Genomic DNA, 57,671 nt, shown 5'->3' on the forward strand with positions numbered 1-57,671 from the left:
CTGCTCAACCACCCGCTCGACTGCCCGATGTGCGACAAGGGCGGCGAGTGCCCGCTGCAGAACCAGGCGGTGTCCACCGGCCGCACCGACTCCCGGTTCCACGAGCACAAGCGGGAGTACGAGAAGCCGTTGGAGATCAGCACCCAGGTGCTGCTGGACCGGGAGCGCTGCGTGCTCTGCCAGCGGTGCACCCGGTTCTCCGAGGAGATCGCCGGCGACAAGTTCATCGACCTGATGAACCGGTCGTCCGCCGAGGAGATCAACATCTACCGGGACGACGCGTACGGCGCGGAGGACGGGGACGGCGACGTGCCGTTCAACTCGTACTTCTCCGGCAACACCGTGCAGATCTGCCCGGTCGGCGCGCTGACCGGCGCCCAGTACCGGTTCCGGGCCCGCCCGTTCGACCTGGTCTCCAGCCCGAGCGTGTGCGAGCACTGCTCGGCCGGCTGCGCCCAGCGCACCGACTGGCGGCGGGGCAAGGTGCTGCGCCGGCTGGCCGGCGACGACCCGGCGGTGAACGAGGAGTGGAACTGCGACAAGGGCCGGTGGGGCTTCCAGTACACCCGCGCCTTCGACCGGCTCACCACCCCGCTGGTGCGCGACGGGCGCACCGGTGAGCTGCGCGAGGCGTCCTGGAGCGAGGCGCTCACCGTCGCCGCCGAGGGGCTGCGCGCCGCCCGGGACGGCGGTCAGGGCACCGCGGTGCTCACCGGCGGCCGGCTGACCGTCGAGGACGCCTACGCGTACGCGAAGTTCGCTCGGGTCGCGCTGAACACCAACGACATCGACTTCCGGGCCCGGCCGGTCTCCCGCGAGGAGGCCGAGTTCCTGGCCAGCTCGGTCGCCGGGCGGACCGACGTCACCTACGCCGACGTGGAGAACGCGCCGGCCGTGGTGCTGGTCGGCCTCGAGCCGGAGGAGGAGTGCCCGATCCTCTTCCTGCGGCTGCGCAAGGCGTACCTGAAGAAGAAGCTGACGGTGTACGCGATCGCGCCGTTCGCCACGCGCGGCCTGGAGAAGCTCGGCGCCAAGCTGGCCCGGGTGGTGCCCGGCGAGGAGGCCAGCGTGCTCGCCGAGCACGCCACGGTCGCCGAGGCGCTGAGCGCCGAGGGCGCCATCCTGATCGTCGGCGAGCGGCTCGCCGAGGTGCCGGGCGGCCTCTCCGCGGCGGCCGACGTGGCCCGGCGTACCGGAGCGCGGCTGGCCTGGGTGCCGCGGCGCGCGGGTGACCGCGGCGCGGTCGACGCGGGCTGCCTGCCCAACCTGCTCCCCGGCGGCCGTCTGGTCACCGAGCCGGCCGCCCGGGCCGAGCTGGGCGAGGCGTGGGACATCGCGGCCGGGGTGATCCCCAGCCAGGCCGGCCGGGACACCGACGGCATCATCGCCGCGGCCGCCGCCGGCCAGCTCGGCGCGCTGGTGGTGGCCGGCGTCGACCCGGCCGACCTGGCCGACCCGCGACTGGCCGAGCAGGCGCTGGACACGGTGCCGTTCCTGGTCAGCCTGGAACTGCGCAACAGCGCGGTGGCCCGGCGGGCGGACGTGGTCTTCCCGGTCGCCCCGGTGGACGAGAAGGCCGGCAGCTTCCTGGACTGGGAGGGCCGGCTGCGCACCTTCGAGGCGGTGCTGCGGACCGCCGCGATGAACGACGGCCGGGTGCTGGACGCGCTGGCCGCGCAGCTCGACGTGCGACTGGGCACCGGTGACGTGCTCAGCGTCCGGCGCGAGCTGGGCGGGCTGCCGCCGACCCGGCTCGAGCGGCCGGCCGCCCCGGCGGTGGAGCCGGCCGCGGTGCCGACGCCCGGCGCCGGCGAGGCCGTGCTGGCGACCTGGCACCAGCTGATCGACCTGGGCAGCCTCACCGACGGCGACGAGCACCTCGCCGGCACCGCCCGCCCGCCGGTGGTCCGGCTGGGCAAGGGCACCGCCGAGGCGCTCGGCGTCGCCGACGGCGACCCGGTGACGGTGGGCACCGACCGCGGGGCGGTGACCCTGCCGGCGGCGATCACCGAGATGCCGGACGGCGTCGTCTGGCTGCCCACCAACTCACCCGGTTCGACCGTCCGGCGCAGCCTCGGCGCCAGCTCCGGCACGGTGGTCCGGATCTCGGCCGCGGCGGTGGCCGCGGACGCCGCCGGCCGCCCCGGCCCGCTCCTCAACGCAGGGGGTGCAATCCAGTGAACGCGGTCTACCTGGCGCAGGACCCGACGCTGGCCGACTTCGGCCGGGACCCGTGGTGGCTCGTCCTCGGCAAGGTCCTCTTCGCCTTCGTCTTCGCCGTGCTCGCCACGCTGCTCGGCGTCTGGTTCGAACGGCGGGTCGTGGGCCGGATGGCGGTGCGGCCCGGCCCCAACCAGGTCGGCCCGTTCGGTCTGCTGCAGACCCTCGCCGACGGCCTGAAGATGGCCTTCAAGGAGGACATCCTGCCGAAGGCGGCCGACAAGGTCGTCTACTTCTTCGCGCCGACCATCTCGGTGATCTGCGCGGTCACCGCGCTGTCGGTGGTGCCCTTCGGCCCGATGGTGAGCATCTTCGGCCACTGGACGCCGTTGCAGGTCACCGACGTGTCGGTGGCGGTGCTGGTGCTGCTGGCCTGCTCCTCGATGGGCATCTACGGCATCGTGCTCGGCGGCTGGGCCTCCGGCTCGACCTACCCGCTGCTCGGCGGCCTGCGCTCCAGCGCCCAGATGATCTCGTACGAGGTCGCCATGGGGCTGAGCATCGTGGCGGTGTTCATGACCGCCGGCACGATGTCGACCAGCGGGATCGTCGCCGCCCAGGGCGACGCCACCCGGCTGACCGTCTTCGGCACCGAGCTGCCGGCGCCCGGCTGGTACGCGATCCTGCTGCTGCCGAGCTTCGTCATCTTCTTCATCGCCACCGTCGGTGAGACCAACCGGGCGCCGTTCGACCTGCCCGAGGCCGAGTCCGAGCTGGTGGCCGGCTTCATGACCGAGTACAGCTCGCTGAAGTTCGCGCTCTTCATGCTCAGCGAGTACGTCTCGATGGTGACCATGTCCGCGGTCACCACCACGCTCTTCCTCGGCGGCTGGCGGGCGCCGTGGCCGATCACCCTCTGGGAGGGCGCCAACTCCGGTTGGTGGCCGATGCTGTGGTTCTTCGGCAAGGTGATCGCCCTGGTCTTCGTCTTCGTCTGGCTGCGGGGCACGCTGCCCCGGCTGCGCTACGACCAGTTCATGCGGTTCGGCTGGAAGGTGCTGCTGCCGATCAACCTGGTCTGGATCCTGGTGCTCGCCGGGCTGCGCTCGATCGAGGACTGGGACACCCAGGGCAAGCTGATCGCGGTCGGCATCCCGGCCGGTGTGCTGCTGGTCGCCACGCTGCTGTGGCCGAGCCGCAAGCCGCAGCCGAAGCCGACGCTCCAGGAACAGGTCAACAACCGGCCGCACGGCAGCTTCCCGCTGCCCCCGATGGACCTGCAGGTACCACCGAGCCCGCGCACCAGGCGCGTGGTCGCCGAGCGGGAGCCGGCCAACGTCGCGGCCGGCCCGGACTCCAGGGAGGTGTGACGTGGGCGCGATCACCGGAACGTTCAAGGGCTTCGGGGTCACCTTCTCGCACATGTTCAGGAAGGTCGTCACCACCGACTACCCGTTCAAGCCGCCGGTCTCGGCGCCGCGCTACCACGGGCGGCACATCCTCAACCGGCACCCGGACGGGCTGGAGAAGTGCATCGGGTGCGAGCTGTGCGCCTGGGCCTGCCCGGCGGACGCGATCTACGTCGAGGGTGGCGACAACACCGACGAGCAGCGGTTCTCGCCGGGTGAGCGGTACGCCAGCGTCTACCAGATCAACTACGCCCGGTGCATCTTCTGCGGCCTGTGCATCGAGGCCTGCCCGACCCGTTCGCTCACCATGAGCAACGAGTACGAGCTGGCCCGGGACAACCGGCAGGACCTGATCTTCACCAAGGAGCAGCTGCTCGCGCCGCTGCTGCCGGGCATGGAGCAGCCGCCGCACCCGATGCGGCTGGGCGACAGCGAGAAGGACTACTACGTCGGCGCGCTGGAGAACCCGGGCACCTCGGCCGGGGCCGAGCGCTCCCCGATGGGCCCCGGGCGGTACCGGGTGGAGGAGCACCCCGGCGTGACCTTCCCCGGCGCCGAGCAGCACGCCCAGCGGGCCACCGCGGGCAAGGGAGACGGAGCATGACCACGCAGACGGTGCTCGCCGCGGCGGGCTCGGTTTCCACTGGCGAGGCGGTCACCTTCTGGATCCTCGCCCCGCTGGCGCTGATCGGCGGGATCGGGATGGTCGCCGCGCGCAACGCCGTGCACTCGGCGCTCTGGCTGGTGCTGACCATGCTCTGCCTCGGCGTGTTCTACGTGCTCCAGGCCGGGCCGTTCATCGGCATGGTGCAGATCATCGTCTACACCGGCGCGATCATGATGCTGTTCCTCTTCGTGCTGATGCTGGTCGGCCGGGACGCGTCGGACTCGCTGATCGAGACGCTGCGCGGGCAGCGGACCGCGGCGCTGGTGCTGGCGCTCGGCTTCGCCGGCCTGGTCGGCACCGGCCTCTACCGGGGCCTGGACGGGGTCACCGCGGTCGGCCTGGCCGAGCCGAACGCCGAGGGCAACGTGCAGGGCATCGCCCGGCTGCTGTTCACCAAGTACGTCTTCGCCTTCGAGCTCACCTCGGCCCTGCTGATCACGGCGGCGGTGGGCGCGATGGTGCTGGCCCACGTCGAGCGGCGCAAGCAGGACAAGCTCGACCAGCCGGCGACCATGCAGGCCCGCTTCCGCCCGGGCAACTACCCGGGCCCGAAGCCCGGCCCCGGCGTCTTCGCCACCTCCTCCTCGGTGGCCACCCCGGCCCGGCTGCCGGACGGCCGGCTGACCGAGCGGAGCACCCCGGAGATCCTGCCGGTGCGCGAGCTGACCGCCGAGGAGACCGCGCTGAAGGGGACGGACCGGTGAGCGCGAGGAGTGAGCTTGCGAGCCCCGCAGTCGCGAACGAAAGGTTGGTTCGGTAATGGACGGGTTCTTCTCGGTCGAACCGAGCTACTACCTGGTGCTCGCCGCGGTGCTGTTCACCATCGGCGCGGCCGGGGTGCTGATCCGGCGCAACGCGATCGTGCTGTTCATGTGCGTCGAGTTAATGCTCAACGCGGCCAACCTGACGCTGGTCACCTTCAGCCGGATCAACGGTGACCTCAACGGCCAGATCATGGCGTTCTTCGTGATGGTGGTGGCGGCCGCGGAGGTCGTGGTCGGGCTCGCGATCATCATGTCGATCTTCCGGACCCGGCGCTCCGCGAGCGTCGACGACGCCAACCTGCTGAAGTACTGAGGGGCCTGCGGTGGTGGAGATTCTTGCGAACGCCCCGGCCGAGCCGGCCGGCGCCGTCACCTATGCGGCGGCGGACGGACTGCTGGGCAGCGTCTGGCTGCTGGTGGCCATCCCGCTGGTCAGCGCGGCGGTCCTGCTGCTGCTCGGCCGGCGGGCCGACCGCTGGGGGCACTGGCTCGGCGTGGCGGCCATCGGCGCCGCCTTCGTGCTCGGCCTGACCTACTTCTTCCAGCTGCGGGGCCTGGAGAACAAGTCGGTCGAGCTGAGCCTCTGGGACTTCATCACGGTCGGCGACCTGCGGGTGGACTTCGGTCTGCTCTTCGACCCGCTGGCCGCGGTCTTCGTCCTGCTGATCACCGGGGTGGGCTTCCTGATCCACCTCTACGCGGTCGAGTACATGGCCCACGACGCGGGCCGGCGGCGCTTCTTCGGGTACTTCAACCTGTTCGTCGCCGCCATGCTGCTGCTGGTGCTCGGCAACAACTACGTGATGCTCTACTTCGGCTGGGAGGGCGTCGGCCTGGCGTCGTACCTGCTGATCTCCTTCTGGTACGAGCGGCCGAGCGCGGCCACCGCCGGCAAGAAGGCGTTCCTGATGAACCGGGTCGGCGACGCCGGCCTGGCGATCGGCATCTTCATCATGTTCGCCACCCTCGGCACCACCCAGTACGACGAGGTCTTCACCGGGGTCGGTTCGCTGACCGCGACCACCGTGCTGGTGCTCGGCCTGCTGCTGCTGCTCGGCGCGACCGGCAAGTCCGGCCAGTTCCCGCTCCAGGCGTGGCTGCCGGACGCGATGGAGGGCCCGACCCCGGTGTCGGCTCTCATCCACGCCGCCACCATGGTCACCGCCGGCGTCTACCTGATCGCCCGGTCCAACCCGATCTTCTCGGCCAACTCGACGCTCCAGCTGGTGGTGGTCAGCGTCGGTGCGCTGACCCTGCTGATCGGCTGCGTCATCGGCGCGGCCAAGGACGACATCAAGCGGGTGCTGGCCTGGTCGACGGTGAGCCAGATCGGCTACATGTTCCTCGGCGTCGGGCTCGGTGGCGCGGCGTACGCGCTGGCCATCGTGCACCTGCTGGCGCACGGCTTCTTCAAGGCCAACATGTTCCTCGGCGCCGGCTCGGTCATGCACGGGATGAACGACCAGGTCGACATCCGCCGCTTCGGCGGGCTGTCGAGGTACATGAAGGTCACCTGGCTCACCTTCATGATGGGCTGGCTCGCCATCATCGGCATGTTCCCGTTCTCCGGCTTCTTCTCCAAGGAGCCGATCATCGTGGCCGCGTTCGAGCGGGAGGACTGGACGGCCTGGCTCTTCGGCATGGCCGCGCTGCTCGGCGCCGGGCTGACCGCGTTCTACATGACCCGGCTCTTCGTGCTCACCTTCCACGGGCCGAAGCGCTGGACCGAGGACATCGAGCACCCGCACGAGTCGCCGAAGCTGATGACCATCCCGCTGATCCTGCTCGCCGCGGGCTCGGTCGGGGCCGGCTTCCTGCTCGCCACCTCGGTGCCGGACTGGCTGGAGGCCACCGCCGGGCTGGGCGGCCAGGAGGAGGGGCACCACGCGGTGCTCTCGCACACCGTGATCACCGTGCTCTCGCTGCTGGTCACCGTGCTCGGCGCCGGGCTCGCCTGGTTCCTGTTCCGGGCCGGCACGGCCACCGAGCCGCAGCCGGCCGGGGTGCTGGTCACCGCCGCCCGGCGCAACCTCTACACCGACGCCTTCAACGAGGCGGTCTTCGAGAAGCCGGGCATCTTCCTCACCCGGGCGCTGGTCTACCTCGACAACCGGGGCGTGGACGGGCTGGTCAACGGCCTCGCCGCGGCGGTCGGCGGCGGCTCCGGCCGGCTCCGGCGGCTGCAGACCGGCTTCGTCCGGTCGTACGCCACCTCGATCCTGACCGGCGCGCTGCTGGTGCTGGCGGCCTTCCTGGCCGTCGAGGCGGGGTGGCTGGCGTGATCGACCTCTTCCAGGCGGCCGTCACCGGCGGACCGCGCAGTGACGACGGAGGTAAGGCCGCATAATGTCCGACTTCCCGTTCCTCTCGGTGCTCACCGTGGCGCCGCTGGTCGGCGCCCTGGTGGTGGCCCTGGTGCCGCGGTCGCGGCCGGAGCTGGCCAAGCAGGTCGCGCTCGGCTGGTCGCTGCTGGTGCTGGCGCTGTCGGTGGTCATGTGGGTGGCCTTCAAGGTCGGTGGTGACCGGTTCCAGTTCCGCGAGTCCTACCCGTGGATCCCGAACTGGGGCGTCAACTTCACCTTCGCCGCCGACGGCATCGCGCTGGTGATGCTGATGCTGATCGCGGTGCTGGTGCCGCTGGTGATCCTGGCGTCCTGGCACGACGCCGAGTCGTCGAAGCGGTCGGTGCCGGTCTACTTCGCGCTGCTGCTCGTCCTCGAGTGCACGATGATCGGCGTCTTCGCCGCCGCCGACGTCTTCCTGTTCTACGTGTTCTTCGAGGTCATGCTGGTGCCGATGTACTTCCTGATCGGCAGCTACGGCGGCCACCAGCGGCAGTACGCGGCGGTGAAGTTCTTCCTCTACTCGCTGGTCGGCGGTCTGTTCATGCTCGCCGCGGTGATCGGCCTCTGGGTGGTCGGCGGGAAGACCTTCGACTGGCAGGCGCTGTCCCAGGTGGACATCTCCACCGGCACCGAGCGCTGGCTGTTCCTCGGCTTCTTCCTCGCGTTCGCGATCAAGGCGCCGTTCTTCCCGTTCCACACCTGGCTGCCGGACGCCGGTGGGGCGGCGCCGGCGGGTGCTGCCGCGCTGCTGGTCGGCGTGCTGGACAAGGTCGGCACGTTCGGCATCCTGCGCTACTGCCTGCCGCTCTTCCCGGACGCGGCCAAGTGGTTCGCCCCGTGGGCGCTGGCGCTGGGCCTGATCGGCATCATCTACGCCGCGCTGCTGGCGGTCGGCCAGAACGACCTGAAGCGGCTGGTGTCGTACACCTCGATCGCGCACTTCGGCTTCATCGGGGTGGGCATCTTCGCCTTCACCACCCAGGCGGGCACCGGCGCGGTGCTCTACATGGTCAACCACGGCCTCGCCACCGGCCTGCTCTTCCTGGTGGTGGGCATGTTCGTGGCCCGGCGGGGCTCGGCGCTGGTGAGCGACTTCGGCGGCGCCGGCAAGCTGGTGCCGCTGCTGGCCGGGGTGCTCTTCTTCGCCGGTCTCGCCTCGCTGGCGCTGCCCGGCACCGCGCCGTTCGTCTCCGAGTTCCTGGTGCTGATCGGCACCTTCACGGTGAACAAGCCGGTCGCGGTGATCGCCACCCTCGGCATCATCCTGGCCGCGGCGTACGTGCTCTGGATGGTGCAGCGCACCACGCAGGGCACGCTCAACCCGGCGCTGACCGAGGTCGACGGCATGCGGCGTGACCTCAACCTGCGCGAGAAGGTCGTGGTCGCACCCCTGATCGCGCTGATCGTGCTGCTCGGGTTCTACCCGAAGCCGGTCACCGACGTGATCAACCCCGCCATCCAGGCGACCATGCAGGACGTCGGCAGCACCGACCCTGCGCCCTCGGTCGGCACCGTGCAGGAGGCCGCGAAGTGAACGAACTGAAACTCCCCTCGATCGACTACGCGGCGCTCGCGCCGAGCCTGATCATGCTGGGCGCCGCGTTGCTCGGCGTGCTGGTCGAGGCGTTCGTGCCCCGGCGGCTGCGGCACCTGGTGCAGTTGTCGCTGGCGCTGCTGGCGGTGCTCGGCGCGCTCACCATGGTGGTGCTCAACGCCGACGACCGGCTGATCACCATCGGCGGGGCGATCGCGGTGGACGGGCCGACGCTCTTCCTCCAGGGCGCGATCCTGGTGCTCGCCGCGATGGCGCTGCTGCTCATCGGCGAGCGTTCGGTGGAGCGGGGCGGGGCGTTCGTCGCCCAGGCCGCGTTCCCCGCCGAGTCCGCCGACGACCGGCGGCAGGCCGAGGGCGTGAACGGCGCCACCGAGGTCTACCCGCTGACCACCTTCGCGATCGGCGGCATGCTGATCTTCGTGGCGGCGAACGACCTGCTGACCATGTTCATCGCGCTCGAGGTCTTCTCGCTGCCGCTATACCTGCTCTGCGCGCTGGCCCGCCGCCGGCGGCTGCTGAGTCAGGAGGCCGCGCTGAAGTACTTCATGCTCGGCGCGTACGCCTCGGCCTTCTTCCTGTTCGGCGTGGCCCTGGTCTACGGCTTCACCGCGGGCATCCCGAACGGCTCGGCCGGGGTCGACTTCGCCACCGTCAACGCCGCCGTGGCCGAGTCCACGGCCAGCCCGCTGCTGCTCTTCGCCGGCATGGCGCTGCTGAGCATCGGCCTGCTGTTCAAGGCGGCGGCCGCCCCGTTCCACGTCTGGACCCCGGACGTCTACCAGGGCGCGCCGACCCCGATCACCGGCTTCATGGCCGCCTGCACCAAGGTCGCCGCGTTCGGCGCCCTGCTGCGGGTGTTCCACGTCGCCTTCGACGGGGCCCGGTGGGACTTCACCCCGGTCCTCGGCGCGGTCGCGGTGCTGACCATGCTGGTCGGCGCGGTGCTCGCGGTCACCCAGACCGACATCAAGCGGCTGCTCGCCTACTCGTCCATCGCGAACGCCGGCTACCTGCTGGTCGGCGTCCTGGCGCCGAGCCGCGACGGGCTCTCCGGCACGATGTTCTACCTGGTCGCGTACGGCTTCTCGGTGCTCGCCGCGTTCGCCGTGGTGACCCTGGTGCGGGACGCCGACGGGGAGGCCACCCACCTGTCCCGCTGGGCCGGGCTGGGCAAGCGCTCGCCGTTCTACGCCGGGGTGTTCACCTTCATCCTGCTGGCCTTCGCGGGCATCCCGCTCACCAGCGGTTTCACCAGCAAGTTCGCGGTGTTCGGCCCGGCGCTCGACGGTGGGCAGGCGTGGCTGGTGATCGCCGGCGTGCTGACCAGCATGGTGCTGGCCTTCCCGTACCTGCGGGTCGTGGTGATGATGTGGCTCTCCGAGCCGGGCGAGTCCACCCCGACGGTCACCGTGCCGGGCGGGCTCACCTCGGCCGCGCTCATGATCGGCGTGATCGCCACCCTGGTGCTCGGGGTCGCCCCGGCGCCGCTGCTCGACCTCGCCACGGGAGCCGCCGAATTCGTGCGGTGACCCGTCGCCCGGGCCCACGGGGGCCGGCCCGCCACGGCGGGCCGGCCCCCGGTGCGTATCCCCAGTCCGGAGCAGGTCGAGGGGGTGTGGCATGGTGGATAGCGTGGTGATTCCGGCTGGCGAGCGTTCAGGTGCCACCGGCTCCGGCGGCCGCCGGAGCCGGGTGAGCACGAGTCAGTTCGGCGCGCTCGGCCTCTATCTCGCCGATCCCCGCGTCGAGGCGTCCGTGCTGGGCCTGCTGGAGGCCGTCGAGGTCGAGCTGCGGGCCAGTGTGGCCAGCGCCGACCCCTTCGTCACCGAGGCCGCCCGGCACCTGGTCGAGGCCGGCGGCAAGCGGTTCCGGCCGCTGCTGGTGGCGCTCGGCGCCCAGTTCGGCGATCCGGCCGGCGCGCAGGTCGTACCGGCCGCGGTGGTGATGGAGCTCACCCACCTGGCGACGCTCTACCACGACGACGTGATGGACGAGGCGGCCGTGCGCCGGGGCGCGCCGAGCGCCAACTCCCGGTGGACCAACTCGGTCGCCATCCTGGTCGGTGACTACCTCTTCGCCCGGGCCGCGGACATCGCGGCCGACCTGGGCGCCGAGGCGGTACGCCTGCAGGCGCGCACCTTCGCGCGGCTGGTGCACGGCCAGATCGCCGAGACGGTCGGCCCCCGCCCCGGTGACGACCCGGTGGCGCACTACCTCGACGTGATCGCCGGCAAGACCGGCTCGCTGATCGCCACCTCGGCCCGCTTCGGCGGGATGTTCGGTGGCGCCGCGCCCGAGCACATCGAGGCGCTGGCCGGCTACGGCGAGACCATCGGCGTCGCCTTCCAGCTCTCCGACGACCTGCTCGACATCGCCTCCGAGTCGGTGCAGTCGGGCAAGACCCCGGGCACCGACCTGCGCGAGGGCGTGCCGACCCTGCCGGTGCTCTACGCGCTGGCCTCCGACGACGCCGACGCCGCCTCGGTGCGGCTGCGGGAGATCCTGGCCACCGGCCCGGTGACCGACGACGACCTGCACGCGGAGGCGCTCGGCCTGCTCCGGGAGAGCCCGGCGCTCAAGCGGGCCCGGGAGACCGTCCGCAGCTACGCCGAGGACGCCCGCGCCCAGCTTGCCCCGCTGCCCGACAACCCGGCCCGCCGCGCCCTCGAATCCCTCTGCGACTACATAGCCGACCGCACCAGCTAACCCCCACCCCACCCCACCCCACCCCTCCCGGGGTCGGCCCGTTGATCATGGAGTTGTTGCCGCCCGCACCGGTGGTCGCCGCGACAACTTCATGGTCAACCCGCTGAACGGGGCGCGGGTAGGAGGCGGGTGGCGGTGAGCATGAGGAGGGCGGCGGCGAGCATCGCCGCGGCGGCGGTGGTCCACATGGTGGGGTAGCCGGCGTGGGCGGCGACCGTGCCGAGGGCGAGCGGGCCGAGGCAGCCGCCGGCGTACACCCCGGTCTGGGTGATCGAGGTGGCGGCGGCCGGCGCCTGCGGGTGCAGCCGGACCACCGCGAAGTTCATCAGCCCCGGCCAGGCCCAGCCCAGCCCGAAGCCGAGCACCACGCCGACCACCAGCGGCCCGGGGCCGGCCACCGCGAGCAGGCCGAGCCCACCGGCGCCGACCACCAGCATGCCGGCGATGACGGCCACGTGGCCGCCGGAGCGGCGGTCGGCGAGCCAGCCGGCGCCCACCCGGGCGGCCACGCAGACCGCGCTGCCGAGGGTCAGGGTCAGGCCGGCCGGCCCGGGCGCCAGCCCCCGGTCGACCGAGGAGTCGACCAGGAACGTGCCGAGCGCGTTCGCGGCCGCCGCGGCGAGCGTCGCGGCTACCCCCACGAGCACCAGGGCACCGGTGGCCCCGCTGGCACGCGGGCCGGCGCTCCGCCGCGCCGGGCGGGGCTCCCGCGCGGGTACGGCCACCCACGCGGCCAGCGCGGCCCCGGCGGCGGCCACGAACGCCCAGCGCCACCCGGCGGTGAGCGCCACGGTCGGCACCGCCACGCCGGCCAGCAGCGTGGAGACCGGGATGGCCGCCTGCTTCACCCCGAACGACAGGCCCTGCCGACGGGATGGCACGTGCCGGGCCAGCGCGGCGTTGCTGCCCATCTGGCCGAGGGCGTTCGCGGTGCCGCCGAGCGCGAGCAGGCCGAGCAGCACCGGGAAGGAGCGGGCCAGCGTCGCCATGGCGAGCAGGCTGCCGGCGGAGATCAGGATGGCGGCCCGGGCGACCACGGCCGGCCCGTACCGCTCGGCGAGGGCGCCGGAGGGCACCGAGGCCAGCGCGCCCACCCCGAAGTACACCGAGACCGCCAGGCCCAGCCCGGCCGGGGAGAACCCGAGATCCTCGCCGAGCTGCACGGCGAGCCCGCCGACCAGGAAGACCGGCAGGACCGAGGCGATGGTGACGACGACCGCCCCGGCGGCGGCCCGGACGGGACGGGTCGGCGTGGGAGCGGGGTGCAATGCGGTGTCGGCCATGATGCGGCAAACCTACGCGAGGCCAGCTCACGCCACGCATCGTGTTCGCCGGAGCACAACTCGTCTATGACGATCTGGCATCCTCCACCCGAACAGGCATTTCGCGCCCGGCCGGTTTTTCATATGGTGTAAGTCCCCGGCGGCGGAGGTGGTTGTGCGCGACCCCCTGGCGGAACCTTCGGATCTGATCCGGAGCGTGTCCCGCGCGCTACGAGTGCTCGAGTCGGTCGGCCGTGCCCCCAAGGGGCTGACCGTGAAGCAGATCGCCCGGCGGTGCGAGCTGACCGTGGCCACGACCTATCACCTGGTCCGCACGCTGGCCTACGAGGGCTACGTGATCCGCCGCGAGGACGGCACGTACATCGTCGGCCTGGAGGTCGCGGACCGCTACCGCGAGCTGGTGACCGCGTTCCGCGGGCCGCCCGCGGTCGGCGAGAGCCTGCGCCGGGTCGCCGCCGACACCGGCTACAGCCACTACCTGGGCCGGTTCGTGGGTGGCCAGGTGGCGATCACCGCGGTGGCCGAGGGGCCGCGTACGCCGTACCTGGAGGATCTGGTCCCCGGGTTCGACGAGGGCGCGCACGCCACCGCGCTGGGCAAGGCGCTGCTCGCCACGCTCACCGCCGAGCAGCGCTTCCGCTACCTGCGCGAGTACGGGATGCGGCCGTTCACCAGTGCCACCCTGACCAACGTGGAGGCGTTCGAGGCCGATCTGGCCGCCGGTGACCGGCGCGGCATGCAGCTGGAGCTGGGGCAGTTCCGGCAGGGGGTGGCCTGCGCGGCGGTGCTGGTCGCCCCGGACAAGGACATGGAACGCCGGGTGGTGCTGGCCTGCGCGCTGCCGGCCAGCGAGATGATGACCTCCGCCCGGGTGGTCCGCGCGAAACTGCTCACCGCCGCCCGGGCCATCGCCGACGGCATCGCCGCCGAGGGCTGACCCGGGGCGGTGGCCACCGACGACGGGCCGCAACGGGGCGGGGCCCTTTCCCCGGTTGGGAGAGGGCCCCGCCGGCGGTCCGGCGCCGGGGCCGCCCGAGTGACGTCAGCTGCCGACCGGGCCGCCGTCGAGCCGCCAGGTGACCACCACGCCCGGCTTGGCGAAGTCCCCGTCCGGCCAGGTCGAGGCGGGCTTCTCCAGGGACGCCCCGGTGATCTCGCCCGGGTGCTGCACGGCCACGAAGACCGAGCGGTTGTCGCCGGTGATGAACGGGCCGCACGCCTCGGCGCCGAGCGGCACGGTCAGGAACTGCTTGAGGTGCCCCCGCTCCGGGCCCTCGACGGCGGTGGCGAAGAGGCCGTCGTTGCTGCCCAGCGCGTTGCCGTCGGTGGAGATCCAGAGGTTGCCGGTGGCGTCGAAGGCGACGTTGTCCGGGCAGGAGATCGGCGAGACCCTGGTCTTGTCGTACCCGGCGAAGTAGGTCGACGGGTCGGCCGGGTCGCCGGCCACGATCGGCACCGACCAGGCGAAGGTCTCGGCGGAGTTGTCGCCCCGGTCCTCGACCAGCTCCAGCACGTGGCCGTGCTTGTTGGCGGTACGCGGGTTGGCCTCGTCCGCCTTCGGGTTCCTGCCCACGCCCCGGTTGGTGTTGTTGGTCAGCGCCACGTACACCTTGCCGGTGAGCTGGCTCGGCTCGACGTCCTCCGGCCGGTCCATCTTGGTCGCGCCGACCTTGTCGCCGGCCAGCCGGGTGAAGGTGAGCACGTCCGCGGCGGTCATCCCGGCGACGTAGGAGCGGTTGCCGCTGACCAGCTTGATCCACCGACCCCGGCCGTTGAACGCCCCGTCCGAGGGGAGCTTGCCCGAGCCGTCGATCTCGCCGGCGCTGGTCTGGTGGAGCTCGGCGACGTAGAGGGTGCCGGACTCCAGCAGGGTCAGGTTGTGCTTGCGGGCGACCCAGGAGTTGCCCGGCATGAACTTCTTGTCGGAGACGAACTTGTACAGGTAGTCGAACCGCTCGTCGTCACCCATGTACGCGACCGCGTGCCCGCTCTTCGCGATGATCACGTTCGCGCCCTCGTGCTTGAACCGGCCCAGCGCGGTGTGCTTGCGCGGGCGGCTCTCCGGGTCGAACGGGTCGATCTCCACGATCCAGCCGAACCGGTGCGCCTCGTTCGGGTGCTTCGCCAGGTCGAACCGCTCGTCGGCCCGCTCCCACTTGCGACTGCCGCTGGGGTAGCGGGCGTCGGTGGTGATGCCGTACCGGTCGAGCTTCGGCTTCAGCTCCGCGGGCGCGCCGTCGCCGCCGACGAAGTACTGGTTGAAGTTCTCCTCGCCGGAGAGCACGGTGCCCCACGGGGTGACCCCGCCGGCGCAGTTGTTCAGCGTGCCGACCACCGTCCGGCCCTTCGGGTCGGCGGCGGTGCGCAGCCAGGCCGAGCCCGCGGCCGGGCCGGTCAGCTCGAACTTCGTGCTGAGCGCGGTGACCCGCCGGTTGTACGGCAGGCGGCCCTTGCCGACCGGCCGCCACTGCCCGGTGCCACCCACCCGCTCCAGCTCCACCACGGACATGCCGTGCGCGGCCATCGCGACCCGCAGCTGCTCCACGGTCAGCGCGTCCTGGCTGGTGAAGCCGGGGAACATCAGGTCCTCGTTGGTGTACTCGTGGTTCACCACGAGCAGCGCGCGCCGGCCCTGCTTGTCCAGCGGCAGCACACCGACGAAGTCGTTGTTGTAGCCGAACTGCTTGGCCTGCTTGGCCGCGGTCTGCTCGTGCGGGTCGAACTCGGGCGCGCCCGGCAGCACCGGGTCGCCCCAGCGGATCACCACCGCGTGGTCGTACCCGTTCGGCACCACCAGGGTGTCGAGCTTGTTCGGCGGGATCGGCGTGAAGGTCAGCGCGCCGCTGCCCACGCCCTGGCCGGGGCGGCCGAACCCGGCGGCCTCGGGCACCACCGGCGTGCCCGGGGCGGCGGCCGCGGGCCCGGCGCCGGCCAGCGCGCCGGCCGCGGCGCCGCCGAAACCGAGGACCAGGGCGCCGACCGCGCCGGCCCGGACCACGCCGCGGCGGGTCACCTCGGCGCTGACCACATCGCCGAAGTACGTGTTGTCGGAGGTGTTCGGCACCGGGTGGTCACAGGCGTTGCCGCACCGGTACAGACAGGTCATGGCGTCACGGCCGCCGTGGCGGGTGGCGCCGAGCAGCGGGAGCAGCCGGGGACGGTCGCTCATGGGGAGGAGCCTCCTGGAAGGGGTCGATGCACGCCGGAAGGTGCTGGGTGCGTACTCGGCGGACGGTAGGAGGGCGCGGTGAGCGGTCGTCGGCGGCGGCGTGAACCGGGCATGAACACCTCGCCGGGAAGCCCGCCATGACCTGCGGCTGAACCGATCGGCGTGACCGCACGTAATACCGAGCGAACGCACCGCCGGACGCGCGCCGGAAGCGAGGAGACAGCCATCAGCGACCACGACGCCCAACTGCTCCGCGCGCTGCACGACGAGCACGCGGAGGCGCTGTACGCGCACGCTCTGCGGCTGGTCAACGGCGACCGGCAGCGGGCCGAGGACCTGGTGCAGGAGACCCTGCTGCGGGCCTGGCGACACCCGGAGTCCCTCGACCCCCGGCGCGGCTCGGTCCGGGCCTGGCTCTTCACCACCGCCCGTAACCTGGCCATCGACGCCTGGCGGCGCCGGGCGACCCGGGTCGGCGAGGTCTACACCGACGAGCTGCCCGAGCCACCCGAGACCGTCGACGAAGCGGAGCGTGCGGTGGAGGCCTGGACCGTGGCCGAGGCGTTGAACCGGCTCAGCCCGACCCACCGGGAGGTGCTGGTGGAGTGCTTCTACCAGGGCCGCTCGGTGGCCGAGGCGGCCTCCCGGCTGGGCGTGCCGCCCGGCACGGTGAAGTCCCGGACGCACTACGCCCTGCGCTCACTACGGTTGGTCCTGGCCGAGATGGGGGTGACGGGATGACCCGGTGCGAGTTCGCGCACGACGACGGCGCGTACGTGCTGGGTGCGCTGGCCCCCGCCGAGCGGGCGGCCTACGAGCGGCACCTCGCCGGCTGTGCCGCCTGCCAGCAGGCGGTCGCCGAGATCGCCGTACTGCCCGGCCTGCTGGGCCGGCTCGACCCGGCCGGCCTGGAACAGTTCCTGCCGCCACCGGCGGAGAGCACCCGGATGCCCGAGCTGCTCGCGGCCGCCCGGGAGCGCCGGCGCCGCGAGCGGTCGGCCAGCCGCCGGCGGTACGCGCTCACCGCGCTCGCCGCGGCCGCGCTCGCCCTGGTGGTCGGCGTCGGCACGGCCACCCTGCTGCCCCGTACCGGGCCGGGGCCGGACGCCGGCCTGCAGATGGTCGCCATGCAGCCGGTGGCCGGCACGGTGCCGGTGCACGCGGAGGTCGCGCTGACCGGCACCGAGTGGGGCACGCAGGTGACCATGCGCTGCGGGTACGAGGCGCGGCCCGGCTACGGCAAGGCGTACACCTTCCGGCTGGTGGCGCACGGCCCGGACGGCGCCACCGAGCAGATCGGCTCCTGGCTCGCCGCCCCCGGCGACGACCTGCGGATCAGCGGCGCGACCCGGTTCACCGACGCGGAGCTGGTGCGGCTGGAACTGCTCCGCGCCGACGGCACCCCCGTGCTCGCCTACGACGTCCGCTGACTCACCGGCGCTGCCGTGCGACGAGCGCCCGGATGCCGTCGAGCGGCAGGTCGAGCCCGGTCGCGCCGAGCTACGCGGGGGCGGGCGCGGTGGCCACGGCCGCGGCGCGGGCGCGGCGGCGCGACGTGTGGAGGGCGTCGACGGTGAAGACGATCAGCGCGGCCCAGACCAGGGCGAAGCCGGCCAGCCGGGCGGGCGGCATCGGCTCGTGGAAGATCAGTACGCCGCAGCCGAGCTGGAGGATCGGCGCCAGGTACTGGATCATGCCCAGGCTGGTCAGCGGCAGCCGGTTGGCCGCGCCGGCGAAGAGCAGCAGCGGGATGGCGGTGGCCGCGCCGGCCAGCATCAGCAGCGCGGTGTGCCCCGCCGAGACGTGGCCGAAGGCGGCGTCGCCGGCGGCGGTGAGCCACCCCAGGTACGCCAGCGCGGGCAGCGCCAGCACCGCCGACTCGACGAAGAGCCCCTCCGCGGCGGGCAGCCCGAGCCGCTTCTTGACCAGGCCGTACCCGCCGAAGCTCAGGGCCAGGGTCAGCGCCAGGTAGGGCAGCCGGCCGTAGTCCACGGTCAGCACCGCCACGGCCAGCCCGCCGATGCCCAGCGCCACCCACTGCGCGGGGCGCAGCCGCTCGCGCAGCACGGTGACCCCGAGCAGCACCACGACCAGCGGGTTGATGAAGTAGCCGAGCGCGGTCTCCACCACCCGGTCGGAGTTCACCCCGTAGATGTAGGTGCCCCAGTTGACAGCGATCAGCGCGGCGGCGACGCCGATCCCCGCGAGCGCCCGGGGGCGGCGCAGCAGCGCCCGCAGGAACCCGATGTTGCGCAGCGCGGCGAGCAGCAGCGCGACGAAGACCACCGACCAGACGATCCGGTGCGCGAGGATCTCCAGCGGCCCGGCCGGGCGCAGCAGCTTGAGGTAGAGCGGAAAGAACCCCCACAGGAGGTACGCGCCGATGCCGTAGAGGTATCCGAGCCGGAGTGGCGTCACGCCTCCACCGTAAGGGGTGAACCGCCGCTTTGCTCCTTGCCAGTGAGCTGGGTCACCGCCTGGTCGCGCCGGTCCAGCTGCATCCACCGGTGCGGGTCCGACATCGGGGTGAAGCCGACCTTCGCGTACACCCCGTGCGCGTCGTTGGTGGCCAGCAGGATCCGGCGTACGCCCAGGGCGTCCAGGTGGTCGCGGACCGCCTCGGCCAGCCAACTGCCCAGCCCCCGGCCGCGCTCGCCCCGGTCCACGTAGACGTCGCAGAGCCAGGCGAAGGTGGCCCGGTCGGTGACCGCCCGGGCCACCGCCACCTGCTGCCCGTCGCCGGGACGGTAGACGCCGAACGGCAGCGAGCCGGCGAACGCCCGGGCCACCGTCTCCCGGCTGCGCCCGAGCGCCCAGTAGGCGTCGGTGGAGAGCCAGTGGTGCACCCGGTCCAGGTCGATCCGGTCGGGGTCGGTGCTGAGCAGGTAGCCGTCGGCGCGGGTCAGGGTGAACATCCTGCGAGGCTAGTCCCGCCACCCGCCCGGCACGCCGGCCAATTCCCGCCCACTGGTCCACCGAGGCCGTGGCCGGGACGGGTCAGTCGCGGTCGAGGAGGGCGCCGAGGATCCAGGTCACGATGCCGACGAAGAGCGCGCCGAGCACCGCGGCCGGCCAGAAACCGTCCACGTGGAACGGCAGCCCGGCCTGGTCGGCGATCCAGCTGGTGAGCAGGAAGAGCAGCCCGTTCACCACCAGCGCGATCAGCCCGAGGGTCAGCAGGTAGAAGCCGCAGCCGACGGTCTTGATGATCGGCTGGAGCACCGCGTTGACCACGCCGAAGATGATCGCCACCAGGATCAGCGTGGTGACCGTCTCGGTCGCCGAGTCGGAATCCAGCGTGATGCCCGGGATGACCAGGGTGGCCAGCCAGAAGGCCAGCGCCGTGACGGCCAGGCGGATCAGCAGACCCTTCAGAAAGCCCATGGCGGGGATCGTGCCACGGACGACCCACCGGCGGAACCCGGGAGATCGACGAATCGGGCCGGCGGCGGCGCGCCGGGGTGCCGGCCGGCGGGACGGCGGTGCGCGACCGGCTCAGCGGCGGGACGGCCGGCCGATCAGCTGCGACTCGATCGGGGTGGGCGACAGCAGCGCCCAGCGCAGCGCGCGCCGGTTCACCACCGCCACCATGTCGTCCCGGATCCGGGTCAGCCACTCGGCGGACGCGCCGAGGCCCAGCGCGGTGCCGGCCAGGGCGGCCTCGGGCGGGCTGAGCGGTTGCAGCACCGCCAGGTCGGCCCGGCCCAGCGCGTCGGCGTCGGCCGGGGTCAGCTCGTCGCGGACCAGGAGGGTGGCCCGCCAGGGCGGCCCGGGCTCGGACTCGACGGGCAGCGGCCCGGCGTCGACCACCAGCAGCTGCGGGCGCAACGGGGTGCCGGGGGCGGCGCCGACCGGCCGGCCCGGCGGGAGCAGCGGAATCGCGCCGCCCGGTGTGCCGGCGCCCCGGACGAAGGGCTCCCAACTGCGCGGCCGGGAGGTCTGCACGGCGACCCGGGCGCCGAGCGCCAGCGCGCGCAGCACCACGAGCTGCGCGGCGCGTACCCCGCCGACGAGCAGCACCCGGGTGCTCTCCGGCCGGAACAGCCGGACGGTCACCGCCCCGCCGTGCCGGTTGCTGCCGATCATCAGCCCCGCCTCGCCGAACGGCAGCTCCGGCGGCTCGGGGCCGGTGCTGGCGGGCAACCCGGCGCCGGCCACCGCGAGCGGCAGGGTGGCGGCCAGCCCGTCGAGCTGCGCGCCGTCGAGCCGCTGTAGCTCGCCGCCGGCGCCGGTCACCAGCCGGTCGAGGGTCTGGGCGGCCAGTGCCAGCTCCACCGGCGTGGCCGCGGCCAGGCGTACGGTCAGCTCGGTCGGCGCGCCGGCGGAGTCGGCCTCGGCCCACGGCCCGGCGCAGAGCGACACCGTGCTGGCGGTGGCCGGCAGCGCGAGCAGCCGGGGCACCAGCCGGCGCCCGGCCTCGACCCGCGGATCGGGCCAGCGGCGCAGCCGGAAGCTGGCCTGGAGCAGGCCACCGGAGCGCACCACCTGCCAGGACTCGTGCGCCGGCCGCCCGTCGTGGTGGGCCAGTTCGGCGAGGACGCGCAGCGCCGCGTGCTCGCCCAGCGGGCGGGCGGTGACCGGCCCCAGCCGGCGCACCAGGCGGCGGACCGTGCCGGCCAGGGCCCGCCGCAGCTCGCCGTCGGACCAGCCCGCCACGCGGAGCACCCGGACGGCCAGGACGGCCCGCTCCCGGCCGGCCAGCCGCCCGTCGGTGAGCTGCCGGTAGGAGGTGGCGACGGTGCCGCCGCCGGCGTCGACGGTCGGCGCGGGCGCCCCGGTGAGCAGCAGCTGCACCCGCACCGGCGGCCCGTCCGGCGGCGCCGCCGTGAGCAGCGACCCCGGCGCGGGCAGCTGCCGTGGACCGTCGCCGAGCAGGTCGGCCGGTTCGCCGAGTTCCAGTACGGCCACCAGGCCGGCCGCGTCGTCGACCAGCGCCGCCGGCCCGCCGCCGAGTTCCGCGGAGCGCACCACGGCGGCCGGGTCGACCAGGTCGAGCAGCGCCGCCGGACCGGCCGGCCCGGGCAGCCCGCGCCGCCGGGTCAGGTAGCCGAGCGCGGTGGCCAGCCACTCGAAGAGCCAGCGGCCGCGGACCCGCAGCCAGGCGGCCGGCACCAGCAGCGCGGCCACCACGACCGCGACCAGGGCCGGGACCGGCCCCTGGCCCACGGCGGCGACGAGCGCGGCCACCGCCACCTGCGCGGCGACGATCTGACCGGCCCGCACGCCGGTGTGCGGCCGGCGCCCGGCGGGGATCCACTGTGCCGGCAGGGCCGCGCGCCGGGTCGAGCCGGCAGTGGCCATCCGGCCGGTCGCCGGCCCGGAGGCCGGGTGGGCGACGGGGGCGGCCGGCGGCGAGCCGGGCAGCGGAACGAACCGGTGCGGGCTCGTGCTGGTGGTCGTCGGCACCCCGCCTCCTCCCGATCACCGACCGCGACGTTGCTGCCGCCCATCGTAACGGCGGGCGCGGGACTCGCGGGTCCCGCCGTTGTCCACAGGGGAGTGGGCGGGGTAGCACGACAGCGATCGGACCGCTACCGTCAGCGACGAGTTCCGCTGACCCGCGCCCGCCGAGTTCGTGAACCGGGCGGCGCGAGCGGCGCGTCCTGAGGCGGGCGTGCCGACGGCCAGCCACGACCGATGAGACGAGGTGACGTCCGGGTGTCCCAGACCCAGGCAGAAGCGGCGGTGATGCAGCAGACCGCCGCGAAGTTCGAGCAGGTGGACCAGTCGTTGCAGACCATGCTGAGCAGCCTGATGGCCGAGCTGGAGGTGTTGCAGCAGGCCTGGCGGGGCGCCGGCGGGCGCTCCTTCGAGCAGGTCAAGCAGCAGTGGGCGCAGGACCAGGCCACCCTGCAGCGGGCGCTGCGGGAGACCGCCTCCGCCATCCGCACCGCCGGCCAGCAGTACGACGTCGCCGACACCGAGGCCGCCGGCCGGGTGTCCACCACCAACCGCGGCGGCATCCAGCTGCCGCTGTAGACCCGGAACCGGGGGAGGGAGCCATCCGATGGACCACGGTGTGCTGGTCGTCAACTTCGCCGCGCTACAGCAGGCCAGCGCGGACATCCAGAAGGCGCTGAACACGCTCGACTCGCAGCTCGGGCAGCTGGAACGGGACGCCGCCCCGCTGGTGGCCGGCTGGACGGGCGAGGCCCGGCAGGCGTACGAGCAGCGGCAGGCCCGGTGGCGCTCCGCCTCGCAGGACCTGCAGGCCATGCTGCGCGACATCCGGCTCGCGGTGGACGACTCCGCGGCCGACTACCTCGACACCGAGAAGAAGAACGTCGGCCTGTTCCAGTGATCCCGGCCCGTCGGGTGGCGACCGGCCCGGCCGGCGCCACCCGACGCACGCCGCCCAGCGGGCTCAGGCCGGGTCGGCCGGGCGCCACCGGCGGCGGGTCCCCCGGGGCACCACCAGGGCGGCCAGCGCCGCCACGGCCACCACCGCCGCGGCGAGCGAGGCCACCAGCAGGGCCCGGTCCTGCGCCGTGGCCCGACGCGCCCGCGCGGCCAGCGCGGCCGGATCGGGCCGGTCGTCGGCGAGCGCGGTGGCCGGGCGCGGCCGCGCGGCGCCGCCGCCCCCGGTCTCGGTGACCGCCCGGAACGGGTTGAGCACCCCGGCGCCGTACCCGCCGCCCCGGCCGTCACCGGGAGCCGGGTCGGTGCTGGCGAGGATCCGCCGCGCCACCTCGGCGGCGGTCAACTCGGGTCGGTACTGCCGCAGCAGCGCGGCGGTGGCCGCCACGAAGGGCGCGGCGTAGCTGGTCCCCTCGGCGCGGTGGTGGCCCCGACCGGGTGCGGCCATCAGCACGTCGCTGCCCGGGGCGACCAGGTCGACGTACGGGCCGGTCTGGGAGAAGGCGGAACGCAGGCCGTCCACCCCGATCGCACCCACCCCGAGCACCCCCTCGTACGCCGCCGGGTACGGCCGCGGGTCGCCGCTGTCGTGCAGGTTCCCGGCGGCGGCCACCACGACCACGTCCCGGTCCACCGCGTAGCCGATCGCGTCGCGGACGGCGGGGTTGTCCGCGTACAGCACGACGGAGAGGTTGAGGACGTCGGCGTCGTGGTCGACGGCCCAGCGGATCGCCCGGGCGAACTCCTCGGCGCCGACCGTACGCCCCGACTCCCGCCCCTCGACGACCTGCTGCTCGCTCACCCGCACCGGCAGGATCCGGGCACCCGGTGCCAGCCCGTGGAACGCGATCCCGGGCCGCGGCGCGGCGGCGATGATGCTGGCCACGCCGGTGCCGTGGCCGGCGCAGTCGCTGGTGCCGTCGCCACCCGGGTCGAGCAGGTCGGTGCCGTCGAGCACCCGGCCGGCGAGCTGCGGATGCCGTCGGTCCACACCGGAGTCGACCACCGCCACCGTCACCCCGGCCCCGGTGGCCAGCGGCGATAGCCGCTGCGGGGCGTACCGCTGCTGGGGCCAGGGCGGCGCGGACACCGGCCGGGCCGGGGCCGGCGGCGTCGCGCAGTCCGGCGCGGCCGCCCGGGCCAGGTGGAGTCCGGCCGCGACCGGCGCGGCCGGCGCGGTGCGCGCGTGCCTCGGCGTGGCGGCGGCGGGCGTGGCCGGGGTGGCCGGCTCGGCGGTGCGCTCGTGCCGCGGCGCGGCGGCGGCCTGACCGGCCGGCCGGGGGGTGTGGGGGAGTGCGGTGGCGGGGGCGGCCGGCGCGGTCGCCAGGACGGCCGCGAGGGCCGCCAGGAGCGGGCGCGCGGGGGACCGGGACATCGACCGCCTCCGTATCGTGTCGACTCCGGAACGGGATGTTAGCGCCTTCTTCGAGAACCGGCGCACCGCCGCCGGCCTGCCATTGTGATCTTGTTACTACCTTGTAGGTTGTACGCGATGCCTATGGCCTGTGCGCGGGAGGAGGGGTGGCCGTGACCGGATGGGAGCCGGCCACCGAGGCCGAGGCCGCGTTGCGGGACGCCCTGCGCGCCAACGACCAGCAGCGATACTTCCGGATCCTGGCCCGTACCGACCTGCTGCTGCCGGTGCCCGAGCCGGCGCTCGGGCAGGCATCCGGCTGGGGCACCTGGACCACGGCCGGTCGCACCCACGTGCTGGCCTTCACCTCCGCCGCCGCCATGCGTGCCTGCCTGGGCGAACACGCCGGCGCCAGCCGGCTCACCAGCTATCCCGACCTCGCCAGCGGCTGGCCCAACCACGAGTGGTGGCTGGCCGTGAACCCCGGCCTGCCCATCGAGGGCTACCTGCCGGCCTGGTACGTCGCGCAGCTCTCCCGGGGTGACGTCCGGCTGCCCGGTCGCACCATGGGGGCGCGCGCCCGACTGGAGCGGGCGGAGACGGTCGCCCGGGCCCGGGCCGCCGGCGCGGGAAGCGCCCCCACCGCCCCGACGGCGGCGGGCCGCCCCGAGGCCCCCGCCCCGCCCCGCCCCGAGCCACCCACCGTGCCGCTGCCGTCCCGGGTCGCCACCCCCGCCGGCCCGGTCGGATCGGCGCGGGACCGCCGCTCGGTGGAGGCCCTCCGCCCGCCCGTCCCGCCGCCCTACCCGGCGGAGCCGGCCCCGCGGGACCGCGCCGACCCGGGGCGGACCGCCCGCCCGGCCCCGCCCGGCTTCCCGCCGCCCGGCACCGGCGACCCGGCGGCGCCCGCCCGGCCCGGCGTCCCCGGGCCGCTGGCCGAGCCCGGCCGGCCACCGGCCAACGGTCGGTCCACCGGGGACGCCCCCGTCCGGACCCCGCCCCGCTCCTTCTTCGAACCGGCGTCCGGTCGTGGCTCGGCCTACCGGGACGATCCGGTCCGGCCCGCCGACCGGGCGGTGCCACCGTCCCGCTTCGCGCGGGGCAGCCAGCCGTTCCCGCGCCGCCGCCCCGTCGGCGATCCGGTGCCGGAAGGGCCCACCGAGGCGTTCCCGACCAGCCAGCCGTACGCCGCGCCCGACCGGCCGGATCCGGCCCGTGGCTCGACCCAGTGGCCGCCGCCTCCCGAGGAGGTGACCCGGGCCATCCCGGTTCCGGCGGAGCGGGCGTACCCGCCGCCGGACGAGGAGACGACCCAGGCGCTGCCGCGCCGCCGACCCACCCCGGCGCCGGCCGACCCGGCGGACGACCTGTCTCCGTCGGCCGCGGAGCCGGTCTCCGGGCCGCCCGCACCACGGCGCGGGTTCACCCCGATCGTCATCGAGGGGACCATCGTCGAGTCCCGCGATCTCACCGAGCCGCTCGACGCCGGGCCGCCGGCCTCCGCCGCACCCGTCCCGGGCCCGCCCGGCCCCGAGGCGTCCGGTCCATCCGTGCCCGGCTCGTCCGACGCCGGACCGGTCCGACCGGTCAGCACCGGATCGGTGCCGTCCGCCGCCGCACCTCCGCCCTTCCCGGCCGGAGCGGCGGCACCGGCGAACACCGGGGTGGCGGGCCCGCCGGCCTGGTCGGGGCGGCCGACGGAGAGCGGCGCTCCGGCGCGGGACCGGGGGGACGATCCGTCCGGGCCGACCGGTGACGCCGGGCTCGAAGGCGGCGACCGGCCCGGTGTCGTGTCGGCGCCCTCCGAGCAGCGCAGCGCGGGGTGGATCCCGAGCCAGCCGGCGTCGACCGAACCGCAGGCACCCGCGACGGCGGGGCCGGGTGGCGAGTCGCCGGCCTCGACCGTCCGGCAGGGCGGCGGTTGGCTTCCGGATCCGTCGACCGCCTCACCAGCGGCTGGCACGGACTCGACCGGACCGGGCGTCGAGGCTGCGGCGTCCGCCGACCAGCAGTCCGCCGGGTGGCTGCCGGACCGGCCGACCGATCCGCCGGCGCCCCGAACGGCGGGGCCGGGCGTCGAGGCTGCGGCGTCCGCCGACCAGCAGTCCGCCGGGTGGCTTCCGAACCGGCCGACCGATCCACCGGCACCCGCAACGGCGGGGCCGGGTGTCGAGCCGGCGGCGCCGACCGAGCGGCAGGCCGGGTGGATCCCGGAGCAGCCGGCCGCGGCCGGGCACTCGGCCTGGCTGTCCGCCCGGACGGGGACCGAGACGCCGCACGCCGGGACCGCGCCCGAGCCGGCGCCGACGGCCGGGTCGGCGGCGGAGAACGCCTCCGACCTCGCGGACACCGGCCCGCTGTGGACGGTGCCGAGCCCCGACGCCGGCCCGCGGACCGCCGGCACCGCCGACGCCCAGGTCGGAGGAGCCGACCCCGACCCGCAGGCGGCGCGACCGGCCGCCGAGCCGTCCCCGGCGCCGGTCGCCGCGGAGTTCCAGCCGGCCAACCCGGTCGAGGAGGACCTGCTGGAGGCGGCCGGGGCGGGCAGCACGGACACCTTCCTCTCCACGTTGCTGCTGGCCCGGGTTCTGCTGCCGGTGTCGCCGGAGTCCGTGCCGGGCAGCCGGCCCGGCGAGCCCGGCTTCGTCTGGCGTACGGAGGAGCTGGACGGGGAGACCTTCGTCGTGGTCTACACCTCGCCGGAGCGGCTCGCCGACCACACCGACGCCCCGGTGGAGACGGTACGGGTCCGCTTCGTGCAGCTGATCCGGCGCTGGCCGGACGAGGCGTGGTCGTTCGCGGTCAATCCGGGCACCCCGGTCGGTGCCAAGCTGCCCGGCGAGCAGATCGTCGGGCTGGCCAACTGGGCCGCCGAGGTGGGCCTCGGCGACGACGCCGAGACCGAGCCGGAGGCGTCGAAGGCCCCGGAGACCGCCGAGCGCCCCCGGTACACCCCGCCGGCCGCCGACCCGGCCCGCCCGGTCGTGATGCAGAAGGCGGTCGCCCCCAGCCAGCTCGGGTACTACCTGGAGCGCGGCTACGACCGGGTCTCCGGGTTCGTGCACCGGGCCAGCGAGCTGGCCCACCTGACCACGCCGGCCCAGCTCTACGAGGCCCTCGGCCTGGGCTATCCCGACTCGCCGTTCGCCCGGGACGCGGAGGAGATCTACGTGCTGCGCTGGCCGGCGCACCGGCCCAGCCTCTACCGGATCCCCTACGGCGGGCAGAACGAGGCCGCCATGCGGGCCATGGAGGGCTGGGTCATCGAACGCCCGCCCTTCCGGGGCAACGGCTTCGCCCCCGGTGAGAGCAGCGACGTGGTGGCGGAGTTCAAGGTGGACAGCGCCCGGCTGCCGCACGGGGCGCAGTTGTGGCGGATCGGCGCGGACGGCACCGAGCGGATGCTCGCCGTGCTCGACACCGACGCGCTGCTCTGGCGTCGGGTGGAGGCGTCGTGATCCGGGACGGCTACGTGGCCCGGTGGCGCGGGCGGGAGTACCAGGCCAGCCCGGACGGCGACGCCGTCCGGCTCTACCAGCCCGAACCGGGCGAGGGCTTCGCGGAGGTACGCCCCGGCCGGTACGTCCGGGTGCTCCCGGCCACCGAGGTGGAGGACCTGGCGTACGTGCGGACCACCTGCACCTGGCAGGGCCAGCCGTTCATCGTGCTCGGCGAGCACGACGGCTGGCTGCGGGTGGAGTACACCGGCGGGCGCTGGCCGGTCGCCCGGTCGATGGGGTTGGAGGTGTTCGACTTCGGCGTCTACCAGGGCTGGGCGCCCGCCGCCGAGGTCGCCGACCTGCGCGAGCAGCGGGTCTGAGTCAGGACTTCGCCCAGCGCAGGATCTCGCCGAGCACCACCTCCGGGGCCTCCACGTGCGGGAAGTGGCCCACGCCGTCGAGCAGCCGCCACTCGTAGGGCGCGACCACGTACCGGCCGGAGCCCTGGGCGGTGCGCGGCAGCGACGCCCGGTCGAGCGCGCCGTGCAGTTGCAGGGTCGGCGTGATCAGCGGCTTCTGCATCAGCCGGACGAACCGGTAGCCGTGCAGGCGCAGCACGGAGCGGAACGCCCAGCGGTAGCCCTCCAGCGCGCAGAAGGCGGCCTGCGGGATCCGCATTGCCTCCCGGCAGCGCTGCGCGTACGCCCCGAAGTGCGGGCCGGACACCCACCGCGGCCCACCCCAGCGGCGCAGCATCTCCTCGACCGCCGTCGCGCCGTCCCGGGTGAGCACGTGCTCGTAGCGGGGCAGCTGGAACTTCAGGGTGGGGGTGGACGCGGCGAACTGCCCGCGCGGGTCGGCGAAGATGGCGGCCCGCAGCCGCAGCGGGTGTGGCGCGCCGAGCACCACCAGTCGCCGGACCAGAGCGGGGTGGAAGGACGCCACGGTCCAGCCGATCAGGCCGCCCGCGCCGGTGCCGACCACGGTGGCGGAACGTTCGCCGAGCGCGCGGATCAACCCGGCGATGTCGGCGGCCAGCGTGTAGCCGTCGTACCCCCGGGGCGGCTTGTCGCTGGCGCCGTAGCCGCGCAGGTCGACCGCGACGGCGCGGAAGCCGGCGTCGGCGACCGCCGGGAGCATCTCGTGCCAGGCCCACCAGTGCTCGGGGAAGCCGTGCAGGAACAGCACCATCGGCCCGGCACCGGCCTCGACGACGTGGAAGCGGCTGCCGTTGGCGCCGACGAACCGGTGCGTCCACGGCCCCTCGGTGAGGACGCAGGACTCGTCGACGGGCCCGTCGTGCTGCTCGGTCATGGCAGACAGCCTAGGACCCCGGTGCCGGAGGGCCCGTCCGCCGGCCCGGCTGGCCGTCGGATCGCTCGTTCCCGGTCAGCCGACCGGGCTGATCGTGACGATGCTGGCCGGGGTGCCCGGGCCGCAGTCGACGGTCGGGTCGGCGGGGCCGATGGTCACCCGGACCCAGGTGCCGGTGGCGAAGTCGCCCTTGCCGGCGCCGTGCAGCGCGTACTCGCGGCCGTCGTCGGTGACCAGGCCGTAGCAGGGGCCCGCGCCGCCCCGGGTGATCCGGCCGGCCACGAGGTTCGCCTTGCGCAGGTCGGTGGGCTGGCTCGGCGGCGCGGTCGGCGGACCCATGGTGGGCAGGTCCGTCGTCGCGCGGGAGGGTCGGCCCGAGGGCGCCGCCGGGGTGGGCCCGGTGGACGGGGTGGCGGCCGTCGAGGCCGGGCCAGGGTCCGCCGGGGAGGCCGACGGCGTGGGTTCCGTGGGCACGGCACTCTCCTCCTGCGAGCCGGCGCAGCCGGCCAGGGCGAGGACGGTGGCCAGGCTGGCGACGGTGGTACGGATGGCACGACGCACGCCGATCGGACGTGCCGGCACGACGGAGGGTTCCCGCCACGGCGCCCCGGGAAACCGCCGCCGAGGTGCGCCCGCCGCCGCAGCGCTGCGGCCCCGGTGCGCCACCTGCGCCGGAGCGCTGCCGGGACCCCGGTGCCCGCTGCGCGGATCCGCCCCGGGGAAAAGGGCGATGCCCGGGCAGGTGGCCTGCCCGGGCATCGCGTGGTGGTGCGGGATCAGCGAATCAGGAGATCCGGATCTTGGTGTAGTTGCCGTTCTCCTCCAGCACGCGGATCTTGACACCGACGGCCGGGAGCTTGACGCCGTGGTTCGGCAGCTCCTCGTACCAGTACTTCTGGGTGTCGTCGAACAGCGGCTGCGCGGCCTGGCCACGGATGTACTGCGGCTGGCTGTTGAGGTGCAGCGTGAAGGAGTCCGCCTTCCGCAGCCCGAACGGCGCGTCGTAGACCTGGACGCGGGCCCGCCAGGGCTGCCCGGTCAGGTTGTAGATCGGCCGCGGGTGCGCGTCGATGTAGAGGTTCCGACCCTCACCCGGGTGCTCGAAGGTGTCGTTGTCCGCGTACCGGGTGTTCCAGTACGAGATCAGCAGACCCTCCTGGTACGCGTAGTGGTCCACCCAGTCCGGGCGGGTGTTCGCGTAGCCGAAGAAGTACGGACCGGTCTTCAGGTACTTGTCGTACGAGATGTAGTGCCGGGTGCCCGCGATGTAGAAGTTCTCGAACGCCTCGGTGTAGGTCTCCTCGGCGATCTGGAACTTGCCGGCGAACGTCCAACCCTCGGCACCGGTCTCGGCGCCGTCGGAGAGGACGGTCTGGCCGTCGGCGGTCACGGTGATGGCGTCACCGTAGAAGCCGCCCTCGGAGACACCGCCGTCGGTCTGGTAACGCAGCCGGAACTGCGCCGCCTTGCCGGCCGCCGCGTCGAGCGGGACGTTGATGTCCACCCACGCGCCGGCGCTGCTGCCGTCCAGGGCGAAGCGCCCGGGCGAGATCTCCGCGAACGGCTGGCCGTTGGCCGTACCGGGCAGCGGGGTCCAGGTCTCGCCGTTGTCGACCGACACCTCGAAGAACAGGTAGTCGTAGCCGGCCTCGATGTCGTAGCGGCCCTTCATCGACAGCGCCGCCGACGACTTGCCGGTGAGGTCCAGCGCCCGGGTCATGGTGCTGTTGAGGTCGTCCTCGTTACCCGAGAAGAACTGCTTGGTGCCCTCGAACGGCTTGCCGTTGTCGAACGTGTAGTCCCGCGGCGGGAGCACCACCACGACGGCCTGGGCCTCCTTGGAGGTGTACTCCTGCGGCCCGAGGGTCATGGTGCGCTTCTGCCCCGCGACGACGACCTCGTAGTCGAGCCAGCCGAGCTGGAGCTTGTTCCAGGCGCCCAGGTCGCCACCGCGCTCGCCGATGCCGCCGTCGTTCTTGCCGCCGAGGCGGCTCTGGGCCATCAACGTCCAGTGCTCGTTGTTGTTGTCGCCGCCGTTGATGTTGTTGTAGTCGTCCGGCAGGCCGAGGTCGTGGCCGTACTCGTGGTAGAAGACGCTCCGGCCACCGTTCTCCGGCTGGATGGTGTAGTCACCGATCCAGACGCCGGTGTTGCCGATCTGGGTGCCACCGGCCGGGAAGTTGACCGGGCCGGTCGAGCCCTGGTCGGAGATGTAGGCGTACCAGCGGTGGCTCCAGATGGCGTCCTCACCCTGGTACGGGTCACCGTCGGCCTCGTCGCCGCCGGAGTGGACGATCTGGAAGTGGTCGATGTAGCCGTCCGACTCGTTGAAGTTGCCGTCCGAGTCGTGGTCGTAGCGGTCCCACTGGTCCATCGCCTTGACTTCTTCGGCGATCTCGGCGTCGCTGCGACCGGCGGCCTTCTGGTCGGCGACCCACTGGTTGGCGGCGTCGCGGACCAGCGCCCAGGTGTTGGTGCAGACGTTGTCGGCGCACGGGTAGCCACCGGAGCGGCCGTACCGGGCCTCGTTGTAGCGGACCTTGACCCAGTCGGTGACCGTGCCCTCGACGCTGTAGCGGCCCGAGGACTGCGCCTCGTAGTACTGCTTCAGCGACTCGTCACCCGGGGCGGTGCCGAAGTAGAGCTTGCGGTAGTGGTCGGCGTTGTAGTCCGCCTGCCAGACGGTGGAGTTGTCCACCGCCCGGTTGGGGGCCGGGATCTCGTTGTGCAGCGGCCCGTCGAACCGGGTCGGACCCGGCGTGCCCGGGTCGGTGTCCTGGTCCGGGTAGTTCGGGTGCCGCTCGTTGCCGAACTCGGCCAGGATCACGAAGATCCGGTCGGTCTTCTCCCGGGAGAGCTCGACGTACTGGTCCTCGGTCTGGTCGGCGGAGCCGGCCCGGGCGGAGCGGGCGGTGGCCCCCTCGGCCTGGGTCTTGCCGACCTTGACCACCGTGCTGCCGTTGATCCGCTGAGACTTGGCCTTGCCGGCGAGGACCTTGCTCAGGCCCTCCTGGCGCAGGGCGCGGCGCTTGTCCTCGAGCGGGTTCGGCAGGTCGTGGTCGACATGGGCGGGCTCGGCAACCGACGGAGCGGCCGTCGGCAGCTTCGGCTGCGGCGCGGCGCTGGCCGACGTGGTGAACGCCAGCCCCGACGCTGTCAGCCCAAGCCCGAGCAGACCCACTGCGACTTTGCGCACGTGGTACCTCCGGTGTGAGGGAACCGGCCCTACGGGGGTACGGGCCGGTGGAAATCGATCCCACTAGTGGGACCAATGGTGAACATAGACACTGGTGGGACCGCTGGGAAGATGCGTGCGTCGATTTGTTGCAAGATTTTGTTGGGAACGCTCCTCACTGTCACATCCCGGACTTTCGCCGCCGGTGGTGAGCAGGATGGACGGAGCGCGAAGGGTGTCAAGCGACGCCTTTCGATCATTTCGGTGGCGTACCCAAAAAAGTGGGGCCGATGGCGTCGCCGCCACCGGCCCCACGGTTACCGCTGTCGTCAGTTGCTGACCCGGACCACCATGTCGTCGGTCGGGTTGGTGCCCTGCTGGATGATCTCGATGCGGGTGCCGCTACCGGCCACCTTCACCGAGTTCCACGGGTTGCCGCCGCTCCAGTACTTGTTCGGCCCGCTGTCGCTGAACACCGGGTTCGGGTCCAGCGCCGGGACAGTGACCGGCACGCCGTTGACGTGGAACGTCTGGGCCGGCTTGCCGAACTTGCTGAAGGTGGCGTCGTAACCGTTGCGCCGGTTGGTGATGCTGCCCTGGCCCACCTTGATCTGGCCCGGCCGCACGTCCACCGGGAGGTTCAGGCCGTAGCCCGGGTGCTCCGAGGTGTTGTTGTCGCCGTACGCGTAGTTGACGTACCAGACCAGCATGCCCGGGTGGTTGGCGAACCGCTCCACCCAGTTCGGCCGGGTGTTGTTGAACCCGTAGTTGTAGCCGCCGGTGCGCAGGGTGTCGTCGTACCCGTAGTAGCTGCGGTTCTCCGCGATGTAGAACCGCGGGTACGAGTCGGTGACCGAGCCGGTCATCCGGGTGAAGCCCTTCGCGGTCCACTCCGCGGCCAGCGTCTCGGCGTCGTCGGTCCAGACGGTGGCGCCGTTGGCGACCAGCGAGACGTTGTCCAGGAACGCGCCGGCGAGGTGCACGCCGCCGTCGGTCTGGTAGCGGTAGCGGAACAGCACGTTCTGCCCGGCGTACGCGGACAGGTCGTAGCCGAGGTCGACCCAGTTGCCGCTGGTCGAGCCGTCGACGCCGGTCTCCCCGGGGTCGATCGCCGAGTTGCTCAGCGGGGTCCAGCTGGACCCGCCGTTGGTGGACACCTCGGCGTAGAGGTAGTCGTAGTCCTCTTCGATGTCGTACCAGGCCTTCGCGGTGATCGACGCGGAGGTCGCACCGGTCAGGTCCAGCTGACGGGTCAGCGTGGTGTTCAGGTCGTCGGCGCTGCCGCCCCACCACTCGTACGACCCGCCGAACGGCGTGTTGTAGCTCGTGGTCTGGGTCTGCGCGGGCAGGTTGACCACGACCGCCTGGGCCTTCGGCCCGTCGCTGTCACCGGCCGGCCCGAGCGTCACCTGGGTGGTGCCGCTGTCCTCCTCGACCACCGAGTAGTTCAGCCAGCCGAGGTAGAGCTTCGACCACGGGTCCATGTAGCCCGGGGTCGACCCGATGTCGTCGGTGCCGTGGCTCAGCCACGAACCCGAGGCCATCAGGCTCCAGAAGCCCACGCCGTTGTCGCCACCGGCGGTGTCGTAGAGGTCCGGCAGACCGAGGTCGTGGCCGTACTCGTGGGCGAACACGCCCAGCCCGCCGTTCTCCGGCTCCGTGGTGTAGTCCCGGATCCAGATGCCGGTGTCGCCGATCTGCACGCCGCCGGCCTTGTTCTCGCCCGGACCGGCGCTGCCCGCGAGGTTCGGGAACGCGGCCCAGCGGTGCGACCAGATGGCGTCCTCGCCCTGGGCGCCGCCGCCGGCCTCCTCGCCCTCACCGGCGTGCACCGCCTGGAAGTGGTCGATGTAGCCGTCGGGCTCGTTGAAGTCACCGTCGCCGTCGAAGTCGTACCGGTCCCAGATGTCGAACTGGGTCAGGTACTGCTTGATCTCCGCGGTGGTCTTGCCGGCGGCGATCTGGGACTCGTACCAGGCGGTGGCGCTGTCCTTGACGAAGTTCCAGTAGCCGTCCGACTCGGGGATGGCGTTGCTGCCGTACCGGGCCTCGTTGTAGGGGACCTGCACCCACTCGGTGACGTCGCCGTTGACCGTGTAGCGGCCACCGGACTGCTTCAGGTAGAAGTCCCGCATCGACTCGCCCGGACCGTAGAACATGTCCAGGTAGTGGGCCCGGTCGAAGTTCGGCCGCCACAGGGTGCTGTTGTCGTCCGTGGCGTTGCCGTCCCAGTTCCGGTCCGGCTCGGCGATCTGGTTGGCCACCGGGCCGGCAGCTCCACCGGTCCGGGGGTCGATCTGGTCGCCGAAGTTGACCAGCATGGTGAAGATCGGGTCGGTCTTCGGCGCCTGCTGGTACTCCACGAACAGGTCGTCCTTGACCTGGATGACCTTGGAACCGTTGCGCGTCTGCAGCTTGGCCTTGCCGGAGAGCAGGTCGGCGATGGCCTGCTTCCGGACCTCCCGGTGCTGATCCGCCATCGGATCGGGGAGGTTGTCCTTGCCGTGCTTCGCCTTGTCGGAACCGGGGGTCGGGCCCGCGGCCGGAGCGCCGGAGGCCGGCGCCGACACGACTCCCGCCGCCAGCAGCGCGGCCGTGGCGGTGGCCAGGCCGGCTGTGACTCGTCTCCTCAAAGGTCCTCCTCCTTTGTGGATCTGTTACATGACGGGCGCGGCCGGGGCCGTGACTGTCATGTGATGCGCCACTCACCCTGACAGAGGAGTAGCCGGTTGTCACGGGTCAATTGGCGCCTCGGGCGACGATCCGCAGGCGACATGTCAGGAAAAACACGGGCTAAAGCGCGCGCTGTGACAGCGCGAGTTCACGTTACGGTTTGGACACGATCACTCGGAGTAACAGTGGTTATGAGGTCCCATGAGGAGAGCGCCGCCGGTCGGGAAAGTGTCACAGCCGGCGACGCCGGACGGCCGGATCGGTGAGAACGAGCGAGGCCGGCGGCCGGAACGAGCGGAGGCCCGCCCGGAGCGTGTGCTCCGGACGGGCCCCCTGGTGCCCCGTCGCCGGGACCGTTCGGGTCAGCTCCCCGCCGGCGTGACGTACACGATGGCGTACGAGTTGTCCTTCGCGGCCTTCTTGATGACGATCGAGACGCCGTAGTTCACGCCCAGGTCACCCGGGTTGCCGGTGCCCAGCACGATGGCACCGCCGCCCAGGGTCTGGCCGTAGTACTCCGGCGCCGGAGTGCCGTCCGGGTGGGTCACCCGGGTGGTGTACCGCGCGTTGTCCCGCGACGGCAGCACCACCGAGGCGTCGCTGTCCCGGGCGTACGCCGCACCGTCGCGGATCTCGATGCCCGGGTACCAGCCCTTGGCGTCGGTGAAGCCCTTCACCGGCGGCTGCGACCCGAACGTCGTGCAGTACTCGCTGTACGGCTCGTCCGCCGCCTCCAGGCACTCCTTGAAGGGGTACGTCGGCTTGAGCGAGAACGCCGCGTTCGCCGACTGCGGACGGCTGGGCAGGTTGTCCAGCACCGACGGGTCCTTGACCGCCGCCTCGCCCGTCCGCCGGAACGGGTCGAAGTGCGAGTCGACGATCAGCAGACCGCCCTTGGCGCCGTAGCTGGGCAGGGCGGTCAACTGCGCGGTGACGTGGTTGACGTCGCCGAGCGCGGTGTCCCGGTACCAGACCAGCATGCCGGGCGCGTTGTACGCGATCTTGTCGACCTTCCAGGCGTCCCGCGAGTAGACCGTGTCGTAGGTGTACTTCAGGCCCTTGTCGAAGCCGTCGAAGTTGCGCCACTCGGCCAGGTAGTAGTGCGCCTGCACCGAGGTGCCGCCGTCGATCCGCCAGCCCGCGCCGGTGGTGTCGACGAAGGTGCCGCCGGTCGCGGTCCAGCCGTTGGCGCCGCCCTCGACGTCGTCGCTCCAGGTGGTGGCGCCGCCGCCGGTCACCGAGAAGTCGTCGGCGAACCAGCCCCGCTCCACGAACGCCTCGTCGGTGGCGTACCGCAGCCGCAGCTGGATGGTCTGCCCGGCGTACGCCGACAGGTCGACGTAGTCGTGCCGCCAGCCGTGGGTGTCACCGGTGAGGCCGTACTTCTTGTTGCCGAAGTCCACCATCCGGCCGTTCGGGTCGGCGTAGCCGTCGTCGGTGGTGACCAGCTTGCCGGTCGAGTCGTAGACCTTCTGCTCGGCCCAGGTGGCGCCGCCGTCGGTCGAGATCTCGACGAAGCCGTAGTCCCAGTCGGCCTCGATGACGAAGTTGTTCCACATCCAGAACTTCGCGTCGGCCGCCGCCGGGACCGCGACCTGGCGGGTGATCTTGACGTCCGCCCAGTCCTGGTCCGCGCCGGTGTACCACATGTTCGCGCCGCTGTGCGGCGTGGCCAGGGTGATCACCTTGTCCGGCAGGTCGATCTTGATGCCGTCCTGGGTGCCGACCGGGGTGCGCGAGGTCTGCCCGAGCTTGACGCTGCGCGGGTCGGTGCCGGGGGCCAGGGTGAGCGGGTCCGCCCAGCCGAGCACCCACTTGTCCCACAGACCCATGTGCGTCGGCAGCGCCTGGAAGACCTCGCCGGAGTGCGAGCCCGAGGCCATCAGGTCCCAGAAGTCCACGTCCGAGTCGGCGTTGCCGCTGGTGTCGTAGAGGTCCGGCAGACCCAGGTCGTGGCCGTACTCGTGGGCGAAGACGCCGACGCCGGCGTCCTCCGGCTGCACGATGTAGTTCGACACCTGGAGGTTGGTGCCGGGGATGGTGTAGCCGCCCGCGATCGAGGAGGAGTGCGCCCAGACCGCGTAGATGCCCTCGGCGCCGCCGCCACGCGACTTGCCCTGGCCGGCGTGCACCAGCACCAGGTGGTCGATCACGCCGTCCGGCTCGAAGAAGTTGCCGTCGCCGTCCCGGTCACCCTGGTCCTCGATGTCGTAGTCGGCCCACGGGAAGTTCGGGTCCATCGCGGCCAGCGCGTCGATCGCGTCGGTGGCCAGCCGGCCGGCGCCCTGCGGGTTGTCCGGGTGGCCGTTCATCGCCTGCTGGCGACCGGCGACCCAGTTGCCGTTCTCGTCCTGGAAGCAGCGCGACGCCGCGTACCAGCCCTCCGAGTGCGGCACGGTGATCCACGGGCTGGCCTGCCCGTCCACCGTGTACGCGCCCTTGGACATCTCCAGGTACATGTTGTGCATGGTGCGACCGCGCAGGTCGATGCCCGGCTTGCCGTCCGGACCCTTCAGGTCCTTGCGGACCCGCTCGGTGATGCCCGTCTTGGTGTAGAGCATCTTGTCGTAGTGCGCGGGCGAGAAGTCCGGCACCCAGAACGAGTTGTTGTCCTTGTGCGGCAGGGTCGCCGGGTTCGGGATGTTGTTGTGCTTCGGGCCGTTCTGCACGGTGCCCGGCACGCAGGTCCGGTCCTCGAACACGGTCCGCGGCACCATGACGTCGGTGAAGTCGTCGTTGGCCTGGTCGTTGAACTCCACCAGCAGGGTCAGCAGCTTCGCCGTCTGGGTGCTCGGCGCCTGCTTGATCTTGCGGGGGCTCTTCCCGGACTTGATCGACTTGGCCTCCAGCCGGGCCAGCTCCCGGGCGGTGACCGGGTTGCCCCGGGCGTACTTGCGGTCGAACGCCCGCGCCTCGTCGGCGGCCGAGGTGTAGATGCCTTCCTTGCCCTTGACCTCGCGGCCGGTGGTGTCCGGCTGCACCTCCGGCTCGGCATAGTTGATGTAGAACTCGTCGGCCCCGATCGTCGCCTTCGGCACGGCGGACGTCTGGGCTGCCGCGCTACCCGTCACGGTCAGTGACGTGGCCGCGAGGGCGATGGCGGGTAGCGCGACGAGTAGGCGTCGACGCGGCCCGACTTGCGATCTTCTGTTCATGCCGCTCCATTTCTCGGGCATGGGAGGAGGGAGTCGGCCGGCCTCACTTACAGTGACGCACATCGAAACCGTCCGACGTGCGTGAACCTAAATCAGAACGGTTCCGAACGACAGGGGGCGACCGTCGCCTGTGTCCGTTCAGCTTCTCCGAACTCCCCCGACCGACCGATGTGACGCTGGTGGAGCGGTCCGGTTCGTACCCGTAAGAAGCGAGCGAGGGTGGCGGCCCGTCCGGACCGCCACCCTCGCCGGGGGTACGCCTGCCGTCAGTCCTCGTCGGACTTGCCGCCACCCATGCCGGAGGCGATCAGCTCCATCACCGAGGAGTCCTGGAGCGTGGTGACGTCGCCCAGCGACCGGTGCTCGGCGACGTCCCGGAGCAGCCGGCGCATGATCTTCCCGGAGCGGGTCTTGGGCAGCTCGGGCACCAGCATGATCTGCCGCGGCTTGGCGATCGGGCCGAGCGTCTTCGCCACGTGGTTGCGCAGGTCGGCGATGAGCTGCTCGCCGGCGTCGCCGGCGGTGTCGGTGCTGCCGCGCGGGATGGCGAACGCGACGATCGCCTGCCCGGTGGTCGGGTCGGTCGCGCCGACCACCGCCGCCTCGGCCACCGACGGGTGCGAGACCAGCGCCGACTCCACCTCGGTGGTGGAGATGTTGTGGCCGGACACCAGCATCACGTCGTCCACCCGGCCGAGCAGCCAGATGTGCCCGTCGTCGTCCCTCTTCGCCCCGTCCCCGGCGAAGTACATGCCCTCGAACCGCGACCAGTACGTCTCGATGAACCGGTTGTCGTCACCCCAGATGGTGCGCAGCATGGACGGCCACGGCTCGCGCAGCACCAGGTAACCGCCGCCGCCGTTGGGCACCGACTGGCCCTGGTCGTCCACCACGTCGGCGACGATGCCCGGCAGCGGCGTCATCGCGCTGCCCGGCTTGGCGGCGGTCACCCCGGGCAGCGGGGAGATCATGATGGCCCCGGTCTCGGTCTGCCACCAGGTGTCCACCATGGGCAGCTCGCCCCGGCCGACGTGCTGCCGGTACCAGATCCACGCCTCCGGGTTGATCGGCTCGCCGACGCTGCCGAGCAGGCGCAGCGACGACAGGTCGAAGCCGGCGGGGATGTCCTCGCCCCACTTCATCATCGTGCGGATCAGCGTCGGCGCGGTGTAGAGGATGGTGACCCGGTACTTGTCGACGATCTCCCAGAACCGGCCCTTGTGCGGGGTGTCCGGGGTGCCCTCGTACATCACCTGGGTGGCGCCGTTGGAGAGCGGGCCGTAGACGATGTAGGAGTGGCCGGTCACCCAGCCGATGTCGGCGGTGCACCAGTAGACGTCGGTCTCCGGCTTCAGGTCGAAGACCGCGTGCGTGGTGTACGACGTCTGGGTCAGGTAGCCGCCCGTGGTGTGCAGGATGCCCTTCGGGCGGGCCGTGGTGCCGCTGGTGTAGAGGATGAAGAGCGGGTGCTCGGCGTCGAACGGCTGCGCGGCGTGCTCCGGCGAGGCGGTCTCCACCGTCTCGTGCCACCAGTGGTCCTTCTCGGACCAGGCCACGTCCTCACCGGTGCGGCGCACCACCAGCACGTGCTCCACCGACGGGCACTTCGCCACCGCCTCGTCGACAGTCGGCTTCAGCGCCGACGGCTTGCCCCGCCGGAAGCCGCCGTCGGCGGTGATCACCACCTTGGCGGTGGCGTCCTGGATCCGGTTGGTCAGCGCGTCGGCCGAGAAGCCGCCGAAGACCACGCTGTGGGTGGCGCCGATCCGGGCGCAGGCCAGCATCGCCACCGCCGCCTCCGGGACCATCGGCAGGTAGATCGCCACCCGGTCGCCGGCCGTGACGCCGAGGTCGGTCAGCGCGTTCGCCGCCTGGCAGGTGAGCTTGTGCAGCTCCGCGTAGGTGATGGTCCGGGTGTCGCCCGGCTCGCCCTCCCAGTGGATGGCGACCTTGTCGCCCCGGCCCGCCTCCACGTGCCGGTCCAGACAGTTGTACGCCACGTTGAGCTGGCCGCCGACGAACCACTTCGCGAACGGCGGGTTCGACCAGTCCAGCACCTGGTCCCACTGCTTCGCCCAGGTCAGCCGCCCGGCCTGGCGCTCCCAGAAGGCCAGCCGGTCCGCCTCCGCCTCGGCGTACGCCTCCGCCGTGACGTTGGCGGCGGCGGCGAGTTCGGCCGGCGGCGGGAACTGGCGCGTCTCGTTCAGCAGATTGGCCAATGCCTCGCTCATGCCGTGCTCCCTCGTCGCTCGGGTGACCTGCGTCTCGTTGCAGGAGAGGTTAGTCCGCACCGTGGGGCGGCGGCGACCGGTCACCGGCCGGATCGCGCCGAGCGGCCCGCGACGCGCGCCGGACGGCGCGGTGCCGGCCGCGCCGCCCGGTCCCGGCCGCGCCGGGTGCCGTGATCGGGACCGGTCACGGCGGTGCTTCGACGCGCTTCGCGGTGTCACCCGCCGAGCCGGAGGTCAGGCCGCTGTCGCCGACGGCTCCGCCGCTCCCGCCGGCCCGCTCGTCCGGCCGGTGACGGTCCGGATCGTGCCGGGTGGACCGCTGCTTCCGCCCGGCCTGCCGGGCTGGCGGACGTCCCGCCGGTGGTGGCCGGGATCACGCCGCCGGTCTGGCCCGGCCGCTGGGTACGCCGGTTCGCCCGGGCCCGGCGGTGGCGGTCGGGACCGGGTGCGGCCCGCGGTGTGCGCCGGTTCGCCCGGGCGGGCCGGTGGCCGGGATCGCGTTCCGGTCGGGTGCGGCCCGCGGCGGACGGCCGGGTCGCTAGCGTGACGGGGTGACCACCGACCCGCTCGCCCCGCTGCTGGAGCTCGCCGACATCGCCCCCGCCGTCGAGCGGGCCCGCGAGCGCTTCGACCAGGCGCTGCGGCACCGCGCACTGCGCCGGCACGGCGGCCAGGTCGCGGCAGAGGTCGGCCTCCGCTCCGCGGTGGCCAGCGCGGCCCTGGAGGGGTACGCCCACGACCGGGAGGCGGTCCGGGCGGGCACGGTGACCGAGCCGGTGCTGCAGGGGGCGCTGCGGGTGGCCGGGGCGCTGCCCGGGCTCAGTGAGCTCTGGCCCAAGGCGCCCCGGCAGGCGCTGGCCAAGCTGCACGTGCTCGCCGCCCGGGACGTGGTGGCCGAGGCCGAGCTGGGCCGCCCGGTGGCCGACCCGGTGGTGGCCACCCGGCTGGACGGGCTGGCCGGGCTGGTCGCCGGTGGCACGAAGGTCTCCCCGCTGGTGGTGGCCGCGGTGGTGCACGGCGAGCTGCTGAACCTGCGCCCGTTCGCCGGACCCTCCGGGCTGGTCGCCCGGGGGGCGGCCCGCCTGGTGCTGCTCTCCAGCGGTCTCGACCCGCGCGGCCTGCTCGCCGTCGACGTGGGCCACCACGAGCGGGAGCCGGAGTACGTCGGCTCGGCCGGTGCCTTCGCCACCGGCACCCCGGACGGGCTGCGCTCCTGGCTGCGGCACTACACGGCGGCCGTCGAGGTCGGCGCGGACCAGCTCACCGCCATCGGCGACGAGATCCTCGCCGCCGCCTGAGCGGCCGGTCGTCCCCGACCGAGCGCGCTGGGTCCGGACGCTGGCTGGTCGTCCGCGCCGTCCTGCCGGGGCCGGTCAGGCGGCGGGGGCGGTGCGGGTGCGGCGGTGCCGGCCGTACCAGGCGATGCCGATGGCCACGCCGACCCCGACGCCGAGCGCCGCCGCGGCGACCGGCACGGCCGGGCGCTCGCGCAGCCGCCGACCCAGCGGGATCGGGTGCCGGAACTCCAGCACCGGCCAGGAGTTCTCCGCCGCCAGCTTGCGCAGCTGCCGGTCCGGGTTGACCGCCGTCGGATGCCCGACGCACTCCAGCAGCGGACGGTCGCTGTACGAGTCGGAGTAGGCGTACGAGTCGGCGAGGTCGTAGCCGCGCGCGGTGGCCAGCTCGCTGACCGCGTCGACCTTGCTCGGCCCGGCCGCGTAGAACTCCACCTCGCCGCTGTAGCGCCCGTCCACCACGCCCATCCGGGTGGCGATCACGTCGGTGACCCCGAGCAGCGCGCCGATCGGCCGGACCATCTCCTCGCCGGAGGCGGAGACCAGCACGACGTCCCGGCCGGCCGCCTGGTGCTCCTCGATGAGGGCGGCGGCCTCGGCGTAGACGTACGGGTTGATCAGCTCGTGCAGTGTCTCCGCGACGATCTGGCGGACCTGTTCCACCGGCCAGCCCTTGCAGAGCGTGGCGAGGTAGTCCCTGGTCCGAGCCATGGTCTGCTCGTCGGTGCCGCCCAGCCGGAACATCAGCTGCGCGTACGCCGACTTGACCACGTCACGCCGGGTGATCAGGCCGTCCCGGTAGAACGGCCGACCGAACGCCAGGGCGCTCGACTTGGCGATGACTGTCTTGTCCAGATCGAAAAAAGCGGCACTTCGGCCCACGGCGCGAAAGTCTAGCCCGATGGTCTATGGTCGGCGGGTGCCCGGGGTTCCAATGCCCCCTGCGACCCACGGGCCGGCCCCACAACCTCCGCGCATCGTGACGGCGGTCACACTCTGCGAACAGGATTTCGCAGCGAGTGGAGGCGACACCACTCGACGTGAGCAGGTCTGCTCAGGCAGACTTGTCGGCACGACGAGAACTCATATCTCGGACAACGCCCAGACCCTCGGCGGTTGCACCCCCCGTGACCGCTGAGTGGGTTCGGCTCGACCCCCCCGGAGCCGAACCTCACGACGACCCCCGTCTCCCCCCGACGGGGGTCGTCCCTTTCCGGACAACGCAGCGTCGCAGGTCACGCCCCATCCTCCGCCCGGCGGGCAGGCTCTCGCCGGGCGGCTCGGCCGCCGAGTCGGCAGACCGTCAGCGGGGCCGAGGCGAAGGTATCCAGGATCCGAGCGGCATGGTCGGCCCCAGCGTGTATAACGATTCAGCGTCGTCGACGCCTGCGCGTACCCCATGACCCGCGGCACCGGGTCGACCGGGACGCCGCCGGCGACCAGCCGGGTGGCGCAGGCGCGTCCCGGATCGTGGAACGCCGCGCTGGCCAGAGCGCCGCGTGAACCGTCTCTCCGCGGAGTGCGGATAACAGGTGACGCTTCCCTACTCCGCGAGAGGCCCTGTGTGAGAGAACTCAGACCACCCCTGGACGCCGATGTCGGTGCGGTGACGGACGCAGTGATCATCGAGCGGTCGGTGCGGGACCCGGAGGCCTTCTCGGCGATCTTCGACCGGCACGCGCCGTACATCCACCGTTACCTGGCCCGGCGCCTCGGTGTGCCGGCTGCCGACGACCTCGTCGCGGAGACGTTCCTCGCCGCGTTCCGCGGCCGGGACCGTTTCGACACCACCCACCCGGACGCGCGGCCGTGGCTGTACGGGATCGCCACCAGGATCGTCGGCCAGCACCGGCGGAACGAGGAGCGCGAGTACCGGTTGCGGCAGGCGTACGTCCCCGCGACGAGCGAGGCGTCGCACGCCAACCGGGTCGCCGCCGTGGTGACGGCGCAATCACTACGCCGGCCCCTCCTGGAGGCGCTGGCCCGGCTCTCCGACGGGGATCGCGACGTGCTGCTGCTGATCGCCTGGGAGGAACTCAGGTACGAGGAGGTCGCCACCGCACTGTCGATCCCGGTCGGCACCGTGCGATCACGACTCAACCGAGCCCGCAGGCTGCTCCGTGAGCGGTTGGGCGGCGCACCCGCCAGCACGATCGAGGAGGTACTGGGAAATGGATGAGATGCGACTGCTCCAGCAGCTCGGCGAGGAGACCGGTCTGCCGGCGGCCGAGCGGTTGGCGCCGGCCCGCAGCCGGCTGGCGACCGCCATGGCCGCGACGGTTGCCGGATCGTCCGCGCCCGCGGCGTCCACCGTACGCCCGATGCCTTCCCGCCCGCGGCGCACGCCCCGGCGGCTGGTGCTCAGCGGGGTGGCAGCGGTCGGTCTGGCGGCGGCGATCGCCTCGGCGCTGGTGCTCGTACCGGACCGGTTCGGTGGCAGCACGCCGCCCGCACAGGCCGATGCCACCCAGGTGCTGCGCAACGCGGCGGTCGCCGCGCTGCGGGTGCCCGACGTCGAGCCCCGGCCGGACCAGTTCGTCTACATCCGCTCCCAGGAGGGGAGTGAGCTGCGGGAGAGCTGGAGGTCGGTGGACGGGACGCGGAACGGTCTGATCGTCGAGACCGCTGCCGCCGGGCGTACGGAATGGGTCGTTCCCGGCTGCCGGAACGGGCGGGCGGTGCCGGTGAAGGGGAACACGGTGGTGCCGGGCGAGACCGAGCCGTGCACCCCGGAGCCCGCCTACCGCGCCGACCTGCCCACCGACGCCGCCGCGATGCGGGCCTTCCTGGCGAAGAATGCCAGCGGGGACCCGGGCGACGCCAATGCCCTCGGCAAGGACGTCCTCCACTACCTCAGCGACAGCTACCTGCGCCCCCGGGCCCGGGCCGCGCTCTACGAGGCCGCGGCGACGATGCCGGACCTGCAAGCCGTGCCGTCCGCCAAGGACGCCGCGGGCCGGCCGGGCATCGGCGTCACCTGGTCCTCGACGAACGGCCCGGGCGAAATCGTGCTCGTCTTCCACCCCGAGACCCACACCTTCCTCGGCGTGGGCGGCCCGGCCGGAGGGTCGGCCGTGTTGGCCGTCGCCATCGTCGACCGAGTCGGCCAGCCGGCCTGACGTCCGCTCCCAGCGGCCGGTCGCCGCGGGGCGTGCCGGGTCTCCGCGCCGCCCGGAGGCCCGGCACGCGCCCGAGCGGCATGGCCGAAGCCGAGAACCCGCCCCGCGAGCGGGATGCGAGCACCGATGACGCTCTTTCCGTGAGAGGCCCACCATGCGACTCCTGCGGCGGACGACTGCCGACGACAGCGCACTGACAGACGCCGACATCATCGCCTGGTCCGCGCTGGACTCCGAGATCTTCGGGACGATCATCGACCGGCACGCGCGGCGCATCCATCGTCGCCTGGCCCGACGCCTCGGTGTGCCGGCCGCGGACGAACTGGTCGCGGAGACGTTCCTCGCGGCGTTCCGGCTTCGGGGTCGGTTCGACGTCACCCGGTCCGACGCTCGGCCCTGGCTCGACGGGCTCGCCGCCGACCTGGCCGACCAGTACCGGATGGCGCGGGAGGGTTGATCGGGCTGGCCGGCCGGCGGGGTCGACGGGCGGCCGGCTGGTGCGGTGGCCGGGCACGGGCGGCTCTCGTCGGCGGCGAGCCCGCCCGCGCGGTGTCGGAGCAGCGCCCGCAGGACCGCCCGGTCGACGTGCGGGCGCCGGGCCACGAGCAGCAGCGCATAGCAGATCGACTGGTTCGGTGGGCGTTGTCCACAGGGCGTCGCGTCGTCCACAGGCGGCGGTACGCGGACGGCGGGCGGCGCGGAACGGGGAGCAGTGTCGGCGGTCAGCAACCCCCGCCGACCGTTGGAGGCCGCGATGCCGCCCCGTACCTCCGTCTCAGCGCACCGGCGCCTGCCGCTGGTCGTCACCTCGGACGGTGAACTCCTCGACGACCTGCTCCGACTCGCCGCGGCGGGCGACGTCGAGGTGGAACTCGCCGCCGACCCGGTGGCCGCCCGGACCCGCTGGCTGCCCGCGCCGCTGGTGCTGGTCGGCTGCGACCAGGCGCAACCCTGCCTGCGGGCGCGGCTGCCGCAGCGGCCCCGGCTGGTCCTGGTGGGCCGGTCCGGCGAACTCGACCCCGGTTGGCAGGTCGCCGAACTGATCGGCGCCGAGCACGTCGCCACCCTGCCCGCCGCCGAACCGTGGCTGGTCGACCGGTTCGCCGAGTGCGGCCCCGACCGGGCCGGCAACGGCGAGGCGCGGGTCACCGCGGTGCTGGGCGGGCGCGGCGGCGCCGGCGCCAGCATCCTCGCCGGTGGGCTCGCGGTCACCGCCGCCCGGGCCCGGCTGCGCACCCTGCTGGTCGACGCGGATCCGCTCGGCGGCGGGCTCGACCTGGTCCTCGGCTGGGAACAGCTGGAGGGGCTGCGCTGGCCGGCGCTCACCGACGCGGACGGCCGGGTGGACGCTTCGGCGCTGGTGCGGTCGTTGCCCAGCCGGGGCGACCTGGTGGTGCTCTCCTGGGATCGCGGGGATCTGCTCACCATCCCGGTGCCGGCGATGGCGGCCACCGTGGATGCCGCCCGGCGTGGTCGCGACTTCGTGGTCGTCGACCTTCCCCGCCACCTGGACGACGCGGCGGTGACCGCGCTCCAGGCGGCCGACCGGGTGTTCGTCGTGGTGCCCGCCGAACTGCGGGCCACCGCGGCCGCCGCCCGCGTGGTGTCCGCCGCCGCCGCGCACTGCGCCGACCTGTCGGTGATCGTCCGTGGCCCCGCCCCGGGCCGGCTGCGGGCGGCCGAGGTGGCGCGGGCGCTCGGGCTGCCGCTCGCCGGCACGCTGCGTCCGGAGCCCGGACTATGCCGAGGGTTGGAACGGGGTGAGGCGCCGGCGGCCAGCGGCCGTGGCCCGCTGGCCGCGCTCTGCCAGCGGATCGTCGCCGACCTCACCGGCGTGCCCGTGCCGGGTGCGGCATGACCGGCCCGGCCGGCGGCGACGGTCTCGCCGCCCGGGTCCGGCAGCGGATCGCCGCCACGGCCGCCCCGGTCACCCCGGCGGCGATCGTCTCCGCCGTACGGGCCGAGCCGGGCGCCGCCGTCCTCGGCGACAACGCCGTGCTGCGGATGGCCGACCGGGTGCGCGACGACCTGGTCGGTGCCGGTCCGCTCGCCCCGCTGCTGGCCGATCCCGAGGTGACCGACGTGCTGGTCAACGGCACCCGGGTCTGGGTCGACCGGGGGCACGGCCTGCACCAGGTCGCGGTGCCGGTCGGCTCGGTCGACGACGTACGCCGGCTCGCGCAGCGGCTCACCGCGGGTGCCGGCCGGCGGCTGGACGACGGCTCCCCGTACGCGGACGCCCGGCTCGCCGACGGCACCCGGCTGCACGCGGTGCTGCCACCGGTGGCGACCGACGGGCCGTACCTGTCGTTGCGCACCTTCCGCCAGCGGCCGTTCACCCTCGACGAGCTGGTACGCCAGGGCACCGTGCCACGGCCGGTGGCGCCGGTGCTCGCCGCGCTCGTCGAGGCCCGGCTGGCGTACCTGGTCACCGGGGGCACCGGCTCGGGCAAGACCACCTTGCTCAACACGCTGCTCGGGCTGGTGCCCGCGACCGAGCGGATCGTGCTGGTGGAGGATGCCGCCGAGCTGCACCCGGTGCACCCGCACGTGGTGGGGCTCCAGGCCCGCACGGCCAACGTGGAGGGCTCCGGTGCGGTCGGGCTGACCGACCTGGTCCGGCAGGCACTGCGGATGCGGCCGGACCGGCTGGTCGTCGGTGAGTGCCGGGGCGCTGAGGTGGTCGACCTCCTCGCCGCCCTGAACACCGGCCACGACGGCGGGGCCGGGACGCTGCACGCCAACGCGCCGTCGGACGTACCAGCCCGGCTGGAGGCCCTCGGCCTGCTCGGCGGCCTGCCCCGCGCCGCGCTGCACGCCCAGGTGGCCGCCGCGCTCCAGGTGGTGCTCCAGGTCCGGCGCAGGTCCGGCCAGCGGGTGCTGGAGTCGATCTGCCTGTTGCTCCCCGAGGGCCCGGAACGGCTGGTCACCGCGGTTCCCGCCTGGGTACGCGGACGCGGGCTCGGCCTGGCCGCCCGGCCGCTCGGGGCACTGCTGCGGGAACGCGACGTCGCGCTGCCGCCGATCCTCTGCGAGCCCTGGCCCGGATCGGCGGGACCGGCATGAGCGCCGGCTACTGGGCGGCGCTGCTGGCACTGCTGGCCACCGTTGTTGTGGCGTCGGCCAGGCCGCTGTGGCGGGGTTACCGGCTCGGCCGTCGCGCCCTGACCGCCCCGGCTGGCCGGGCGGCTGGGTCCGACGACCCGTTGCTGGACTGGGTGGCGGAGCTGCGCGGCTCGGCCGGCGGGGTCGACGGCGACACCCGGGTGCGCCGTCAGGTGCCGGGGTTGCCCGCCCGGCACGTGGCCCGCCGAGGGGCGCTGGCTCGCCCGTCCGGCGCACTCGCCTCGCTGTCCCCGCCGGCCGCCGGAGCGGCATCGGTGGCCGTGCGTCCGACCGGCTCACCGCGACCGCCAGGCCGCCGGGATCCCCGCCGCCCGGCCGGGCCGGTCGGGCCGCCGAGCGCGACAGCTCCGGCGGGACGGCGGCCGGGAGCTTCCACCGGTCCGGGCCGCCACCCCGGTTCCGGATGGCGCCGGATGGCAGCGGTGGCCATCGCCGCGCCGAGGCGCACCCTGCTCCTGGCCGGGCTGGCCGGTGCCGGAACCGGCGTGTTGCTCGGCGGTCCGGTGGCCGCGGTGGCCCTGGCCGGGTACGGGTGGTTGGGCACCCGCGCCCTGGTACGGCGGCAGACGGCACGGCAGGCGGATCGGCTCCGTCGCAAGCGCCTGGACCAGCTCTGCGGCCTCGCCGCCGACCTGCGCGCCGGGTTGCCCGCGCTGGTGGCCGCCGAGCGGCTGGGACTGGCCACCGCTCAGACCGCCGACGCTCAGGGCTGGGCGAGCGTCGGCCCGGGCCCGACGAGGACCGGCGCAGCAAGCCACCCGGAAAGCACCCGCCTGGCGGGCCGGCCGGCGGCGCGCGTCGGCAGGGCGGAAGGACGAGACCGTGCGGCACCACGCCTGCCGGTGACGAACACCGGCCCGGGACGGGCGCCGTCGCGCGCCGGCGCGGGTGGCGGCTCGGGCCCGGCACTGGCGGGGGAGGTACTGCCCGTCGCGGATGCCGCTCCGATCGTCCACGGCCCGGCCGACTGGCCGATGATCGACGGCACCGAGCGGGTTCCGTCCCGACCGGTCCCGCACGCCCCGGCCTGGTCGGCCGTGGGCCCGGAGCCGGCGTCGACCGTCGACGCGGCGGGCGGGCCGGCGGTCGAGCCGGCAGGGGCCGAGTCGCGGCGTGACGGGCCGGGCCGGTGGCGTCCCCGCTCCGGCGAGGAGCCGGGCGAGCCGGACCGTCTCCTGCGGCTGGCGCTCGCCGCCGTACGTCTCGCGGACCGGACGGGCGCGCCGTTGGCCGAACTGGTGGAGCGGATCGAGGCCGACGCCCGCTCGACCGATCGTGGCCTGGCGGCGGCGGCGGCCCAGGCGGCCGGGGCGCGGGCGACCGCGTGGCTGCTGGCCGCACTGCCCCTGGGCGGCGTCGGCCTCGGTTACGGCATCGGCGTGGACCCGGTCGCCGTGCTGCTGCACACCCCGATCGGCGGCGTCTGTGCCGTCGGCGCGATCGTGCTCCAGATCGCCGGACTGCTCTGGACCGAGCGGCTCGGCGGGACGCCGGGGCGGGCCGGCTGATGTCCCGGACCGCCCTGGCGGCCGGCTGCCTGGTCGCGGCGGCCCTGCTCGCGGTGACGGCCGGGGCCGGGCGTCGCCCACGGCACCGGCTGCGAGAACTGAACTCCGCTCCACCCGGCCCGGGAAGTTTGCCCGCCGGAGCGGACGACGGAGACGGTGCGCGGCGGGTGGGCCGGCGTCCGGACGCGGTCCGGCTCGCGGCGGGGCTGGCCGGCCTGGCGGTCGCCGTGGTCGTCGGCGGCTGGCCGGGACTGATCGCGGCGACGCCCACGGCGATCGTCCTCGACCGGGCACTGCGCCGGATCGAGCCACCCGCCGTACGCAAGCGTCGGCTCCGCGAGGCCGGCGATCTGCCCCTCGCCGCCGACCTGCTGGCCGCGGCGATGCGGGCGGGCGCGCCGGTCGACCGGTCGGTGCTGGCGGTGGCCGAGGCGCTCGACGGCCCCCTCGCGCGGCGGCTGGGCCGGGTCGGCCGCACGCTGCTGCTCGGTGGTGGTCCCGAGGAGGCGTGGTCCCAGCTCGGGCCGGTGCCGGGCGCGGAGCGGCTGACCGCGGCGGCGTTGCGCTCCTCGCACAGCGGAGCCGCGCTGGCCGGGGCGCTGACCCGGCTCGCCGACGACCTGCGGGCCGACCGGGCCACCGCGGCGGAGGCGTCCGCGCGCCGGGCGGGGGTGCTCGTCGTCCTGCCCCTCGGGCTCTGCTTCCTGCCCGCCTTCATTCTCGCCGGCCTGGTGCCGGTGATCGTCGCCGTCCTCGGTGACGTGCTCTGAGATCCCTAGAGAAAGGACCAGCACGTGCGCAAACTCCTCACCCGCCTGCGCGGGGACGCCGGGATGAACACCGCCGAGTACGCGGTCGGCACGCTGGCCGCGGTGGCCTTCGCCGGCATCCTGCTGAAGGTGCTGACCTCGGGCAACGTGCAGTCGGCGCTGACCGCCGTCATCGACCGGGCGCTGAAGTGACCCGGCGCCGGCCGGCCGGCCACGACCGGGGGTCCTTCACCGCCGAACTGGCGGCTGGCCTGCCGGCGCTGGTCCTCCTCCTGCTCGCCGGCCTGACCGCGGTCAGCGCGGCCAGCACCAAGGCGGGCTGCCTGGACGCGGCCCGGGAGGCGGCGCTCGCCGCCTCCCGGGGCGAGGACGGGACGGCCGCGGGGCGGCGCTCCGCTCCGTCGGGCGCCGAGGTGTCGGTGGCGGTCGTCGGGGAGCGGGTCCATGCCACGGTCCGGGCCCCGGTCCGCAGCCTCGGTGCCCGGCTGCCCCGGGTCACCGTGGTCGCCACCGCGGTCGCCGCGGTCGAACCGGGCGCGCCGGGTCCGCAGCCGTGATCGCCGCCGGCAACCCCCGCCCACGGGATGGCTCCGGCGCTGACGCCGGGCGCGCCGATCGTGCCGGCGTCCCGGGGGTTCGTGCGCTCCGGTGTCGGCCCGCTCGGGCTGCCCGTGCCGGCGTCCCGGCGGTCCGTGCGCTCGGGCGTCGGCCCGCTCGGGCCGGCGCCGCGGCGATGGGTGCGCTGCGGCGGGGGCCCGGCGGTCGGGCCGGGGAGCGGGGCGGGGCAACGATCTGCCTGCTCGCCGTCGGGCTGGTGTTCGTGGTGGTCGGCGTGTTCGGCGCGGCGGTCACCAGCGCCCGGGCGGCCCGGCAGCAGGCCCGGGCGGCGGCCGACTTCGCCGCGCTCGCCGGCGCCGCCCGCGCGCTCGGCGGGGCCACGACGGCCTGCGGACACGCGGCCGAGATCGCCGCCGCCAACGGTGGGCACCTGGTCGGTTGCCGGCTCGACGGCCTGGACGTCCTGGTCACGGCGGAGGTGACCGTCGCGCCGCTACCCGGCCTGACCCGCGTCGTCCGGGTCAGTGCCCGAGCCGGCCCGGTGCGCGGGTGACCTGCGGGCGGCGGGAGCCCGGGGTCAGCGGTTGCCCGCGCCCCGGGCTCCGGGCGTCAGCGGGCCTGGAGGGCGTCGAGCGCCACGGCCATCGCGATCACCAGTCGCCGGTCGATCTGCGGGTGCTGGATCTCGACGACGTACCGGTCGCGCAGGCCCCACTTCTTGACCACGGTAAAGACCGGCTGGCCGTTCGCGGTGAAGTCGAAGTGGTACGGCAGCCAGGACAGCGAGTCGACGAAGCGCCGCAGCAGCGCCACCGGCAGGCTCCGCTCCTGTCCGGTGACCTGCGGCAGTCCGGCCTGCTCCACGTGCCAGGTGGAGCGGAGCAGTGACTGGGCGAAGTCCTTGCGGAAGGCGCCGATCGGGTTGCCGGCGGCGTCCGTCACGTCGTACGTGGCGCCGAGGTCGAGGCGCTGGCGGGCCTTGAACCCGAGCAGCGGCTGCTGCTTCGAGTCGTCGGTGTAGATGGTCACCTGCTCCTTGAAGGCGAGCCGCTTCTGCTGGGCGAACGCCAGCAGGCCGCCCTCGGAGCCGTCCGGCGCGACGGCGTGGACCTCGTACTGGTTGACCATCATCCGCACCCGTTGGCGGATGTGGAACTGCTGCTGGGCCTGCAAGTTGTCGGGCTGCATATTCGTCTCCTCACCGATAATCCGCCGGAGTCTCGCACAGCCCGGCCGCCTCCGCCGCCCGGACCGGCGCCAGCCGCCCGGGGAGTGGCGTCAGCCGCCCGGAGCGGCGTCAGCGGCAACCGTCCACGGTGGCGCGCAACGCCCAACTGTTGAGCACCTGGTGGATGCCGCGCAGCCGCTCGTTGATCTGCTCCAGCCGCTCCGCCTGGGCCAGCGCGGCGAGCGCGGCGCCGAGCGCTATCTGCTGGTCGGGGGTGAGGTTCTCCTGGTCGATGGTGTAGAGCAGGTCGACGGTCTCGGCGATGGTGTCGGCCACGACTCCTCCTCCGGGCGAGCGACGAACGAACAGCGGGGGACGAACGCACAACGGACGGGCCAGGGCGACCACGACAGCGGGGACGCCATCGATGGCCCGAGTCAGCTCCGTCGATGGAAGCGCTCCCACGCATCTATGCCCGGCACTCCCGCGGTTCATGCATCCGATCGACTCAGGACGGCAGGTTCGCCAGCACCACGTCGAGCACCCGGATCGCGTCCGGCTTGGACAGCGGGTTGTTGCCGTTGCCGCACTTCGGCGACTGGACGCAGGACGGGCAGCCCGCCTCGCAGCCGCACTCCGCGATCGCGTCCCGGGTGGCCCGCAGCCACGCCGCCGCCGTGCCGTACGCGCGCTCGGCGAAACCCGCCCCACCGGGGTGCCCGTCGTAGACGAAGACCGTCGGGGCCTCGGTGTCCGGATGCGCCGCGGTGGAGAGCCCGCCGATGTCCCACCGGTCGCAGGTCGCCATCAGCGGCAGCAGCCCGATCGCGGCGTGCTCGGCGGCGTGCAGCGCCCCCGGCACGTCGGCCGGCTCCACCCCGGCCCCGGTCAGCGACTCCGGCGACAGGGTGAACCAGACCGCCACGGTGCGCAGTTCCCGGGCCGGCAGGTCCAGCGGCCGGGTGTCGATCACCTCGCCGGTGGCGATCCGGCGCCGCTGGTAGGAGACCACCTGGCTGGTCACGTCGACCTCGCCGAGGAAGAGCCCCACCGGCCCGGCGTCGACATAGGACCGGACGCTGACCACCGACAGCGAGGTGACGTCGCGGGCGTGGGTGGACCAGTCCGGCTCCTCCGGGTGCACCAGCGCGCACCCGTCGGCCAGGTCCAGCTCGTCCACCACGTACGAGACGCCCTGGTGCAGGTAGACCGCGCCGGGGTGGAGCAGGAAGTGCGACGAGCCGCCGTCGACGGTGCCGAGCAGCCGCCCGGTCGCCGCCTCCACCACGCAGACCGGGGCGCCGCCCTCGCCACGCAGGTCCACCTCGGGGCGCTCCCGGTGCCGCCAGTACCAGCCGGTCGGACGCTGCCGCAGCGCCCCCGCCTCGACCAGCGCGTCCACCGCCTCCTTCGCCCCGTCGCCGAAGAGCGCCAGGTCGGCCGGGGTGAGCGGGGCCTCGACCGCCGCGCAGGCCAACTGCGGCCCGAGCACGTACGGGTTGGCCGGGTCCAGCACTGTCGCCTCCACCGGCGCCCCGAACACCGCCTCCGGATGGTGCACCAGGTAGGTGTCCAGCGGGTCGTCCCGGGCCACCAGCACGGCGAGCGCCTCCTGCCCGGAGCGCCCCGCCCGCCCGGCCTGCTGCCAGAGCGAGGCCCGGGTGCCCGGGTAACCGCAGATCAGCACCGCGTCCAGGCCGATCAGGTCGACGCCCAGCTCCAGCGCGTTGGTGGAGGCCAGCCCGAGCAGCTCGCCGTGCAGCAGCGCCCGTTCCAGCTCCCGCCGCTCCTCGCGCAGGTAGCCGGCCCGGTAGGCGGCCACCCGGCCGCCGAGCCCCGGCACCGCCTCGTCCAGCGCCCGGCGCGCGTTGGCCGCCACCACCTCGGCGCCCCGGCGGGACCGGACGAAGGCGAGCGTGCGTACCCCCTCGGCGACCGTGTCGGCGAGCAGGTCCGCGGTCTCTCGCAGCGCCGACCGGCGGACCGGCGCGAGGTCCACCGCGTCGGACGAGGTATCCGCCGAGGGCAGCAGCGGCGGCTCCCAGAGCGCGAAGGTCACCCCGCCGCGCGGCGAGGTGTCCTCCGTGACGGCGGCCACCGGCAGGCCGGTGAGCCGCCCGGCCGCCGTCGCCGGGTCACCCGACGTCGCCGAGGCCAGCACGAAGACCGGCGTGTTGCGGGAGTCCCCGAGCGCGGGGGAGGAGGCGCGGCCCGTAGCTCCGCTCAATCTGCGCAGCCGGCGCAGCACGTGCGCGACGTGCGAGCCGAACACCCCCCGGTAGGTGTGGCACTCGTCGACCACCACGTACGCCAGCCGGCGCAGGAACCCCGACCACTGGGCGTGCCCGGGCAGGATGCCGTGGTGCAGCATGTCCGGGTTGGTCAGCACGAACCGGGAGTGCCGCCGGATCCACTCCCGCTCGGCGCGCGGCGTGTCCCCGTCGTAGCAGGCCGGGCGTACCCCCTCCAGCTCCAGCTCGGCGACGGCGCGCAGCTGGTCGGCGGCGAGCGCCTTGGTCGGGGCCAGGTAGAGCACGGTGGCCCGGGGGTCGGCGAGCAGCGTGGAGAGCGCGGGCACCTGGTACGCCAGCGACTTGCCGGACGCGGTGCCGGTGGCCACCACGACGTGCTGCCCGTCGTACGCCAGGGTGGCGGCCTCGGCCTGGTGCCGCCACGGCGCGACCACGCCGCGGCGGGCGAACGCCGCGCGCAGCTCCGCCGGGACCCACTGCGGCCAGGGCGCGGGCACGCCGGGCCGGGCCGGCACCCGCTCGACGTGGGTGACCGGGTCGGCCGGGTGCCGACCGCGCAGCCGCCCCAGCAGCTCCGCCGGCGACCGCCCGGAGCCGGCGGCTACGGTGGCCGCGGGCGACGGCTCCGGATCGTCGCGCGGCGTCAGACGCGACGGCTTCAGGTCGTCGCGCGGCGTCAGACGGGCCGAGCCGGAGCTGTCGGTCGACGGCTTCAGGTCGTCGCGCGGCGTCAGACGGGCCGAGCTGAAGCTGTCGGTGGTCACGACCTGCACTCTCGCACTGGTGTTCGGAAATGAAAAGCCGGGGCGCTGGGTAAGGGGGAGGCTTCGCCGGTGAGCCGTCGGGCGGCACCGGCGGTAGTGGTTAGATGCCCAGGAGAGTTTACGGCTCTTGCGAGGAGGACCGATGGAGCTGTCGCTGGCGACCCGCACCGTGGGGGAACACACGGTGCTCGAGGTCGGCGGTGAGGTGGACGTCTACACCGCCCCCCGGCTGCGCGAGCGGCTCCTGGAACTGATCGACGGCGGGGCCCGCCACGTCGTGGTCGACCTCGGCCGGGTCGACTTCCTCGACTCCACCGGCCTGGGCGTGCTGGTCGGCGCGCTCAAGCGGCTGCGCTCGGCCGGCGGCTCGTTCGCCCTGGTCTGCGACAAGGAACCGCTGCTCAAGATCTTCCGGATCACCGCGCTCGACCAGGTCTTCCCGCTGCACCCCACGGTCGACGCCGCGGTGGCCGCGGGACCGACCGGCGCCGGCGCGTGATGGCCACGGTCCGGCTCTCGTTCTCGCCGGCTCCGGTGCACGTCCGCACCGCCCGCCTGGTCGGCGTGGCGGTCGCCCGGCGGGCGGGGGTACGCGAGGACCTGCTCGACGAGGTGCGCCTGGCGATCGGCGAGGCGTGCACCCGGGCGGTCGCCCTGCACCGCCAGTACGGGCTGGCCGACCCGGTGCTGGTGGAGATGTCCGACGCCGGGCAGTACGCCGTCCGGGTGATCGACCGCGCCCCGATCGAGGCCGGCATCGGGCTGGCCGCGCTGCCGCCGGACGAGCTGGCCGACGAGTCGCTCACCGACGAGGCGCTCACCACCGGCGTCGGCTTCGCGCTGCTCGCCGGTTTCGTCGAGGACCTCCAGGTACGCCCGGTCGACGAGGGCATCGGCACCGAGGTCCGGATGGTCTGGCCCGTCGGCCGCTGACCTGCTCACCCGCCGTTTCAGGCCGCGTCCCCAGCTCGGGGCGCGGCCTGTCTGGCATGGACCCGCTCCTATATCAGATTTCGGTTCATAACACAGCGACGAAGATCATCGAGAGAGGGTGCCCCCTCGGTGTGACCTCCGACACGACAGAGGGCTACAGTACGCGGGTTGTCAGCAAGTGATCCATCCCGCAGCCAGCGGGAACGGGTGTTCATCGCTGGTCCGCCGGGGTGGGTTGGCGCGCGCTTGCGAATCCGCATCCAGGCGCCGGTCGGTGCGTCTCCACCGGCCGGTGCGAGTGTCGGTACAGGAGGACACAGATGTCCGATACCTTGGCCGCCGCCGAAAGCGGCGGGATCTCCCTCACCGGAGCCAATATCACCTACGTCGTCATCGCCGCGGTGATCGCGCTGGTGGCGCTCGCCTTCGCCGCCGCGCTGACGAAGGCGGTGCTGGCGGCCGGTAAGGGCACCACCAACATGCAGGAGATCTCCGGGGCGGTCCAGGAGGGCGCCTCGGCCTACCTGCTCCGGCAGTTCCGCACCCTGGCCATCTTCGTGGTCATCGCCGTGGTGCTGCTCTTCCTGCTGCCGGTGCACGACACCGACGGCAGCGAGACCGCTGTGAAGATCGGCCGCTCGCTCTTCTTCGTGGTCGGCGCGCTGTTCAGCGCGTTCATCGGCGGCGCCGGCATGTGGCTGGCCACCCGGGCCAACCTGCGGGTCGCCGCCGCCGCGCGGGAGCGACAGGGCGGCCGGGAGGCGGCCATGAAGATCGCCTTCCGCACCGGTGGCGTGGTCGGCTTCCTCACCGTCGGCCTCGGCCTCTTCGGCGCCGCGCTGGTCGTGCTGATCTTCCGGGGCGACGCGCCGACCGTGCTGGAGGGCTTCGGCTTCGGCGCCGCGCTGCTGGCCATGTTCATGCGGGTCGGCGGCGGCATCTTCACCAAGGCCGCCGATGTCGGCGCCGACCTGGTCGGCAAGGTCGAGCAGGGCATCCCCGAGGACGACCCGCGCAACGCCGCCACCATCGCCGACAACGTCGGCGACAACGTCGGTGACTGCGCCGGCATGGCCGCCGACCTGTTCGAGTCGTACGCGGTCACCCTGGTCGCCGCGCTGATCCTCGGCCGGGCCGCGTTCGGCAACGAGGGCCTGGTGTTCCCGCTGATCATCTCCACCATCGGCGTGCTCGTGGCGATCATCGGGGTCTTCATCACCCGGCTGCGCACCTCCGACCGCAACGGCCTGACCGCGATCAACCGGGCGTTCTACCTCTCCGCGGTGATCTCGGCGGTGCTGGTGGCGATCGCCGCGTTCGCGTACCTGCCGGCGACCTTCGACGGTCTCGAGGGCGGCCTCACCAACTCCGACGGCAGCCCGATCGACGGGAACCCGCGGCTGGTGGCCATCGGCGCGGTGGTGATCGGCATCGTGCTGGCCGCCGCGATCCAGGCGCTGACCGGCTACTTCACCGAGACCAACCGGCGCCCGGTGCAGGACATCGGCAAGAGCTCGCAGACCGGCCCGGCCACCGTCATCCTCGCCGGCATCAGCGTCGGCCTGGAGTCGGCGGTCTACTCGGCGCTGCTGATCGGCGCCGGCGTCTTCGGCGCCTTCCTGCTCGGCGGCAGCTCGATCACGCTCTCCCTGTTCGCGGTGGCGCTGGCCGGCACCGGCCTGCTCACCACGGTCGGCGTGATCGTCGCCATGGACACCTTCGGCCCGATCTCCGACAACGCGCAGGGCGTGGCCGAGATGTCCGGCGACATCGACGAGCACGGCGCGCGGACGCTGACCGAGCTGGACGCGGTCGGCAACACCACCAAGGCGATCACCAAGGGCATCGCGATCGCCACCGCGGTGCTCGCCGCGACCGCGCTGTTCGGCTCGTACACCGACACCCTGCGCACCGCGTACGCGGACGCCGGGGTCGGCGACGTGGGCGGCGAGATCCTCAACTCGCTGAACGTGGCCAACCCGCGCAACCTGGTCGGCCTGATCATCGGCGCGGCCGTGGTGTTCCTCTTCTCCGGCCTGGCCATCAACGCGGTCTCCCGCTCGGCCGGCGCCGTGGTGATGGAGGTCCGCCGGCAGTTCCGTGAGCTGCCCGGGATCATGGACCGCACCCAGCGCCCGGAGTACGGCAAGGTCGTCGACATCTGCACCCGGGACGCGCAGCGCGAGCTGATGACTCCCGGGCTGCTCGCCATCCTGGCGCCGATCGCGGTCGGCTTCGGCCTCGGCCCGGGTGCCCTGGCGTCCTACCTGGCCGGCGCGATCGGGGCCGGCACGCTGATGGCGGTCTTCCTGGCCAACTCCGGCGGCGCCTGGGACAACGCCAAGAAGCTGGTCGAGGACGGCGCGTACGGCGGCAAGGGCTCCGAGTCGCACGCCGCGACGGTCATCGGCGACACCGTCG

General features: G+C 73.6%; 47 protein-coding genes (2 of these 47 cut by a window edge). 30 read left to right on the forward strand and 17 right to left on the reverse strand.

Annotated features, from left to right (window positions below; translation table 11 throughout):
• From SM577_RS10080 to SM577_RS10120, 9 genes are all read left to right on the forward strand, one after another.
• Positions 1-2,181, forward strand: partial view of an NADH-quinone oxidoreductase subunit G gene (locus tag SM577_RS10080; protein ID WP_474586755.1) — the 3' portion only. Its footprint begins 303 nt before the window's first position; the window shows 2,181 of its 2,484 coding nt (coding positions 304-2,484); its start codon lies off the left edge, out of view; the stop codon is at positions 2,179-2,181.
• Entirely contained in the window at positions 2,178-3,530 is a 1,353-nt protein-coding gene (gene nuoH / locus SM577_RS10085) for an NADH-quinone oxidoreductase subunit NuoH (RefSeq protein ID WP_302918623.1), read from the forward strand. The genes SM577_RS10080 and nuoH overlap by 4 nt, the downstream gene beginning before the upstream one ends.
• A 1-nt stretch (position 3,531) precedes the next feature.
• Positions 3,532-4,173 carry an NADH-quinone oxidoreductase subunit NuoI gene (nuoI, locus tag SM577_RS10090; RefSeq protein WP_088997029.1) on the forward strand — a complete coding sequence of 214 codons (642 nt, stop codon included), beginning with the start codon at positions 3,532-3,534 and terminating at the stop codon, positions 4,171-4,173.
• A complete protein-coding gene (locus SM577_RS10095; RefSeq protein WP_474586756.1) occupies positions 4,170-4,940 on the forward strand; it encodes an NADH-quinone oxidoreductase subunit J in 771 nt (256 codons plus the stop codon). The genes nuoI and SM577_RS10095 overlap by 4 nt, the downstream gene beginning before the upstream one ends.
• A gap of 55 nt (positions 4,941-4,995) precedes the next feature.
• Entirely contained in the window at positions 4,996-5,313 is a 318-nt protein-coding gene (gene nuoK / locus SM577_RS10100) for an NADH-quinone oxidoreductase subunit NuoK (RefSeq protein WP_302918621.1), read from the forward strand.
• 13 nt (positions 5,314-5,326) lie between these two features.
• Positions 5,327-7,282, forward strand: coding sequence for an NADH-quinone oxidoreductase subunit L (gene nuoL / locus SM577_RS10105; RefSeq protein WP_474582582.1), 1,956 nt, complete (start codon positions 5,327-5,329; stop codon positions 7,280-7,282).
• A 64-nt stretch (positions 7,283-7,346) separates the two neighbouring features.
• On the forward strand, positions 7,347-8,879 hold the full coding sequence (locus tag SM577_RS10110; protein ID WP_302918620.1) for an NADH-quinone oxidoreductase subunit M: 1,533 nt from the start codon (positions 7,347-7,349) through the stop codon (positions 8,877-8,879).
• Positions 8,876-10,429 carry an NADH-quinone oxidoreductase subunit NuoN gene (gene nuoN, locus SM577_RS10115; protein WP_302918619.1) on the forward strand — a complete coding sequence of 518 codons (1,554 nt, stop codon included), beginning with the start codon at positions 8,876-8,878 and terminating at the stop codon, positions 10,427-10,429. Before SM577_RS10110 ends, nuoN begins: the two co-directional genes overlap by 4 nt.
• Before the next feature lie 91 nt (positions 10,430-10,520).
• Positions 10,521-11,606, forward strand: a complete 1,086-nt coding sequence (locus SM577_RS10120) for a polyprenyl synthetase family protein (protein ID WP_474582562.1) — start codon at positions 10,521-10,523, stop codon at positions 11,604-11,606.
• Positions 11,607-11,701: 95 nt separating this feature from the next.
• Here the strand turns inward: SM577_RS10120 and SM577_RS10125 are convergent, their stop codons facing one another.
• The gene (locus tag SM577_RS10125; protein ID WP_474586757.1) at positions 11,702-12,889 is read right to left on the reverse strand and encodes an MFS transporter; all 1,188 of its coding nucleotides are present in this window, start codon (positions 12,887-12,889) and stop codon (positions 11,702-11,704) included.
• Between the two features lie 154 nt (positions 12,890-13,043).
• Here SM577_RS10125 and SM577_RS10130 point away from each other — a divergent pair, with 154 nt between their 5' ends.
• A complete protein-coding gene (locus SM577_RS10130) occupies positions 13,044-13,826 on the forward strand; it encodes an IclR family transcriptional regulator (protein ID WP_302918616.1) in 783 nt (260 codons plus the stop codon).
• A 105-nt stretch (positions 13,827-13,931) separates the two neighbouring features.
• Here the strand turns inward: SM577_RS10130 and SM577_RS10135 are convergent, their stop codons facing one another.
• Positions 13,932-16,058, reverse strand: coding sequence for a PhoX family protein (locus SM577_RS10135; protein ID WP_474586758.1), 2,127 nt, complete (start codon positions 16,056-16,058; stop codon positions 13,932-13,934).
• Positions 16,059-16,283: 225 nt separating this feature from the next.
• Between SM577_RS10135 and SM577_RS10140 the strand changes: the two genes are divergently transcribed.
• Positions 16,284-16,799, forward strand: a complete 516-nt coding sequence (locus tag SM577_RS10140) for a sigma-70 family RNA polymerase sigma factor (RefSeq protein WP_088998064.1) — start codon at positions 16,284-16,286, stop codon at positions 16,797-16,799.
• Positions 16,796-17,488, forward strand: a complete 693-nt coding sequence (locus SM577_RS10145; RefSeq protein ID WP_302918614.1) for an anti-sigma factor family protein — start codon at positions 16,796-16,798, stop codon at positions 17,486-17,488. The genes SM577_RS10140 and SM577_RS10145 overlap by 4 nt, the downstream gene beginning before the upstream one ends.
• Before the next feature lie 70 nt (positions 17,489-17,558).
• On the opposite strand, the gene rarD is transcribed toward SM577_RS10145, so the two are convergent.
• From rarD to eccE, 4 genes are all read right to left on the reverse strand, one after another.
• Complete coding sequence (gene rarD / locus SM577_RS10150; protein ID WP_302918613.1) at positions 17,559-18,476, reverse strand: EamA family transporter RarD; 918 nt, start codon at positions 18,474-18,476, stop codon at positions 17,559-17,561.
• Positions 18,473-18,973, reverse strand: a complete 501-nt coding sequence (locus tag SM577_RS10155) for a GNAT family N-acetyltransferase (protein ID WP_474582557.1) — start codon at positions 18,971-18,973, stop codon at positions 18,473-18,475. Before SM577_RS10155 ends, rarD begins: the two co-directional genes overlap by 4 nt.
• Before the next feature lie 82 nt (positions 18,974-19,055).
• Positions 19,056-19,442, reverse strand: coding sequence for a phage holin family protein (locus SM577_RS10160; protein ID WP_302918611.1), 387 nt, complete (start codon positions 19,440-19,442; stop codon positions 19,056-19,058).
• Between the two features lie 111 nt (positions 19,443-19,553).
• Positions 19,554-21,464, reverse strand: coding sequence for a type VII secretion protein EccE (gene eccE, locus SM577_RS10165; protein WP_474586759.1), 1,911 nt, complete (start codon positions 21,462-21,464; stop codon positions 19,554-19,556).
• A 252-nt stretch (positions 21,465-21,716) separates the two neighbouring features.
• On the opposite strand from eccE, the gene SM577_RS10170 reads away from it, so the two are divergent.
• Positions 21,717-22,037 (forward strand): WXG100 family type VII secretion target, encoded by a 321-nt coding sequence (locus SM577_RS10170; RefSeq protein WP_088997043.1) that lies wholly within the window; start codon positions 21,717-21,719, stop codon positions 22,035-22,037.
• A gap of 28 nt (positions 22,038-22,065) precedes the next feature.
• The gene (locus tag SM577_RS10175) at positions 22,066-22,359 is read left to right on the forward strand and encodes a WXG100 family type VII secretion target (protein ID WP_088997044.1); all 294 of its coding nucleotides are present in this window, start codon (positions 22,066-22,068) and stop codon (positions 22,357-22,359) included.
• A gap of 63 nt (positions 22,360-22,422) precedes the next feature.
• Here SM577_RS10175 and mycP read toward each other — a convergent pair whose 3' ends face one another.
• On the reverse strand, positions 22,423-23,790 hold the full coding sequence (gene mycP, locus SM577_RS10180) for a type VII secretion-associated serine protease mycosin (RefSeq protein ID WP_474586760.1): 1,368 nt from the start codon (positions 23,788-23,790) through the stop codon (positions 22,423-22,425).
• A gap of 152 nt (positions 23,791-23,942) precedes the next feature.
• Here mycP and SM577_RS10185 point away from each other — a divergent pair, with 152 nt between their 5' ends.
• Both SM577_RS10185 and SM577_RS10190 read left to right on the forward strand, forming a co-directional pair.
• Complete coding sequence (locus SM577_RS10185; protein WP_474586761.1) at positions 23,943-27,227, forward strand: SseB family protein; 3,285 nt, start codon at positions 23,943-23,945, stop codon at positions 27,225-27,227.
• Positions 27,224-27,589 (forward strand): hypothetical protein, encoded by a 366-nt coding sequence (locus SM577_RS10190; RefSeq protein WP_302918606.1) that lies wholly within the window; start codon positions 27,224-27,226, stop codon positions 27,587-27,589. The genes SM577_RS10185 and SM577_RS10190 overlap by 4 nt, the downstream gene beginning before the upstream one ends.
• Position 27,590: 1 nt before the next feature.
• Here the strand turns inward: SM577_RS10190 and SM577_RS10195 are convergent, their stop codons facing one another.
• The 6 genes from SM577_RS10195 to acs all read right to left on the reverse strand — a co-directional run bounded on the left by SM577_RS10195 (position 27,591) and on the right by acs (position 39,757).
• Positions 27,591-28,523, reverse strand: coding sequence for an alpha/beta fold hydrolase (locus SM577_RS10195; protein ID WP_474586762.1), 933 nt, complete (start codon positions 28,521-28,523; stop codon positions 27,591-27,593).
• A 75-nt stretch (positions 28,524-28,598) separates the two neighbouring features.
• The gene (locus tag SM577_RS10200; protein WP_474586763.1) at positions 28,599-29,105 is read right to left on the reverse strand and encodes a hypothetical protein; all 507 of its coding nucleotides are present in this window, start codon (positions 29,103-29,105) and stop codon (positions 28,599-28,601) included.
• A gap of 202 nt (positions 29,106-29,307) precedes the next feature.
• Entirely contained in the window at positions 29,308-31,704 is a 2,397-nt protein-coding gene (locus SM577_RS10205; RefSeq protein WP_302918751.1) for an immune inhibitor A domain-containing protein, read from the reverse strand.
• Positions 31,705-32,027: 323 nt separating this feature from the next.
• The gene (locus SM577_RS10210; protein ID WP_474586764.1) at positions 32,028-34,331 is read right to left on the reverse strand and encodes an immune inhibitor A domain-containing protein; all 2,304 of its coding nucleotides are present in this window, start codon (positions 34,329-34,331) and stop codon (positions 32,028-32,030) included.
• A gap of 402 nt (positions 34,332-34,733) precedes the next feature.
• Complete coding sequence (locus tag SM577_RS10215; protein ID WP_302918602.1) at positions 34,734-37,409, reverse strand: immune inhibitor A domain-containing protein; 2,676 nt, start codon at positions 37,407-37,409, stop codon at positions 34,734-34,736.
• A 383-nt stretch (positions 37,410-37,792) separates the two neighbouring features.
• Entirely contained in the window at positions 37,793-39,757 is a 1,965-nt protein-coding gene (gene acs, locus SM577_RS10220) for an acetate--CoA ligase (protein WP_474586765.1), read from the reverse strand.
• Between the two features lie 551 nt (positions 39,758-40,308).
• On the opposite strand from acs, the gene SM577_RS10225 reads away from it, so the two are divergent.
• Positions 40,309-41,055, forward strand: coding sequence for a Fic family protein (locus SM577_RS10225; RefSeq protein WP_474586766.1), 747 nt, complete (start codon positions 40,309-40,311; stop codon positions 41,053-41,055).
• Positions 41,056-41,130: 75 nt separating this feature from the next.
• Here the strand turns inward: SM577_RS10225 and SM577_RS10230 are convergent, their stop codons facing one another.
• On the reverse strand, positions 41,131-41,934 hold the full coding sequence (locus SM577_RS10230; RefSeq protein WP_302918599.1) for an HAD family hydrolase: 804 nt from the start codon (positions 41,932-41,934) through the stop codon (positions 41,131-41,133).
• 682 nt (positions 41,935-42,616) lie between these two features.
• On the opposite strand from SM577_RS10230, the gene SM577_RS10235 reads away from it, so the two are divergent.
• The 10 genes from SM577_RS10235 to SM577_RS10280 all read left to right on the forward strand — a co-directional run bounded on the left by SM577_RS10235 (position 42,617) and on the right by SM577_RS10280 (position 50,686).
• Positions 42,617-43,231, forward strand: coding sequence for an RNA polymerase sigma factor (locus tag SM577_RS10235; RefSeq protein ID WP_474586767.1), 615 nt, complete (start codon positions 42,617-42,619; stop codon positions 43,229-43,231).
• On the forward strand, positions 43,224-44,171 hold the full coding sequence (locus tag SM577_RS10240; RefSeq protein ID WP_474586768.1) for a CU044_5270 family protein: 948 nt from the start codon (positions 43,224-43,226) through the stop codon (positions 44,169-44,171). Before SM577_RS10235 ends, SM577_RS10240 begins: the two co-directional genes overlap by 8 nt.
• 154 nt (positions 44,172-44,325) lie before the next feature.
• Positions 44,326-44,628, forward strand: coding sequence for a sigma factor (locus SM577_RS10245; RefSeq protein ID WP_302918596.1), 303 nt, complete (start codon positions 44,326-44,328; stop codon positions 44,626-44,628).
• Positions 44,629-44,925: 297 nt separating this feature from the next.
• Positions 44,926-46,029 (forward strand): septum site-determining protein Ssd, encoded by a 1,104-nt coding sequence (gene ssd, locus SM577_RS10250; protein ID WP_474586769.1) that lies wholly within the window; start codon positions 44,926-44,928, stop codon positions 46,027-46,029.
• Entirely contained in the window at positions 46,026-47,237 is a 1,212-nt protein-coding gene (locus tag SM577_RS10255; protein WP_302918594.1) for a TadA family conjugal transfer-associated ATPase, read from the forward strand. Before ssd ends, SM577_RS10255 begins: the two co-directional genes overlap by 4 nt.
• A 473-nt stretch (positions 47,238-47,710) precedes the next feature.
• A complete protein-coding gene (locus SM577_RS10260) occupies positions 47,711-48,805 on the forward strand; it encodes a type II secretion system F family protein (protein ID WP_474586770.1) in 1,095 nt (364 codons plus the stop codon).
• Positions 48,805-49,575 carry a type II secretion system F family protein gene (locus SM577_RS10265; protein WP_302918593.1) on the forward strand — a complete coding sequence of 257 codons (771 nt, stop codon included), beginning with the start codon at positions 48,805-48,807 and terminating at the stop codon, positions 49,573-49,575. The genes SM577_RS10260 and SM577_RS10265 overlap by 1 nt, the downstream gene beginning before the upstream one ends.
• Before the next feature lie 63 nt (positions 49,576-49,638).
• On the forward strand, positions 49,639-49,767 hold the full coding sequence (locus tag SM577_RS10270) for a DUF4244 domain-containing protein (RefSeq protein WP_208418639.1): 129 nt from the start codon (positions 49,639-49,641) through the stop codon (positions 49,765-49,767).
• A complete protein-coding gene (locus SM577_RS10275; protein ID WP_474582201.1) occupies positions 49,764-50,132 on the forward strand; it encodes a TadE family type IV pilus minor pilin in 369 nt (122 codons plus the stop codon). The genes SM577_RS10270 and SM577_RS10275 overlap by 4 nt, the downstream gene beginning before the upstream one ends.
• Before the next feature lie 176 nt (positions 50,133-50,308).
• Positions 50,309-50,686, forward strand: coding sequence for an Rv3654c family TadE-like protein (locus tag SM577_RS10280; protein WP_474582202.1), 378 nt, complete (start codon positions 50,309-50,311; stop codon positions 50,684-50,686).
• Between the two features lie 56 nt (positions 50,687-50,742).
• Here SM577_RS10280 and SM577_RS10285 read toward each other — a convergent pair whose 3' ends face one another.
• From SM577_RS10285 to SM577_RS10295, 3 genes are all read right to left on the reverse strand, one after another.
• Complete coding sequence (locus SM577_RS10285) at positions 50,743-51,321, reverse strand: LURP-one-related family protein (RefSeq protein WP_474582203.1); 579 nt, start codon at positions 51,319-51,321, stop codon at positions 50,743-50,745.
• Between the two features lie 109 nt (positions 51,322-51,430).
• Entirely contained in the window at positions 51,431-51,637 is a 207-nt protein-coding gene (locus SM577_RS10290; protein ID WP_302918589.1) for a hypothetical protein, read from the reverse strand.
• A 172-nt stretch (positions 51,638-51,809) separates the two neighbouring features.
• On the reverse strand, positions 51,810-54,200 hold the full coding sequence (locus SM577_RS10295; RefSeq protein ID WP_474586871.1) for a DEAD/DEAH box helicase: 2,391 nt from the start codon (positions 54,198-54,200) through the stop codon (positions 51,810-51,812).
• Positions 54,201-54,459: 259 nt separating this feature from the next.
• On the opposite strand from SM577_RS10295, the gene SM577_RS10300 reads away from it, so the two are divergent.
• The 3 genes from SM577_RS10300 to SM577_RS10310 form a co-directional block, all read left to right on the forward strand.
• Positions 54,460-54,816 (forward strand): STAS domain-containing protein, encoded by a 357-nt coding sequence (locus tag SM577_RS10300; protein ID WP_109904225.1) that lies wholly within the window; start codon positions 54,460-54,462, stop codon positions 54,814-54,816.
• Positions 54,813-55,250, forward strand: coding sequence for an ATP-binding protein (locus SM577_RS10305; RefSeq protein WP_088997064.1), 438 nt, complete (start codon positions 54,813-54,815; stop codon positions 55,248-55,250). The genes SM577_RS10300 and SM577_RS10305 overlap by 4 nt, the downstream gene beginning before the upstream one ends.
• Before the next feature lie 320 nt (positions 55,251-55,570).
• Positions 55,571-57,671: the 5' portion of a sodium-translocating pyrophosphatase gene (locus SM577_RS10310; RefSeq protein ID WP_474586771.1), read on the forward strand. 272 nt of this gene lie beyond the right edge of the window; 2,101 of the gene's 2,373 nt are visible here — the first part of the coding sequence; the start codon lies at positions 55,571-55,573; its stop codon lies beyond the right edge, outside the window.

The organism is Micromonospora desertarenae, assembly GCF_056150265.1.

Excerpts from the sequence above, each read along its gene's own strand:
- SM577_RS10155 (WP_474582557.1), bottom strand. The coding sequence starts at position 18,973 with ATGTTCACCCTGACCCGCGCCGACGGCTACCTGCTCAGCACCGACCCC.
- SM577_RS10120 (WP_474582562.1), top strand. The coding sequence starts at position 10,521 with ATGGTGGATAGCGTGGTGATTCCGGCTGGCGAGCGTTCAGGTGCCACC.
- SM577_RS10285 (WP_474582203.1), bottom strand. The coding sequence starts at position 51,321 with ATGCAGCCCGACAACTTGCAGGCCCAGCAGCAGTTCCACATCCGCCAA.
- SM577_RS10300 (WP_109904225.1), top strand. The coding sequence starts at position 54,460 with ATGGAGCTGTCGCTGGCGACCCGCACCGTGGGGGAACACACGGTGCTC.
- mycP (WP_474586760.1), bottom strand. The coding sequence starts at position 23,790 with ATGTCCCGGTCCCCCGCGCGCCCGCTCCTGGCGGCCCTCGCGGCCGTC.
- SM577_RS10135 (WP_474586758.1), bottom strand. The coding sequence starts at position 16,058 with ATGAGCGACCGTCCCCGGCTGCTCCCGCTGCTCGGCGCCACCCGCCAC.
- SM577_RS10195 (WP_474586762.1), bottom strand. The coding sequence starts at position 28,523 with ATGACCGAGCAGCACGACGGGCCCGTCGACGAGTCCTGCGTCCTCACC.
- SM577_RS10160 (WP_302918611.1), bottom strand. The coding sequence starts at position 19,442 with ATGGGCTTTCTGAAGGGTCTGCTGATCCGCCTGGCCGTCACGGCGCTG.
- SM577_RS10110 (WP_302918620.1), top strand. The coding sequence starts at position 7,347 with ATGTCCGACTTCCCGTTCCTCTCGGTGCTCACCGTGGCGCCGCTGGTC.
- SM577_RS10245 (WP_302918596.1), top strand. The coding sequence starts at position 44,326 with ATGCGACTCCTGCGGCGGACGACTGCCGACGACAGCGCACTGACAGAC.
- SM577_RS10125 (WP_474586757.1), bottom strand. The coding sequence starts at position 12,889 with ATGGCCGACACCGCATTGCACCCCGCTCCCACGCCGACCCGTCCCGTC.
- SM577_RS10255 (WP_302918594.1), top strand. The coding sequence starts at position 46,026 with ATGACCGGCCCGGCCGGCGGCGACGGTCTCGCCGCCCGGGTCCGGCAG.
- SM577_RS10280 (WP_474582202.1), top strand. The coding sequence starts at position 50,309 with ATGGGTGCGCTGCGGCGGGGGCCCGGCGGTCGGGCCGGGGAGCGGGGC.
- acs (WP_474586765.1), bottom strand. The coding sequence starts at position 39,757 with ATGAGCGAGGCATTGGCCAATCTGCTGAACGAGACGCGCCAGTTCCCG.
- nuoK (WP_302918621.1), top strand. The coding sequence starts at position 4,996 with ATGGACGGGTTCTTCTCGGTCGAACCGAGCTACTACCTGGTGCTCGCC.
- SM577_RS10175 (WP_088997044.1), top strand. The coding sequence starts at position 22,066 with ATGGACCACGGTGTGCTGGTCGTCAACTTCGCCGCGCTACAGCAGGCC.
- SM577_RS10260 (WP_474586770.1), top strand. The coding sequence starts at position 47,711 with ATGGCAGCGGTGGCCATCGCCGCGCCGAGGCGCACCCTGCTCCTGGCC.
- ssd (WP_474586769.1), top strand. The coding sequence starts at position 44,926 with ATGCCGCCCCGTACCTCCGTCTCAGCGCACCGGCGCCTGCCGCTGGTC.
- SM577_RS10095 (WP_474586756.1), top strand. The coding sequence starts at position 4,170 with ATGACCACGCAGACGGTGCTCGCCGCGGCGGGCTCGGTTTCCACTGGC.
- SM577_RS10240 (WP_474586768.1), top strand. The coding sequence starts at position 43,224 with ATGGATGAGATGCGACTGCTCCAGCAGCTCGGCGAGGAGACCGGTCTG.
- SM577_RS10270 (WP_208418639.1), top strand. The coding sequence starts at position 49,639 with ATGAACACCGCCGAGTACGCGGTCGGCACGCTGGCCGCGGTGGCCTTC.
- SM577_RS10265 (WP_302918593.1), top strand. The coding sequence starts at position 48,805 with ATGTCCCGGACCGCCCTGGCGGCCGGCTGCCTGGTCGCGGCGGCCCTG.
- SM577_RS10145 (WP_302918614.1), top strand. The coding sequence starts at position 16,796 with ATGACCCGGTGCGAGTTCGCGCACGACGACGGCGCGTACGTGCTGGGT.